The organism is Methylobacterium sp. CM6244 (assembly GCF_054817885.1).
In genome coordinates this window covers 2,979,077-3,035,325 of the sequence record NZ_CM139247.1, presented here as the reverse complement: position 1 = coordinate 3,035,325, position 56,249 = coordinate 2,979,077, and the positions used below count along the sequence as shown (strand labels likewise).

The following is a 56,249-nucleotide window of genomic DNA, read 5'->3' as shown; positions in this document are numbered from 1 at the left end:
TCCGCGCGCAGACGGCTGTATGCGAGCCGTTCGCGCATGGGCATATCCATCGCCTGGAGCTTGCGAAGGAAGGTCGCCCAGACGAGGTCGTCGCTTCCGTAATCCCGCCGACCGCCGGAATCGCGTCCGCTGCGAGGGAGCAATCCGATCCGCTCATAGTATCGAAGCGTGTCGACGCTGAGCCCGCTCCTCGCTGCGAAGGCACTGATTCTCATCGCGAAACCCCTTCGGTAAAGGCTGTCTACGAGCTGGAGTGCGCTCCAGGTCAAGCGGCTTTTCGACGGTACGGCGAGACCGCTCCGTTCGGCCCGTAAGGTTGCACCCCGGCCGCTCTCTTGGCTGCGCGCGGCAACCTTCGATGGCCTTGCATCCGGCGACATCGGGATGACGAACCCGTTTGCGCCGGAGCGCCCTGTCGTCCTATCTGGCGGGGATCCGAAGTCGTACTTCCTCAGACCCCGCCGGGACGATGCCTCAGTCCGAGATGACGGCCTATCTCATCCTCGACGTGGCCGGCACCGCCTTCGCGATGCGACGCTCGTCCGTGAGCGAGGTCCTGCCCCTCCCCCTCCTCCATCCGCCCACCCTGATGGGTACTTGGCTCGCCGGGTTCCTCGATCTCGGCGGGACGACGGTGCCGGTGATCGATCTCGGCCGGCTCCTGATGCTGCCGCCCATGCCCGCACGGGAGGGCGATCCCTACCGCCACCTGCTGCTGTCGGCCGATCGCGGCACGGCGATCCTGGTGGACCGCGCCCGCGATCTGGTTCTCGTCGCCCCGGACGCCGTCCGTGCGCGGGCGGCGGAGACCAGTCTCAACGGCTGCGTCGTCGGCGAGATCGTACAGGGCGAGCAGCTCACCCAGATCCTCGGCATGGAACGGCTCCTCGACGCCGAGGAGCGCCGCCGCGTGCAGGCGCTGACGGAGGCCGCCGCCGCACGCCTGTCCGATCTCGCCCGTCTCGAAGACGCGTGAGCCGCATGCCGCGTCCGAACGAGGCACGCCTGACAGTGGTTCTGTCTGGGAAGTCCGCCGCATGAAGCGCCCGGTGCGTGCCGTCGCGGAGATCGATCCGGGGTTTCCCGCCCTCAAGGACAAGGTGATCGCCCGGACGGGGCATCACTACTACGCAGACAAGGACGATCTACTCTTCGACCGGTTGCGCAAGCGCTTCAAGGCCTGCCGCCTTGCCGATTCCCGGGCCTATCTCGCACATCTCGACGGCGAGGCCACCGGACCGGCGGAATGGGCCGCCCTGGAGGCCGAGATCACCATCGGCGAGACCTTCTTCTTCCGCTACGCCGAGCAGTTCGCGGCGTTGCGCGGGACCATCCTGCCCGGCCTGATCGCCGCGCGGGCGGAGGCGAAGTCCCTGCGGATCTGGAGCGCCGGCTGTTCCACCGGGGCGGAGCCCTATTCCATCGCGATCCTGATCCACGAACTCCTCGGCGATGCGCTGCACGAGTGGCGGATCGACATCACCGGCACGGATATCAGCACCGAAGCGCTGGCGACGGCGCGGGCGGCGCTGTTCGGGCGTTGGGCCCTGCGCACATTGCCGCCGGAAGAGCATGCCCGCTACTTCGTCTGCGGCCCTTCGTTGCCGGGGATCGCGCGCGAGGGCAGCTTCACCCTGCGGCCCGAGTTTCGAAGGATGGTGCGCTTCGAGCACCACAACCTGATGAGTCTGCTCGACGGTACGGCGCCGTCGCATTTCGCCGATTTCGACCTCATCCTCTGCCGCAACGTGCTGATCTACTTTCAGGCCGATGCTGTCCTCGGAATCGTGCGCGCCCTGGGACGCCGGCTTGTGCCGGATGGCTGGTTGCTCATCGGCCATGCCGAGCCGAACCCGGCCTTCGCCGGCACGCTGCAGCCCATGAACCTGCCCGGTACGGTGGCCTACCGACCGCTCGGCGGCGATGCCGTCGCCGTCACGCCTCCCGCGCCGCCCATCGTCCTGCCCCCGGTGACGGTCGCGGAGCCGTTTCCCCCCGTCGTCGAACTGCCGCGATTCGTCCCGCTTCCACCCCCCGTCGTCGAGACCATCCCGCCGCTCGCGGAGCCCGTCGAAGCCGAAGATCCGGACACGGTTCTCGATGCGATCCGGGCTTTGGGGGATTCCGGTCGGATCGCCGAGGGCTGGCGCATGGTCCGCGATGCCCTCCTCGCCACGCCCACGGACGCGCGACTCCACTACTATGACGGGCTTCTCGCCTATGGGCTCGGGCGCGAGGCCGAGGCCGAGCGGGCATTGCGCGGGGCACTCTATCTCGACCGGAGCTTCGCGATGGCGCATTACCAGCTCGGCCTTCTGCTCGCCGCCATCGGCCGGCACGCGGAGGCGGATCGCGCCTTCGACAACGCCATCCGCTTCGGCCGGGCCCAGCCGTCCGACGCCTCCGTGGCGGAAGGAGACGGCCTGACCGCCGGGCAACTGGTCGCCAATGCCGATGCCGCCCGCATGCGCATGAGGAAACCCGTATCGTGATCGAACCGCCCGCCGGGACTGCCGAGGTCGATCCCTACGTGGCCACCCTCCTCGCCGAGCGCACCGTGGCCCTGGCCCGCCGTGGACGGGAGAGCACGGCTCGGGTCGCGATGACGCCCTTCCTCGTCTGCCAGTCGGGCGACGATCGCTACGGCCTGCCCCTGGAGGCGGTGGCGCAGGTGGTGCCGGCCCGTTCCTATACGCCGGTGCCGGGGGCGCCGGCGGAGCTGCTGGGTCTTATCGCCCTGTCCGGTCGCGTCGTCAGCGTCCTCAGCCTGTCCGGTGCGCTGCGGCGACCGGTCTCGGCCAGGCCTGGCGACATGCCGGCCTCGGCCGGACATATCCTCGTGCTTCGCGGAGGGATCATGCCGCTCGCCCTCGCCGTCGACCGGGTTCTCGCGGTCAGCGATGTGGACGGCGCCTTCGCGAGTGCCCCGCTTCATCTCGGCGGCTTGGGTGCGGACGCGGTTTCGGGCTATGCACCGGCACCCGGCCAGGACGCCGCCCGCCAGGGCGGCGAGGCCGGCTTCGTCGTCATCGATCTGCCGCGCCTCCTGCGGCGATACCTGCCTCAAAGCTGACGGTAAGGCTCATCCGGGCCTTTCCCCGTCGAGCGGTTTCGGAGCATCGCCAAGCGTGTCGATCTCGATTGGAAAACGGATCCTCTTCGGCTTCGTCGTCGTCACCCTGGTGATGGTCGGACTGGGCGCCTATGCGCTGAGCCAGATCGGGGCCGTCCGCGACAACACGACGACGATCGTCTCGCGGGACCTCACCATCGCGCGCAAGCTCGACGATCTCGGCAACAAGTCTCGTGACCTCGGCAACCTTCGGCGCAACGGCGTGATCGCCGCGCTGATGCGCAACCGGCCCGATACCGAGATCGCCGCGATCATCGACACCTGGCGCCGCGTCGCCTCCGAATCCGAGGCTATCCTCGTCGATACCGTCCGCACCGCCGACGGCTATTCCGCGACGGCGCCGTCGCCGGAGCGTGCCGCGATCTGGAAGAGGCTCGGTGAATCCGCGACTATTGCCGCCACGGATTTCCGGAAGCTGCGGACCGCCAGCGAAGTTCAGCTTTCCGCCATCGCGGCCAAGGATGTCGATGGGGTGGAGGCTCGCAACTCCGATCTGAACCGCCTGCAGGACGAGTTCCTGCGCGATCTCGACCGCACCCGCGACCTGCTCGATCAGGGGATCGATGCCGGTCAGCGCCGGGCTACCGACATCTACGAGCGCAGCCTCGTTTCCATCGTGCTCATCCTCGCCTTGTGCGTTCTTCTGAGCATCGTGGTCACCGGCCTCATCCGCCGGGGCGTGGTGAAGCCCCTCGAAGAGGTCATGGCCTTCGCCGAGCAGGTCGGATCGGGCGACCTGACCCGCACCCTCGACCGTACGGGGGGCGACGAGATCGGCCGTCTCGCATCGACCTTGAACAGAATGGTCTCGGGTCTTGCCGACCTCGCCCGGACCAATCGGGCGGCCACGTCCGACCTCAATGCCGCCGCCGCCGAGATCCGCGCTTCCGCCCAGGAACAGGCGGCCAGCGTCGAGGAGCAGTTCGCGGCCGTGCAGGAGACCGCCGCCACGGTGGATGAGATCACCCATTCCGGAGCCCAGATCGGCAAGCGCGCGAGCGAGGTGATCGCTACGGCCCAATCCACCGCGCAGATCTCGCGGGCAGGCCTCAGGGCTGTCGCCGATACGGCCAAGGCCATGGATGCCATCCGCGAGCAGGCGGAGGCCGTCGCCGGCAACATCGTATCCCTCAGCGAGAAGACCCAGGCGATCGGCGAGATCATCACCACCGTCAACGACATCTCGGAGCGCACCCACCTGCTGGCGCTCAACGCGGCGATCGAAGCGGCGGCGGCGGGTGAGAGCGGCCGGAGCTTCGCCGTGGTCGCCTCGGAGATGAAGCTTTTGGCCGATCAGGCCAAGGCGGCGACCGCGCAGGTGCGCACCATCCTGTCGGAGATCCAGAGGGGCATCAACACCTCGGTCATGCTCACCGAAGAGGCGGTCAAGCGCACGAGCACGGGCAAGGCCCGCTCGGACACGACCCAGCGGACCATCGAGGAGATCACCGCCAAGGTCGAGGAGAGCGTCCAGACCTTCCAGCAGATCGTCGCCTCCACCAACCAGCAGCAACTCGGAATCGAGCAGGTGATGGGGGCCCTCCAGAACATCCGGCAGGCGAGCCAGCAGACCGCCGCCGGGACCCGTGAGGTGGAAGCGGCCTCCGCCAATCTCACCGAACTCGCCCAGGCGCTCCTGACGCTCGCCGACCGATACCGGCACTGAGGGGAGAGGCCGGGCGACCGCCACCCATGGATATCCGCCAGCAGCTCCTCGCGGCCTTCGAGGTCGAGCATCGCGAACATATCGACGCGATCCGCGCCGCCCTGGCCGGTGCGGCCGGGGACGTGCCGCCCGACTGGAACGACGTGTTCCGCCGGGCGCACAGCCTGAAGGGCGCCTCGCGGGCCGTGGACCTGCCGAAGGTCGAAGCCGTGGCGCATCGGCTCGAGACCCTGTTCGAGCGGATCGTCGCCGGTGACGGCACCCTCGACCGGGAGGCGACGGGCGCCGTCCATCTCGCCCTGGACCGGATCGAAGCCTATGTCGCCGCGCTCAAGGGCGAAGCGGACCCGGCCATGCCGGCGGATGCGCTCGCGTCCCTCGACCGCTGCCTCGCCGGGCCCTCCCCGTCCCAGCCCGACCCTCCCGGCGAGCTCCCCCCTCGGCATCCCGATCCACCGGCGGAGAGCGTTCCGGCGCAAGCGGGACTGCAGAAACCTGCATCGACTCCCACCGAGCCCGGCAGCGATCCGGGAGTGCTCCTGCGCGTGCCGGCGGATGCGGTAGAGGCGCTCACGCGGGCCTCACACGAGCTCGCCAGCGCCCTCGGGGCGGAATCCGCGGTGGGCGAAGGTCTGGCTCGGCTCCAGCGGGATGCCGCCGCCCTCGGGCGCCGGGCCGAGAGCCTTCGCGGGAGCAAGGCGCAATCCGGTACGACCCGGCCTCGCCCCTCCGATGCCGAGACGGCGGAATCCACCCTCGACGCCATGAGAGCGGAGCTGCGCGGCTTCGAGACGGCGCTCCTCGCGCTCGCCCGCGATGCGGCGCAGCTCGCCCAGATCCGCACCGGAATCATCGCCTCGGCGGAAGCGGCCTCCACCCGGATCGGGCGGGAGGCCGAGCGCCTGACCCTCGTACCGGCCGAGACCGTCTTCGGTGCGTTTCCGCGTGCGCTCCGCGACATGGCGCGAGAATCCGGTCGCGAGATTGACGTCGTCGCGCGCGGTCTCGATCTGCCCGTCGACCGCGCCATGCTGCAATCGCTGAAGGACCCGGTCCTCCACGCCCTGCGCAACGCCCTGAGCCACGGCGCGGAGACGCCCGAGCAGCGTGAACGCCAGGGCAAGCCGCCCGCACTTTCGATCACCCTCGACATCGCCGTGCGCGGCGGCCGGCTCGTCCTCGGCATCCATGACGACGGGCGCGGGCCGGACCTGCGCGCCATCGAGGCGACGGCGCGAGCGCGGGGCCTGATCGGGGCCGGCGACGGCGACCCCGATACCCTTCTGGCGCTGGTGTTCGAGCCCGGCTTCTCCACCGCCTCCGCCGTCGATACCCTGTCCGGCCGGGGCATTGGCCTCTCCGTCGTCGCCGACGCGGTCCGACGTCTCGGGGGCAGCGTCCGGCTCGAGCCGCGTGTTCCGGCCGGGACGTCGCTGACCATGCATCTGCCGCTTTCGGCGGCGCGGCGGACCTTGCTGCTGGTCGATGTCGGTGCCTCGCTCTTCGCCCTGCCGAGCGCCAGCGTGGAACGTCTCCTGCGCCTCGACCGGTCGTGCCTCTACACCGCCATGGGCCGGATCATGGTGCGTCTGCCGAGGGAGCGCGGCGAGGATCTGTCCCTTCCCCTCGTGGATCTGGCGAGCCTCGTCGGGGTGACGAGCGAGGAGAACCGCCCGGGCGAGGGACACACGGTGACGGCGGTGCTGATGCGCTCGGGCGGCCGGTCATGGGTGCTGCGGATCGATGCCTTGCGGGACGTCCGAAACCTCCTCGTTCTGCCGGCGCCGCCCATCGGCGCGGATCCGCGCCTGATCTCGGGCACGGTCGTCCTGGGCGGCGATACGCCGGTTCTCGTCCTCGATCCCGACGGCCTCGCGGCACGTGCGACCGAAACAAATCACGCTGCGCCAGAGCCTGTTGAAGACCGCACCGGAACAGCCGCGCTCCCGCGACGTTCGACGATCCTGGTCGTTGACGATTCCATCACCACGCGAACCTTGGAGAAGGGTATTCTGGAATCGGCGGGCTACCGCGTCGTCGTCTGCGTCGACGGGCAGGATGCGCTCGACCGCCTCCGCGCCGGGATCGAGCATGTGGATCTCGTCGTGGCCGATGTGGAGATGCCGCGCCTCGACGGGTTCGGCCTGCTCAAAGCTCTGCGGGCGGACGAGTCTTTCGCCCGCCTTCCCCTCATCCTGATGACCTCGCGGGGGGATGCCGACGATGTCGCACGGGGGCTCGGTCTCGGCGCGGATGCTTATCTGACGAAACAGACGTTCGACCAGCGCCAGCTTCTCGATACGATCGGGCAATTGTTGTGAGTGACACCGAACAGAGATCCGTCGAGGCGTCTCAGATCACGAGACAGGGCGCCCGCCTGCGCGTGATGCTGGTGGAGGATTCCCTCGTGGTGCGGGAGCTGTTGCGCCACATCGTCGGCCGCGATCCGCGCCTGGAAGTGGTGGCGGCGGTCGCCTCCGGCGAAGAGGCGCTCGCAGCACTCTCCACTGCCCGCCCCGACGTCATCTCGATGGATATACGCCTCCCCGGCATCGACGGGCTGGAAACCACGCGCCGGATCATGGCCGAGCGGCCGACGCCGATCGTGGTCATCGCGGATTCGGTGGAGGATTCCTCCCTGCGCATCTCTATGAACGCGCTACGCGCCGGTGCGCTCTCTGTGGTGGAAAAGCCGGTGGCGACGACGAATGCCGGCTACGACGCCGTTTCCACCGAGATCTGCACGCAGCTGCGCATCATGGCCGAGGTGCCGGTGATCCGTCGCCGGCCGATCGGCTCGGAATGGGCCGGACGCCGGTCGGCCGCCCTGTCGCCGTCGGACTTCGCCGCGCCCTCGGCCGCCTCGGACGCCGCGAGCGTTCTGGCCATCGCCGCCTCCACCGGCGGCCCGCCTGCCCTCGCCCGTGTCATCGGTGGATTGCCGGATGGGTTTCCGCTCCCAATCCTCGTGGTCCAGCATATGGGGGCGGCCTTCATGGAGGGCTTCGCCTCCTGGCTGAACGGCGTCGTCTCCCTGCCGGTGAGGCTCGCCGCCGATGGCGAGCGGGCCGAGCCGGGCCATGTCTACGTGGCACCGGGCGACAGGCACCTCGAATGGGCGCCCGGCGGAAACCTCCGCCTCCTGGATGCTGCGCCCGTGGGTGGCCAACGTCCGGCTGCCACCGTCATGTTCGCTTCGGTGGCCCGCCATGCCGGCGCGCGCGGCATCGGCGTGCTTCTCACCGGGATGGGCGAGGATGGCGCCACGGGCCTTCTGGCCATGCGCCAGGCCGGCGCCCAGACCGTCGCCGAACACGAGAGCACCGCCGTGGTGTTCGGCATGCCGGCGGCGGCGATCCGCCTTTCGGGAGCCTCCGCGATCCTCCCGCTCGACCGGGTCGCGCCCCATCTCGTCCGGCTCGCTCTCCCGGGCCTCGCCGCGGCGGACCCCTTCGCATGATCGGGACCGGCATACCCGACGAGACTGCGCCCCGGCCTCGCATCCTGCTGGTGGAGGATTCCGAGACGCAGGCGCTGGAACTGCGGCTGCTCCTGGAGAGCCACGGCTTTTCGGTGGAGCGCTGTCCCACGGCCGAAATGGCCCTCGACCATCTCAACACCCGCCTGCCCGACCTCGTCGTGGCCGACCACCACTTGCCGGGAATGAACGGCGACGAGTTCACCCGCCAGCTGCGCCTGTCGCTCCGTACCCGCGCTCTCCCCCTGCTGATGCTCACGGGCGCCCGCGATGGCGAACGCCAGGGGCTGGAGAGTGGTGCCGACGCCTATGTGGCGAAATCCGCCGACCGGGACATCCTGATCCTGCGCATCCGTGCCCTCCTGCGCGAGCGTCATGGCGGTAGCGCCCCCGGCGACGGGCCGGGCGTGTCGGCGTTTCGGCGCGGACGCGTTCTGGTGGTCGATGGCAGTGCGACCTATCGCACCTTCCTCGCCGGCCTTCTGGCGCATGAGGGCCACGAGGTCCGTACCGCCGCCACCCACGATTCCGCCCTCGCCGCCCTCGACGAGGCCGATGCCGCCTTCGATTGCGTGACCATCGACCTCCTCGGCCCCGCCTATGACGGCCTCGCCCTATGCAGGGCCATCGACCGTCGCCGTGCGGCCGGGATCGAGGCGCGGGAGGCGGGAGCGCCGACGTTCCACCTTGTCGGCATCGCCGGCAGCGCGCCGGCCAAGGATTTCCTGGTGGAAGCCTACGCTGCGGGGGCCGACGACGTGGTCTCGAAGGCCGATGGCGAAGTCCTCGTCATCCGCGTCAGGGGCCTGGTCCGGCGCAAGCTTCTGGAGGAAGACGACCGTCGCATCGCCGGCGAGTTCGGCGCTCGCGAGCGCGCCCTCGAACGCGCGCGTGCCGAGGCCGAAGCGGCCGAGGCGCGTGCCGCCCTGGCGGGTGCCCTCGAACAGGCCAACCAGGATCTCGCCACTGCCAACCGCAAGCTCACGGATGCCCAGGCCAAGCTGGTCCAGGCCGCCAAGATGGCGTCCCTCGGCGAGCTTCGTGGCCGGCATCGCCCATGAGATCAACAATCCCCTCGCCTTCATCCTCGCGCATCAGGGCACGGTCGAGCGCCTGCTCGGCGAGATCGCGGATTCCGAGGCGGAACTCGCGTCGCACCGGTCGCTCGCCAAGTGCCGCGACCGTGTCGGCTCCATGCGCCTGGGCCTCACGCGCATCCAGGATCTCGTCCTGAACCTGCGCAAGTTCTCGCGGCTCGACGAAGGTGAGCGCACCCTCGTCAACGTACCCGAATCGATCGAGACGGTGCTGGCACTGATCCAGCACAAGCTCGGGACACGAATTACCGTCGAACGCGACTTCTCGGGCCGGCCCGAGATCCATTGCACCCCCGCCCTCCTCAATCAGGTCGTCATGAACATCCTCGGCAATGCCGCCGATGCCATGCCGGAATCCGGCACCATCTCCATCGTCACCCAGGAATTGCCCGAGACGGACGTGATCCGCATCAGCGATACCGGGCCCGGTATTCCCGAAACCCTGCGGGAAAAGATATTCGAGCCCTTCTTCACGACGAAACCCGTCGGTTCGGGCACGGGACTAGGTCTTGCGATTGCGTATAGCGTGGTTCAAGCGCATAGCGGCTCGCTTAGCGTGGAGACGGCCGAAGGGGGGGGAGCCTGTTTCGTGATCGGCATTCCGCGACAGGCAGCGTAGACATGGCCAAAGGCACGATTCTCGCCGTCGATGACGAGCCGGACATCCTGATTGCCCTCGAAGACCTGTTCGAGGACGACTACACCGTCATCACCACGACGAAGCCGTCGGAAGCGCTCGACATCCTCCGGGCGAGCCCGGACATCGCCGTGATCCTGTCCGACCAGCGGATGCCGGGCATTACCGGCGACGCCATGCTGGCCGAGGCACGGGGCTTCCACGACGCACAGGCGATCCTCCTCACCGGCTATGCCGATATGAGCGCCGTCATCGCCGCGCTCAATCGGGGAGGCATCACTGGCTATGTCACGAAGCCGTGGGACCCCGTCCTGCTGCGTTCCACCGTCCGCCAGGCCTTCGAACGGCACAGCCTCGCCCGCGACCTCGCCACCGAGCGCGCCCTCCTGCTCGGGCTCCTCGACAATGCGGAAGACGCCATCGCCTTCAAGGACGTGGAGGGACGGTTCATTCGTCTCAACGCGCGGAAGGCCAGTCGTCTCGGCCACACCGTCGCCGAATGCCTCGGACGCACCAGGGACGAGATCGAAGGCACGCCCAACGGCGAAAGCGCCACGCGTGACGCCGACCGCGCCGCCATCGCGAGTGGGAGCATATCAGAGACGGTGTCCGCCGAAGGCCCGGTCGGGGCGGAGCGGTGGAGCCATGTCACCCGCGTGCCGATTCGCGGTGCCGCCGGCGCCATCACCCATCTGGCGACGATCGAACGGGACGTCACCGAACAGAAGAATCTCGAGGCACGGCTGCGCCAGTCGGACAAGATGCAGGCGCTCGGCACCCTCGCCGGCGGGATCGCGCATGACTTCAACAATCTCCTCACGGCGATCCTCGGCAGCCTCGAACTCGTGGGCCCCAAGATCGTCGACCAGCCAAGGGTCCAGCGCCTCGTCACCAACGCGGCACAGGCTGCGCAACGCGGCGCGTCCCTGACGAAGCGGCTTCTCAGCTTCAGCCGCGCGCGCGACCTGCGCCCTCGCTCGGTCGACGTGAATGCCCTCGTCGCCGGAATGGACGTATTGCTCAAGGGCAGCCTAGGCGGTCTCGTCACGGTGACGACCGATCTCGACGCCGTGCATCCGGCGGCCATCGTCGATCCCGATCAGCTGGAACTCGCCATTCTCAACCTCTGCATCAACGCGCGTGACGCCATGCCGGAGGGTGGAACGATCTCCATCGCCACGGGCGCGGCACGGGTGACCGACGACCCCGATTTGGCGGCGGGCGACTACGTGACCGTGGCGATCAGCGATACGGGGATGGGTATCCCACCCGAGATCCTGGCGCGGGTCTGCGAACCGTTCTTCACCACTAAGTCGATCGGACAGGGCACCGGGCTCGGCCTCGCGATGGTGTTCGGGCTGACCCAGCAGTCGCAGGGCAAGCTTCGGATCACGAGCGACGTGGGCAAGGGCACGCGGGTCGATCTGTTCCTCCCCCGTGCGGAGGCGGCCGAGGAAAAGACCCAGCGCGCCGCCGTGACGGCCATGGGGGCCGCGAGCCCGGCGCGCATTCTCGTGGTGGATGACGATGCCGAGGTCCGCCACGTCACCGCGTCCTTCCTCAGCACGTTCGGTTACACCGAGACCGAGGCGGCCGACGGGGCGGCGGCGGTCGCCCTGCTGGAGCGCGCCTCGTTCGATCTCATCGTGGCGGATCTCGCCATGCCGGGGATGACGGGTGTCGAACTCGCGGAAATCGTAAGGCGGCGCTGGTCCGACGTTCCCATCCTCATTGTCACCGGACATGCGGAGGCGATCCCGATCCCCGACGATCTGCCTGTTCTGCGTAAGCCCTTCGATTCGGCCGACTTGGCGGCACTGGTCTCCGGGATGCTCGTCGCAGACGCGTAAGATCAACACGTCCCCTCCCCCGAGACCCGCCATGGGGCATCGGGGGCCAGGCACCGACATTCCCATCCCGTAGAGATCATGAAAAAAGGCGGCCTTTCGGCCGCCTTTTCGTCGTCTGATGGGTGAAGCTGAGGCTTACGCCGCGTCGGAGACCTGCGACGGACCCGAATCCAGGCCACGGGCATCGACATCGCGATCCACGAACTCGATCACGGCGAGCGGAGCGTTGTCGCCGTAACGGAAGCCGGCCTTCATGATGCGGCAGTAGCCGCCCGGACGGGCATTGTAGCGCGGGCCGAGGACGGCGAAGAGCTTGCGGACCATGGCCTCGTCGCGGATCTGCGACATGGCGAGGCGGCGCGTATGCAGGCTGTCGATCTTGCCCAGCGTGATCAGCTTTTCGATGACCGGACGAAGATCCTTGGCCTTCGGAAGCGTGGTGATGATCTGCTCGTGCTTGATCAGCGCGGCGGACATGTTGGCGAACATCGCCTTGCGGTGTTCGGTGGTGCGGTTGAAGCGACGACCGCGAAATCCATGACGCATTTGGCTGTTCCTTGTTTGACTGGCCGCCGTGCCACGGTACGGCCGAGCGCCCCATGATCGGGGCTGTTCATTCCGCATGACCCCGCGGCGGGATTCTGTTTGCTGGGAAGCTTGCCGAACCCGGCCCGCCTCATTCGCCGCGTCATTCCGGGCTCTGCTGCGCAGCCCCGGAATGACGTCGTATGTCGGCTAGTAGTGCTCTTCGAAGCGCTTGGCGAGGTCTTCGATGTTCTCCGGCGGCCAGCCGGGGATGTCCATACCGAGATGGAGACCCATCGCGGCCAGAACTTCCTTGATCTCGTTCAGCGACTTGCGGCCGAAATTCGGGGTGCGCAGCATCTCGCCCTCCGACTTCTGGATGAGGTCGCCGATATAGACGATGTTGTCGTTCTTCAGGCAGTTCGCCGAACGCACCGACAGTTCGAGCTCGTCGACCTTCTTGAGCAGGGCCGGGTTGAAGGGGAGCTGCGGCGCGAGCGGCTGCGCCTCTTCCTTGCGGGGCTCCTCGAAGTTCACGAACACCTGGAGCTGGTCCTGGATGATGCGAGCGGCATAAGCCAGCGCATCTTCCGGCGACACGGCGCCATTGGTCTCGATCGTCATCGTCAGCTTGTCCTTGTCGAGATCCTGGCCCTCGCGGGTGGTCTCGATGCGGTAGGACACCTTGGTGACGGGAGAGAACAGCGCATCGACCGGGATGAGGCCGATGGGGGCATCCTCGGGACGGTTGCGCTCGGCCGGGACGTAGCCCTTGCCGGTGGCGACGGTGAATTCCATCCGGATCTCGGCGCCGTCATCGAGGGTGCAGATGACGAGGTCGGGATTGAGGATCTGGATGTCGCCAACGGCGGCGATATCGCCCGCGGTCACGGTGCCGGGGCCGGTCTTGCGCAGCGTCAGGCGCTTGGGGGCTTCCGTCTGAGACCGGATCGCGATGGTCTTGATGTTGAGGACGATGTCGGTCACGTCCTCACGCACGCCGGGGATCGACGAGAATTCGTGGAGAACGCCGTCGATCTGGACCGAGGTCACGGCCGCGCCCTGGAGCGACGACAGCAGGACCCGGCGAAGGGAGTTGCCGAGGGTGGTGCCGAAGCCGCGCTCGAGGGGCTCGGCGACGACGGTGGCGACCCGCTTGGGGTCGTGCCCGGTCGAAACCTGGAGCTTGTTCGGCTTGATGAGCTCTTGCCAGTTCTTCTGTATGACCACGGTCCTACCTCTCGCAATTCCGACACGAGCCACTGACGTGGTCGGTCCCTGAGCCCTTCCCGCGCATCGCCTTGCACGGCTCGGTCTCGAAAAACATGTGCCCGCGAAGCGGCGGGCGGTTAGTGGGCCGCGACCCAAAGTTCCGGGACGAAGCTGTAAGCCCCTCCATCCCGCGCCACGTAGCCCAGCGCCGGAAACTCCAGATGTCCGCCGGTGACGAAGGTTCTCTCGCTCGAGGCTTCGTCCAGCATCCGCTCGCGCACCGCCCTCGCCTCGTCCGGATCGACGTCGAAGACCATCGTGGCCTCCGGACGCTTGAACTGGATCGCCGGCAGATGGATGATGTCGGCCCACATCAGAAGCGATGCCGAGCCCGACACGATACGAAAACCCGTATGGCCAGGCGTATGCCCCGGCAGGGCGACCGCCGTGATGCCCGGAAGGACCTCACCGCCAGTCATCGTCCGCACGCGACCGGAATACGGCGCCACCGCCTTCTGGGCGTTCTCGAAATACGGGCGGGCCCCCTCGGGAGCCCGCGAGATCGCATCGTCCGCAAGCCAATGAGCGGCTTCGGCCTGATGAAGGACGAGTTCCGCATTGGCATAGGTGGCCGACCCATCCTCATGGATCAAGCCACCGGCATGGTCGGGGTGAAGATGCGTGAGCAGCACCGTCTCGATATCGTCCGGGCGGACACCCGTTGCGGCAAGCGCCGCGGGCACCCGACCGAGCGTATCGCCACCGAAATGGCCCATCCCCGAATCGATGAGGATCGGCTTCCGACCGGGCGCTTCGATCAGATAGGCGTTCAGCGTGATCCGAGGGGCCTGCGCGCGAAAGCCGGCCGCCTGAAGCGAGCCGGCCTCGTCCGCCCCGATCCCGGTGACGAGATCGAGGGAGCCTTGAAGGTAACCGTCATTCAGAACGGTGACGGTCAGATCGCCAAGGCTCCAGCGCAACACGCCGGGGAGCGCCTTCACGGCATCGGACACACGCTTCTCCGCTTTCAAACCCAAGGGCAGATCGACGAATCGACTTAGACGCGACGACGCTTGCGCGGACGGCAGCCGTTATGCGGGATCGACGTCACGTCGCGGATCGAGGTGACGGTGAAGCCGGCGGCCTGCAGAGCGCGAAGAGCGGATTCACGGCCCGAACCGGGACCGGACACCTCGACCTCGAGCGTACGCATGCCGTGCTCGGAAGCCTTGCGGGCGGCGTCTTCGGCAGCGACCTGGGCGGCGTAAGGGGTCGACTTACGCGAACCCTTGAAGCCCATGGCGCCAGCGGACGACCAGGAGATGGTGTTGCCCTGCGCGTCGGTGATGGTGATCATCGTGTTGTTGAACGAGGCGTTCACATGGGCCACGCCCGACACGATGTTCTTGCGTTCGCGGCGGCGAATGCGGGTTGCTTCCTTAGCCATTGTCTCTCGTCTCGTCCTTCAGGCGCGCCCGTCATTCCAGGCGCTCGGGATTTTTGCGGTGCTGGCAGCGCGGCTCTGGATGACCGTGCCGCCATACGGGCTGCCGATAGCGGGCCACCCGACGCGACAGAAGGGAGGCAGAGCGAAGCGCTGCCTCCCAATCTCGAAAAATTACTTCTTCTTGCCGGCGATCGGCTTCGACTTGCCCTTGCGGGTGCGCGCATTGGTATGCGTACGCTGACCGCGGACGGGCAGATTGCGGCGGTGACGGAGGCCGCGGTAGCAGCCAAGATCCATCAGGCGCTTGATGTTCATCGACACTTCGCGGCGCAGATCGCCCTCCACGATGTAATCGCGGTCGATCGTCTCGCGGATCGACAGCACTTCGGCGTCGGTCAGCTGGTTCACGCGGCGCTCGGCGGGAATGCCGACCTTGCCGGTGATCTCTTCGGCCTTCTTCGCGCCGATGCCGTGAATATACTGGAGCGCGATGACGACGCGCTTGTTGGTCGGGATGTTGACGCCTGCGATACGGGCCAAGGTCTACTCCATCGGGCGCTCGGACGCTGCGGTCCGGCCCTGCTGTGTCACGCGCGTCCGGTGGAGGCCGGCCCCTGCGCGCCGCCCATAACGACAAATCGGCCCGCAGCGTCTCTTGAACCGAGACACTCCAGACCCATTGCGTATGGACGAATAACGGCCTGCTAGCGCGGGCCGCAGATCTTGTCAACGTCCATCGGACGGTAAATTCAGGAGGCGGTCGCGCTGGCCAACGGTTCGAGCACGGCCATCACTTCGCTGGTGACCTCATCGACCGGATTCATCCCGTCGATGGTCCGGAGCATGCCGAGGCTCGAATAATAAGCCGACAGCGGCGCGGTCTGTGCCCGGAAGGCGGCGAGGCGCGTCTTGAACACGTCGGGGGTGTCGTCCTTGCGCACCGGCTCTCCACGAGCAGCGGTCTCGGCGGCCCGCTTGGCAATGCGGCCCACCAGGATTTCCTCGTTCACCGCGAATTCGATCACGGCATCGAGGGACAGGTTCTTGTCGGCCAGCATCCTGTCGAGGGCAGCTGCCTGCTCAACAGTGCGGGGGAAACCGTCGAGAATGAAGCCCGGACGCGCATCGGCCTCTTCGATCCGGTCGGCGACGATCCCCACCACCACGGAATCCGGGACCAGGCCACCGCTCTCCATGATCGACTTCGCTTCGAGACCGACAGGAGTGCCGGCAGCTACCGCCGCGCGCAGCATGTCGCCCGTGGAAAGCTGCGGAATGCCGAAACGCTCGACGATTCGGGCCGACTGGGTTCCCTTACCGGCTCCAGGTGGTCCGAGCAGAATGATCCGCATAGCGTCGTTGTCCTCGTCCGGTGGCCGCATCGGGCGTTATGGTTCGGGCATCATGGGCGTAGAGAGGCGATGCCTGGACCAGCATCGCCCCGATCGATCGAGCTCGTCGAGCCGGCTTCAGCGACGGCGCGTGGCGCCGCGCAGCTTCGCCTTCTTCACGAGGCCCTCATACTGGTGGGCCATCAGATGGCCGTGGACCTGCGCCACCGTATCCATCGTCACGGAAACGACGATGAGGAGCGAGGTACCGCCGAACCCGAGGCTCGCCGATGCGTAGGAGGCCAGGATCTCCGGCACAAGGCAGACAAAGGTCAAATACAGAGCGCCGATCAACGTGATGCGCGTCAGAACCTTGTCGATGAACGTCGCCGTGCGCTCACCCGGACGAATGCCGGGAATGAAGCCGCCCTGCTTCTTCAGATTGTCCGCCGTCTCCTGCGGGTTGAAGACCACCGCCGTGTAGAAGAACGCGAAGAAGATGATCAGCGCCGCGTAGAGAACCATGTAGAGCGGCCGACCATGGCCGAGATAGGTGGTGATCGTGGCCAGCACGCCGGTGCCGCCGTTATTGGCCGAGAAGCTCGCCACCGTGGCGGGAAGCAGCAGCAGCGACGAGGCGAAGATCGGCGGGATCACGCCGGCCGTGTTCAGCTTCAGCGGCAGGAACGAGGTCTGACCCTCGTACATGCGGTTACCAACCTGGCGCTTGGGGTAGTTGATCAGGAGCCGGCGCTGAGCCCGCTCCATGAACACGATGAAGTAGACGAGGGCGATGGCGGCAAAGCCGACGCCGAGGATGACGGCCGCCGACAGCGCGCCTGTCCGGCTCAGCTCGAGGGCTCCCACGATGGCGGTGGGCAGATGCGCGACGATGCCGGCGAAGATGATGAGCGACGACCCGTTACCGATGCCGCGTGATGTGATCTGCTCGCCGATCCACATCAGGAACAGCGTTCCGCCCGTGAGCGTGATCACCGTGGACAGGATGAAGAACGGTCCCGGATCGATCGCGGCGCTCGAACTCTGCAAGCCAAAGGCGATGCCCCAGCTCTGAACCAGTGCCAGCACGACCGTGAGGTAGCGGGTGTATTGGTTGATGACCTTCCGGCCGGACTCACCCTCTTTCTTCAGCGATTCGAGGCTCGGGATCACCGAGGTGAGAAGCTGAATGATGATGGAGGCCGAGATGTACGGCATGATGTTGAGCGCGAAGATCGCCATGCGCTCGACGGCACCGCCGGAGAACATGTTGAACAAGCCGAGCACGCCACCGGCCTGCTGCTGGAAGTTCCGCGCGAATTGCTCGGGGTCGATGCCGGGAATCGGGATGTAGGTGCCGAGCCGGAACACGACGAGCGCACCCAGCGTGAACCAGATCCGCTTCTTGAGCTCGTCGGCCTTGGCGATGGCCCCGAAATTGAGGTTCGCGGCAAGCTGCTCGGCGGCTGAGGCCATGGCACCGGTTCCTGAGATCGATCCAGATGGGGGATTGAAGGACCCCCGAACAAACTGAAACGGCGGCCACGCGCAGGTCGCACGGGCCGCCGCTCAGAGCTTCGACTTAAAGTCTGCCCCGACGCTACGCAACAGCGGCGTCGGAAGACTTACTCCGCGGACGGCTTGCCGCGGGTGGAGATGCCGGCACCGTAAGCGACGTTCACCGAACCGCCGATCTTCTCGACAGCCTCGACGGCCGACTTCGAAGCGCGGGTGACCTCGAGGGAGAGCTTCGCGGTCAGTTCGCCGACGCCGAGCAGCTTCACGCCGTCACGGGGACGGGCGATGATGCCGGCGGCGATGAGGGTCTCCACCGTGACCACGGCGGAAGCATCGAGACGGCCGGCATCGACAGCCTGCTGGACGCGTCCGAGGTTCACCTCGTTTAGGTCCGTGGAGTACAGGTTGTTGAAGCCGCGCTTGGGCAGGCGACGGTGAAGCGGCATCTGACCGCCCTCGAAGCCCTTGATCGAGACGCCGGTACGGGCCTTCTGACCCTTGACGCCGCGACCAGCGGTCTTGCCCTTGCCGGAGCCGATGCCCCGGCCGACGCGCATCCGGTTCTTGGTTGCGCCGTCGTTATCGTGGATTTCGTTCAGTTTCATGATGCCCTCCCTCAGGCCGCGTCGTCGAGGACGCGCACGAGGTGATGCACCTTGCGGATCATGCCGCGCACGGAGGGGGTATCCTCCAGCGTAGCGACCCGGTGCAGCTTGTTGAGCTTAAGGCCGATCAGCGTCGCACGCTGGTCGCCCTCGCGGCGGATGGGCGAGCCGATCTGCTCGACGCGGAGAGTCTTAGTTGCCATTGCACCCTCCCCTTAAGCGACTGCGGCTTCGGACAGGTCAGAAGGATCGGCATCGCGACGGCGAGCCTGAAGCGTCGACACCTTGAGACCCCGACGGGCCGCGACGGCGCGCGGGCTGTCCTCGTTCTTCAGCGCCTCGAAGGTGGCACGGACGAGGTTGTAGGGGTTCGACGAACCGAGCGACTTCGCCACGACGTCCTGCATGCCCAGCGTCTCGAAGACGGCGCGCATCGGACCGCCGGCGATGATGCCGGTACCCTGCGGCGCAGCGCGGAGAATGACCTTACCCGCGCCGTGACGTCCGTAGACGTCGTGGTGAAGGGTACGACCTTCGCGCAGAGCGACGCGGACGAGACCGCGCTTGGCCGCTTCCGTTGCCTTGCGGATCGCCTCAGGCACTTCGCGCGCCTTACCGTGGCCGAAGCCGACGCGACCCTTCTGGTCGCCGACGACGACGAGAGCAGCGAAGCCGAAGCGACGACCACCCTTCACCACCTTGGCGACGCGGTTGATGTGGACGAGCTTGTCCACGAATTCGCTGTCGCGCTCCTCGCGCTCATCGCGGCGGCCGCGGCCCCCGCCTTCCCGTTCACGTGCCATGTTTGAATCCTGTCTCACTGACGCGGGCGGCGGAGCCCGCTCGCTTGATAGCTTGTCCGAGGGACGGCCTGCGCCGCCCCTCCCCGCCTGATTTTAGAACTCGAGGCCACCCTCACGGGCGGCGTCGGCGAGCGCCTTGACGCGCCCGTGATAGATGTAGCCCGAACGGTCGAAGATCACCTTGGTGACTCCGGCAGCCTTGGCGCGCTCGGCGACGAGCTTGCCGACGGCCGCTGCCGCTGCCGTATCGGCACCGGTCTTCAGGCCCGAGCGGAGATCTTTGTCGAGGGTCGAAGCGGCGGCGAGGGTCTTGCCCTCGGCGTCGTCGATGACCTGGACGTAGATCTGCTTGGAGGAACGGAACACCGAAAGCCGGGGCCGTCCATTCGCCGCCGCCCGCAGCGCGCGGCGCACACGCGCCTTGCGGCGGTCGAGTGCATCGATTTTGCGTGACATGATGGCCGGCCCTTACTTCTTCTTGCCTTCCTTGCGGAAGATGAACTCACCCGCGTACCGCACGCCCTTGCCCTTGTAGGGCTCGGGACCACGATAGTCGCGAATCTCGGCTGCCACCTGTCCCACCACCTGCCGGTCGATGCCGGAGATGACGATCTCGGTGGGCTTGGGCACCGCGATCGTGATCCCAACGGGGATCTCGTACTCGATGTCGTGGCTGTAGCCGAGGGAGAGCTTGAGGGCCTTGCCGGCCATGGCGGCACGATAGCCAACGCCGGTGATCTCGAGCTTCTTCTCGAAACCCTTGGAGACGCCCTCGACGAGGTTCGCCACCTGGGCCCGGGAGGTGCCCCACAGCGAGCGGGCCTCCTTGGTCTGGTTCTTGGGCAGCACCGAGACGGCACCGTCCTCGAACTTCACGTCCACCACGTTGGGGACGATATACTGGAGCTCGCCCTTGGAGCCCTTCATCTTCACCGTTTGACCGGTCACCGTGGCCGTCACACCGGACGGGACGGGAACGGGCTTCTTGCCTACGCGAGACATAGCCTTTCCTCCAAGTCCGAGATCAGAACACCTTGCAGAGCACTTCGCCGCCAACGTTGCGCTCACGCGCCTCGTGGTCGGCCATGACGCCCTGCGGGGTGGACACGATGGTGACGCCGAGGCCGTCGGCGACGCGGGGAAGTTCGCTCACGGCCGAATAGACGCGGCGGCCGGGCTTCGAAACGCGCTGGATCGAGCGGATGACGGGCTGGCCGTCATAGTACTTGAGCTCGATCGAGAACTCGGTACGGCCGTTGCCGAAATCGGTCGTTGCGTAATCGCGGATGTAGCCCTCAGCCTTGAGGACGTCGAGAACGCTTGCACGGAGACGCGAGCCGGGCGTCTGAACGACGTTGCGGCGGCGCATCTGGCCGTTGCGGATGCGGGTGAGCATATCACCCACGGGATCGTTGACCATGGTGCCTGCTCCTTACCAGCTCGACTTGACCAGACCGGGAATGAGACCCCGGTTGCCAAGTTCCCGAAGCGCCACACGCGAGATGCCCATCTTGCGGTAGAAGGCGCGGGGACGTCCCGTCATGCCGCAACGATTGCGGATACGGGTCGCCGACGAGTTGCGGGGCAGTTCCGCGAGCTTGAGGCGAGCTTCGAAGCGCTCCTCCATCTCGATGCTTTCGTTGTTGGCGGTCGCAAGGAGGGCCTTACGCTTGGCGGCGAACCGCTTCACCAGTTCCTTGCGGTGATTATTCTTCTCGACTGAGCTTTTCTTTGCCATGTCTCTCTCCAGTGTCCGCGTCTAAGCGCTTTTCAGCACTTACTGCCGGAACGGGAATCGGAATTGCGAGAGGAGCGCACGTGCCTCGGCATCGGTACGGGCCGATGTCTGGATCACGATGTCCATGCCCCAGGTGGCATCGGCCTTGTCGTAGGAGATCTCCGGGAACACCAGGTGCTCCTTGAGGCCCAACGCGTAATTGCCGTTGCCGTCGAACGAACGGGGGTTCAGGCCGCGGAAGTCACGAACGCGCGGAAGCGCGATGGTGATCAGGCGGTCCATGAACTCGTACATCCGGTGCTTGCGCAGGGTGACCTTGCAGCCAATCGGCATGCCTTCGCGGACCTTGAAGGTCGCGATGGCCTTGCGGGCCTTGGTGATGACCGGCTTCTGGCCGGCGATCAGCGCAAGGTCGCCGGCTGCGATGGAGGCCTTCTTGGAATCGGCGGTGGACTCGCCGACGCCCATGTTGATCACGATCTTCTCGATGACCGGAACCTGCATGGGGTTCTTGTAGCCGAACTCTTCGATCAGCTTCTGGCGGACGACCTCATCGTAGTGCTTGCGCAGACGAGGGGTGTACGCGTCGTTGTTCTTCTCAGCCATCGATCAGATCCCCCGAGCGCTTGGCGAACCGGACCTTGCGGCCGTCGTCGAGAATGCGGAAACCAACGCGCGTCGGCTGACCGTCTTTCGGGTCGGCGATCGCGATGTTGGACAGATGAATCGCGGCTTCCTTGGAGATGATGCCGCCTTCCTGGTTCTGCGTCTGCTTCTGGTGCTTCTTGACCAGATTGACCCCGCGCACGAGCGCACGGTCTTCCTTCGGCATCACCTGGATGACCTCGCCGGAGCGACCTTTGTCGCGACCGGTGAGAATGACGACCTTGTCGCCCTTCTTGACCTTGGCAGCCATCACAGCACCTCCGGAGCGAGCGAGATGATCTTCATGTGGTTCCGGGCGCGCAACTCGCGCGGCACGGGTCCGAAGATACGGGTGCCGATCGGCTCTTTCTGATTGTTGATCAGGACAGCGGCGTTCTTGTCGAACCGGATCACGGATCCGTCGGCGCGCTTCACTTCCTTGGCGGTGCGAACGACGACGGCCTTCATGACGTCGCCCTTCTTCACGCGGCCGCGGGGAATGGCCTCCTTCACCGAGACGACGATGATATCGCCGACACCGGCATACTTGCGCTTCGACCCGCCGAGAACCTTGATGCACATCACGCGACGCGCACCAGAATTGTCGGCGACGTCCAGATTCGTCTGCATCTGGATCACGAGAGTGACCTTTCCTTGTTTCAGACGGGTTTCCGCACACGGACGGTATTGTCCGGCGGACGACGTCTGATGGGGATCTGATGTCCCCGGCTCATATAGAAGGACCGCGCATTCGGCGTTTCTCAACGCCGGCGCGGTCACCGCGGTCCAGGGTGTGAACACCCTTTTGCATGTCGCGAAGGACGGCCTATTACTAGAGAGGGAGGCGCTGCGCAAGAGCAAAGACGCGCAGCTGCGCTGCAGACAGCAATCCAGGCCGGGTCTTCATGAAAGTGCCCGAACGGCCGTCTCCGACGCCGACAGCCATCCTGACGGGCGCCGTCGGTGGTACGCGTTGAATGGTGGAACCGAACGCTCGGCGGAACTGAACAGGTGTTCGCGGTCGAAGTCGAATGTTTCGAGCACGCTTCATCGGCCGTGCGGTGCGACCGACAGAGGCCCATGCGCCTCGATGAATCGCTGGTTCTTCGCGAGTCGAAATAAGACGCAAAAAAGCGGGCGCAGAAACTGCGCCCGCTTTAACGACACTGCATCGGTCTCACGCTTCGGCGGAAGGTGATTCCACAGTGGCAGCGCCACCTTCGATGAGCTTCCAGGTCTTGGTCTTCGAGAACGGACGGCACTCTTCGATCGACACGGTCTGGCCGACCTTGGCGACGTTCGTCTCGTCGTGGGCGTGGTAATTCTTCGAACGACGGACGGTCTTCTTCATCACCGGATGGGTGAAGCGACGCTCCACCTTCACGACGATGGTCTTCTCGCCCTTGTCGCTGACGACGACGCCCTGCAATACGCGCTTCGGCATGGTGTACTCCTCAGGCCTGCGCGGACTTCAGCGTCTTCTGACGCTGGAGAGTGCGAACGCGGGCGATATCGCGGCGGACCTCACGGACGCGGGCGACGTTCTCGAGCTGGCCGGTGGCGCCCTGGAAGCGTAAGTTGAACTGCTCCTTCTTCAGGTTCAGCAGCTCATCGTTCAGCTGATCGGGCGACAGGGCGGCCAGATCCGACTGTCTCTGTGACGACTTCATGATCCCCTCCCCTTAGTCAGCGATGCGCTGAACGACGCGCGTGCGGATCGGGAGCTTCGCCGCACCGAGGCGGAGAGCCTCTTTGGCGATGTCCTCGGCGACGCCGTCGACTTCGAACATGATACGTCCGGGATGCACGCGGGCAGCCCAGAACTCGGGTGCACCCTTACCGGAGCCCATGCGGACTTCGGTGGGCTTTGCCGTGACCGGGACGTCCGGGAAGATCCGGATCCAGACACGGCCCTGACGCTTCATCTCACGGGTGATCGCGCGGCGGGCCGCCTCGATCTGACGTGCGGTGACGCGCTCGGGCTCCACGGCCTTGAGGCCGAAGGTCCCGAAATTGAGGTCGAAGCCGCCCTTGGCCGCACCGTGGATGCGACCCTTGAACTGCTTACGAAACCTGGTCTTCTTGGGTTGCAACATGGCAGCCTCTCAACACCTTCTATGGCTAACGGGCGTACGCGATCACGCTTTAAGCGTGTTCGCGCCGGCCGCGCTCGCGGCCACCCTCGCCATCGCGCTCGCGACGTCCGCCCGAACGGCCGCCTTCTTCCTGAGCGCGCTTGTCCTGCGCCATCGGGTCGTGCTCAAGGATTTCGCCCTTGAACACCCACACCTTGATTCCGCACGTCCCGTAGGTCGTGAAGGCGGTCGCCACGCCGTAATCGACATCCGCGCGCAGGGTATGCAGCGGGACACGACCTTCGCGGTACCATTCCTGACGAGCGATCTCAGCGCCGCCGAGACGACCCGAGCAATTGATCCGGATGCCTTCGGCACCGAGACGCATGGCCGACTGCACGGCGCGCTTCATGGCACGACGGAAGGCGACACGGCGCTCGAGCTGCTGGGCAATCGAATCGGCCACCAGGGTGGCGTCGATCTCGGGCTTGCGCACCTCGACGATGTTGATCGTCACGTCGGCCTTGGTCAGGGTGCCGACGAGCTTGCGCAGCTTCTCGATATCCGCGCCCTTCTTGCCGATCACCACGCCGGGACGACCCGAGTGAATGGTGACGCGGCACTTCCGGTGCGGACGCTCGATGACGATCTTGGAAACGGCAGCCTGCTTAAGCTGCTTCATGAGGGCGGCGCGGATAGCGACGTCCTCGTGCATGAGCTTCGCGTATTCACCCTTCTGGGCGAACCAGCGGGAGTCCCAGGTCCGGTTGATACCGAGCCGAAGACCGATCGGATTGACTTTCTGGCCCATCAGGTCCTCCTCACGCCGCTTCGGCGGTCGGGACTTCGCGCACCACGATGGTGAGGTTCGCGAAGGGCTTCAGGATGCGGGCGCCGCGGCCACGTGCACGAGCATGGAAACGCTTGAGCACGAGTGCCTTGCCGACGAAGGCCTCGGAGACGACGAGATCGTCGACATCGAGGTCATGATTGTTCTCGGCATTAGCGATGGCGCTCTCGAGGCACTTCTTGACCTCGCGGGCGATCCGCTTGCGGGAGAATTCCAGGTCGGCCAAAGCCGACTCGACCTTCTTACCGCGGATGAGTTGCGCAACGAGATTGAGCTTCTGAGGGCTCACGCGCAGCATGCGCGCGACGGCCTTCGCTTCGTTCTCGGGGAGCGCGCGGGGGGTGGCTTGCTTGCCCATCTCAGCGCCTCTTCGCCTTCTTGTCGGCTGCGTGGCCGTGGAAGGTACGGGTCGGCGAGAACTCGCCGAACTTATGACCGACCATCTCCTCGGACACATAGACCGGGATATGCTTCTGTCCGTTGTGCACACCGAAGGTGAGCCCGACGAACTGCGGCAGGATCGTGGAGCGACGGCTCCAGATCTTGATGACTTCGTTGCGGCTGGATCCGCGAGCGGTCTCAGCCTTCTTGAGGAGGTAGCCGTCGATGAACGGCCCCTTCCAGAGCGAGCGTGCCATGAGGGTTACTTCTTGCGGTTGTGACGGCTGGCGAGAATGAAGACATCGGTCCGCTTGTTGGAGCGGGTCTTCTTTCCCTTGGTGGGCACGCCCCAGGGCGTGACCGGATTACGGCCGCCCGAGGTGCGACCCTCACCACCGCCGTGCGGGTGATCGACCGGGTTCATGGCAACGCCGCGAACGTGCGGGCGCTTGCCGAGCCAGCGGTTGCGACCGGCTTTGCCGAGCGAGATGTTCATGTGGTCCGGGTTCGACACCGCACCGATGCTGGCGAAGCACTGACCGTGCACCAGGCGCTGTTCACCCGAATTCAGGCGCAGCGTGACATAACCCTGGTCGCGCCCGACGATCTGAGCGTAGTTGCCGGCGGAACGGGCAATCGCGCCGCCCTTGCCGATCTTCAGCTCGATATTGTGGACGATCGTCCCCACCGGCATGTTGCCGACCGGTCCGGCATTGCCCGGCTTCACGTCGACCTGTTCGGCCGCGATCACCGTGTCGCCCGGCGACAGACGCTGGGGAGCCAGGATGTAGCTCTGCACGCCGTCCGGATAGGTGATGAGCGCGATGAACGCCGTACGGTTGGGATCGTACTCGATCCGCTCCACCGTCGCGGCGACGCCGAGCTGCTCGCGCCGCTTGAAATCGACGTTGCGCAGGGTGCGCTTGTGACCACCGCCGCGGAAGCGGACGGTGATGCGACCGAGGTTGTTGCGGCCGCCCGAGGACGACTTGCCCTCGGTGAGCTTCTTGACCGGCTTGCCCTTGTAGAGCTCACGGCGGTCGACGAGCACGAGCTGGCGAAGGCTCGGCGTGACCGGTTTGAATGTCTTCAAGGCCATCGGCTTGATCCTAACGCTTTTCGTGTCAGAGCCCGGTCGTGACGTCGATCGTCTCACCCTCGGCGAGGGTCACGATCGCTTTCTTCACGTCCGAACGCTGTCCGCGAAGCCCGCGGAAAATCTTCTTCTTGCCCTTGGTGACGAGCGTGTTCACGCCCGTGACCTTGACGTCGAACAGCTTCTCGACCGCCTCTTTGATCTGCGGCTTGGTAGCCTTCGGGGAGACCCGGAAGACGACCTTGTTCTGTTCGGTGAGGTTCGTCGCCTTCTCGGTGATGACCGGGGAGACGATGATGTCGTAGTGGCGCGGATCGGCACTCATTTGAATCGCGCCTCCAGCGCATCGATCGCTGCGCGCGTCAGCACGAGCTTGTCGCGACGCAGGATGTCGTAGACGTTGATGCCCTGGACCGGCAGGACGTCGATCTGCGGGATGTTGCGGGCGGCGCGACCGAAGTTCACGTCGACCTCAGCACCGCTGATGATCAGCGCGCTGGACAGGCCCATCTTCTCGAAGCGCTCGACCAGGTTCCGGGTCTTGCCTTCGGCGAGCGTCACGTCGTCCACGATGATCAAGGTCTCGGCCTTCACCTTCGCCGAGAGGGCGTGGCGAAGAGCGAGGGCACGCACCTTCTTCGGGAGGTCATGGGCATGACTGCGCACGACCGGGCCGAAGGCACGTCCACCGCCGCGGAACTGCGGAGCGGAGGCAGCGCCGTGACGAGCGTTACCGGTGCCCTTCTGCTTGTACAGCTTCTTGCGCGTCCGGTTGACGTCCGAGCGGTTCTTGACCGCATGGGTGCCGGCCTGACGCTTGGCGAGCTGCCAGCGCACCATACGCTGGAGAAGGTCGGCGCGGGGCTCGAGACCGAAGATGGTCTCGTCCAGGTCAATGGACCCGGCGCCGTCGCCGTCGAGAGTGGTGATATCGAGCTTCATCACGCGTTCTCCTCGGAAGCGGGAGCCTCGGGAGCCGGAGCTTCGGTGGCGGGAGCAGCGGAAGAACCGTTCTCACGGAACTTGCCGGGCTGCGGCACGTCGGCGGGGAGCTTGCGCTTCACCGCGTCGCGGATCTGGATCCAGCCGCCGGCGACACCGGGGACGGCGCCTTCGACGAGGATGAGGCCACGCTCAGGATCCGTGCGCACGACGCGCAGGTTCTGGGTCGTGACCCGGTCGACGCCCATGTGACCGGGCATCTTCTTGTTCTTGAAGGTCTTGCCCGGGTCCTGGCGGCCACCGGTCGAACCGATCGAACGGTGCGAGATGGACACGCCGTGGGTGGCACGAAGACCGCCGAAGTTCCAGCGCTTCATACCGCCGGCAAAGCCCTTACCCGTGGTCGTGCCCGTCACGTCGACGAACTGGCCGGGGATGAAGTGATCGGCGGTGATCTCGGCGCCGACCGGGATCAGCGCGTCCTCGGACACGCGGAACTCGGCGAGCTTCTGCTTGGGCTCGACCTTGGCGACCGCGAACCGGCCGCGCTCGGCAGCCGACACGTTCTTCACCTTGGCCTTGCCGACGCCGACCTGAAGGGCGACGTAGCCATTCTTCTCGACGGTACGGTGGGCAACCACCTGACATTGATCGATTTTAAGCACTGTCACGGGGACATGTTCGCCAGCATCCGTAAAGATGCGGGTCATGCCGACCTTCTGTGCAATGACGCCTGAGCGCATAGGTGTCTCCCTCGCGCGATTCTACGGTAAGCTCTAAATCCCCGCGGGACTTAGAGCTTGATCTCCACGTCCACGCCGGCGGCGAGGTCGAGCTTCATCAGCGCGTCCACGGTCTGCGGCGTCGGATCGACGATATCGAGGACGCGCTTGTGGGTGCGCATCTCGAACTGCTCGCGCGACTTCTTGTCGATGTGCGGCGAGCGGTTGACGGTGAACTTCTCGATATGCGTCGGCAGCGGGATCGGACCACGAATGGTCGCGCCGGTGCGCTTGGCCGTCGACACGATCTCGCGGGTTGAGGCATCGAGGATGCGATGATCGAACGCCTTGAGGCGAATGCGGATATTCTGACCGTTCATGACCTGAAACCTTGGCGGGACTTAATAAGGGGCGGGCGCGAGGACCCGCCCCTCTGTCGATCCCAGCAGACTGAGCGTACCGAACTTAATCGTTGATGGCTGCGACGACGCCTGCGCCGACGGTGCGTCCGCCTTCACGGATGGCGAAGCGGAGCTTCTCTTCCATGGCGACGGGGACGATGAGGGTGACGTCCATGGTGACGCTGTCACCGGGCATCACCATCTCGGTGCCCTCGGGCAGTTCGCAGACACCGGTCACGTCGGTGGTGCGGAAGTAGAACTGGGGCCGGTAGTTGGTGAAGAACGGGGTGTGGCGACCGCCCTCCTCCTTGGTGAGGATGTAGGCCTCGGCCTTGAACTTGGTGTGGGGCTTGACCGAGCCCGGCTTGCACACGACCTGGCCGCGCTCGACGTCCTCGCGCTTGGTGCCGCGCAGGAGCACGCCGACATTGTCGCCGGCCTGGCCCTGGTCGAGCAGCTTGCGGAACATCTCGACGCCCGTGACCGTGGTGGTCTGGGTGTCGCGGATGCCGACGATCTCCACGGTCTCGCCGACCTTGACGATGCCGCGCTCGACGCGACCCGTCACCACGGTGCCGCGGCCCGAGATCGAGAACACGTCCTCGATCGGCATCAGGAACGGCTTGTCGATCGGACGCTCCGGCTGCGGGATGTAGGCATCCACGCTCGCCATCAGGGCCAGCACGGCGTCATGGCCGACGGCCTTGTCGCCGTTGTCGAGCGCGACCTTGGCCGAGCCCTTGGTGATCGGGATGTCGTCGCCGGGGAAGTCGTACTTGGAGAGGAGCTCGCGCACCTCCATCTCGACGAGCTCGAGGAGCTCCTCGTCGTCGACGAGGTCGACCTTGTTGAGGAACACCACCAGCGCCGGCACGCCGACCTGACGGGCGAGCAGGATGTGCTCGCGGGTCTGGGGCATCGGGCCGTCGGCGGCCGACACGACCAGGATCGCGCCGTCCATCTGCGCCGCACCCGTGATCATGTTCTTCACGTAATCGGCGTGGCCGGGGCAATCGACGTGGGCGTAGTGACGGTTGGCCGTCTCGTACTCGACGTGAGCCGTCGAGATCGTGATGCCGCGCGCCTTCTCCTCGGGGGCCTTGTCGATCTGGTCGTAGGCCGTGAACGTCGCGCCACCCGACTCCGCCAGGACCTTCGTGATCGCAGCCGTCAGCGACGTCTTGCCGTGGTCGACGTGACCAATCGTGCCAATGTTGCAGTGCGGCTTGGTGCGGGCAAATTTCTCTTTGGCCATCGTAGCCTCCGTAATCTCAGTGTTTCAGGTGATGCTGCTGCGGTCCGGAAAAGGCGGGAAGCCTTAAGCGTACTTCGCGACGACCTTCTCGGCCTCGCCGCGCGGCACCTCTTCGTAATGGTCAAACTGCATCGTGAAGTTCGCGCGGCCCTGGGAGAAGGAGCGCAGCTGGTTCACGTAGCCGAACATGTTGGCGAGCGGCACCATCGCGTTGATGACGTTCGCATTGCCGCGCATGTCCTGGCCCTGGATCTGGCCACGGCGGGAATTCAGATCGCCGATCACCGAACCGGTATACTCTTCCGGCGAGACGACCTCGACCTTCATCACCGGCTCGAGCAGGACCGATCCGCCCTTCTGGAGAGCCTCACGGAGCGCCGCACGAGAGGCGATTTCGAAGGCCAGAGCCGACGAGTCGACATCGTGATAGGCGCCGTCGATCAGCTCGACCTTGATGTCCACGACCGGGAAGCCGGCGAGGATGCCGGCGCCGAGCACCGAGTTGAGACCCTTTTCGACGCCCGGGATGTATTCCTTGGGCACCGTGCCGCCGATGATCTTAGAGGAGAACTCGAAGCCCTTACCCGGCTCGTTCGGCTCGACCACGAACTTCACCCGAGCGAACTGACCGGTACCACCGGTCTGCTTCTTGTGGGTGTAGTCGATCTCGGTGCGCTTCGTGAGCTTCTCACGATACGCCACCTGCGGCTGGCCGATATTCGCGTCGACCATGTAGGTACGGCGGAGGATGTCGACCTTGATGTCGAGGTGGAGCTCGCCCATCCCGCGAAGGATGGTCTGGCCCGATTCCTGGTCCGTGGAAACGCGGAAGGACGGATCCTCAGCAGCGAGCTTGGCAAGAGCGATGCCCAGCTTCTCCTGATCGGCCTTGGACTTCGGCTCCACCGCGATCTCGATGACGGGCTCGGGGAACTCCATCTTCTCGAGGATGACGGCGTCCTTCGGGTCGCATAGCGTATCGCCGGTACGAGTTTCCTTGAGACCAGCTAGAGCCACGATGTCGCCGGTGAAGGCTTCCTTCACGTCTTCGCGGTTGTTGGCGTGCATGAGAAGCATGCGGCCGACACGCTCTTTCTTGTCGCGCGACGAGTTGATGACGTTGGCACCAGACTCGACTTTGCCCGAATACACACGGCAGAACGTGATCGTGCCGACATGCGGGTCGTCCATGATCTTGAACGCCAGCATCGAGAAGGGATCGGCGTCGGACGGATGACGAACGGTCTCTTCCTCGGTCTTAAAGTCGAGGCCCTTGATCTCGCCGCGATCGGCGGGAGACGGCAGGTAGTCGACGACGGCGTCGAGCAGGGGCTGAACGCCCTTGTTCTTGAAGGCCGAACCGCAGAGCACGGGGTGGAAAGCGCGACGCTGGACAGCGGTGCGCACGAGGCGATGCATCGTCTCGGCATCCGGCTCGACACCGTCGAGATAGGCCGACATGGCATCGTCATCCATCTCGACGCAGGCTTCGACGAGCTTGATCCGGTATTCGGCGGCCTGATCGGCGAGGTCGGCCGGGATCTCGGTCTCAGAGAAATCGGCGCCGAGCTTCTCGGACGTCCAGACGATGGCCTTCATCTTGATCAGGTCGATGACGCCCTTGAAGGTCGTCTCGGCGCCGATTGGAAGCTGCAGGCAAACGGGCTTGCCGGCGACGCGGTCGATGATGTCGGCGACGCATTTGAAGAAGTCGGCGCCGATCTTGTCCATCTTGTTGACGAACACGACGCGCGGAACGTCGTACTTGTCAGCCTGACGCCAGACGGTCTCGGTCTGGGGCTCGACGCCCTGGTTACCGTCGAGCACGCAAACCGCTCCGTCGAGGACGCGCAGCGAGCGCTCCACTTCGATGGTGAAGTCCACGTGGCCGGGGGTGTCGATGATGTTCAGGCGCTTGTCGCGCCAGAAGCAGGTGGTCGCAGCGGAGGTGATCGTGATGCCACGCTCCTGCTCCTGCGTCATCCAATCCATCGTCGCGGCGCCGTCATGGACTTCGCCGATCTTATGGGACTTGCCGGTGTAGTAGAGGATCCGCTCAGTGGTCGTGGTTTTTCCAGCATCAATGTGAGCCATGATGCCGAAATTACGGTAGTCCTCGATCGCATGCGTGCGGGGCATCGGATTGCTCCTGAAAGGGTCCGGGGCCGCTTACCAGCGGTAGTGCGAGAAGGCGCGGTTGGCTTCAGCCATCCGGTGCGTGTCTTCCCGCTTCTTGACCGCGTTACCACGGTTATTCGCGGCATCGAGGAGTTCGGCCGAGAGGCGCTCGACCATGGTGCGGTCGTTGCGGCCACGGGCGGCCTGGATGAGCCAACGGATCGCCAGAGCCTGACGCCGCTCGGTACGGACTTCGACGGGGACCTGGTAGGTCGCTCCGCCGACGCGACGGGACCGCACTTCGATCGCCGGAGCGACGTTCTCGAGAGCGGCGCGGAACACCTCGATCGGGTTCGCACGGGCGCGGTTCTCGACGATGTCGAACGCGCCGTACACGATACCTTCGGCGATCGACTTCTTGCCCTCGTACATGATGGAATTCATGAACTTGGTGAGCACGATGTCGCCGTACTTGGCGTCCGGGATGATCTCACGCTTTTCAGCAGAATGGCGGCGGGACATCGCTCGCTCCGTCTATAAATCAAGGTCTTGAAACCACCCCGCGCAGGCCGCCTGAACCTCGTCGAGGTCGGCGACATCCTTACGGGATGAGCGAAATTCTTACTTCGGACGCTTGGCGCCGTACTTGGAGCGGCGCTGCTTACGACCCTTGACGCCCTGCGTGTCGAGCACGCCGCGCAGGATGTGGTAGCGAACGCCGGGAAGATCCTTCACGCGGCCGCCGCGGATCATGACCACGGAGTGCTCTTGAAGGTTGTGACCTTCGCCGGGGATGTACCCGATGACTTCGAAACCGTTGGTCAGACGGACCTTGGCGACCTTACGGAGAGCCGAGTTCGGCTTCTTCGGCGTCGTCGTGTAGACGCGGGTGCAAACGCCACGCTTCTGCGGGCAAGCGTCGAGCGCCGGCACCTTGTTGCGGCTCTTCTGCGCTTTACGCGGCTGAGCGATCAGCTGGTTGATCGTCGGCATACTCTGCCCTCTTCATTCGGACCGCTTAGGCGCGATCCCATGTTCGGCTTCACGATGCAGCCCGTTTCCGAGCTGTCGCGGATCTCGATAAGAAGATCCGCAAAACGAATATGCGCCATGGATCGGTGAGGACCCGTGGCGCGTGTTCGGCAGAGGATCACGCCTTACGACGCGCTCGTACCTACTGATCTGACAAGGACGTCAGTCGATGTGAGTGCCGGAACCGGATTAGCGATTGTCTTTCGGCCCGAGGGCCGCGACTCGCTATGTCCTGCTGTTGTGCCGGAGTGGCGTGCTTCTATGCTTGGGACGGCGGAACGTCAATCCCGAAGCGCGATAAAGTTTGGTCTGACCGGCGGTTAACGCCCGATTATTATATGGTTTTGGAGTTCTGCGCCTGGACGAGGCGATCCAGGGCGGTGTCACGGTCTCGGATCAACCTGCCGATCAGCTTGGCGGAGTCCTGGATGGCGGTTCACGTGCGGTGGATGGGTCCTGGTGGGCTGTCGGATGAGGCCGCACAGATGCTGCGATTCGTTGAGGTGCGGCCGGTACCGGGGAGCTCTCTCCGGTCCGAAGGCGGTGTTGCGAAATAAGAAGGGGCGGCCATCGCTGGCCGCCCCTTGTCTCGTTTGAAGGCTACGCGGAGATCACTCAGCGGCCGGCGGCAGCTCGCTGAGGGGCTGGGCGCCACTCTCGGCGGCCTTCTGCTGAAGGATCATGGCATCGCGACGCCGCGCCACGGCGCGGATGTCGGCTGCCATGGAGCCCGTACCGGCCGGAATGAGCGATCCGACGATGACGTTCTCCTTGAGACCCTCGAGATGGTCGATCTTGCCGTTGACGGCCGCCTCGGTGAGCACGCGGGTGGTTTCCTGGAACGAGGCCGCCGAGATGAACGACTTCGTCTGCAGGGACGCCTTGGTGATGCCGAGCAACACCGGCACACCCACGACGGGCTTCTTGTTCTCGGCGAGCAACTTCTCGTTGATGTCCGCGAGTTCCGTCCGGTCGATCTGGTCGCCCGTCAGGATCTCCGAATCGCCGCCGTCGGTGATCTCCACCTTCTGCAGCATCTGACGGACGATCACCTCGATGTGCTTGTCGTTGATGGACACGCCCTGGAGCCGGTAGACCTCCTGGATCTCGTTGACGAGGTAGGCAGCGAGCTCCTCCACGCCCTTGATCGCCAGGATGTCGTGCGGCGCCGGGTTGCCGTCGACGATGTAGTCGCCGAGCTCCACGACGTCGCCGTCTTGGAGGTGGATGTGCTTGCCCTTCGGGATCAGGTACTCGACCGCATCCGAACCGTCATGCGGAGTCAGCGTCAGGCGACGCTTGTTCTTGTAGTCGCGCCCGAACTGAATCGTGCCCGACTTCTCCGCGATGATCGCCGCGTCCTTCGGACGACGGGCCTCGAACAGCTCCGCCACCCGCGGCAGACCGCCGGTGATGTCGCGGGTCTTGGCCGAGTCGGTGGAGACACGAGCGAGGATGTCGCCGGCCTTCACCGTGCCACCCGGGTCGTAGCCGATGATGGCGTCGACCGGGAGGAAGTAGCGGGCATCCGAGCCGCGCGGCAGCTTCATCGGCCTGCCGTCCTGGTCGAGGACCAGCATGGCCGGCTTGAGGTCTGCCGTACGGGCCGTACCACGCCAGTCGATGACGACGCGCTTGGCGATGCCGGTCGATTCGTCGGTGGTCTCGGTGATCGACTGGCCGTCGATCAGATCCTCGTAGGCCACGATACCGTCGGTCTCGGTGATGATCGGACGGGTATAGGGGTCCCACTCGGCGATGCGCTGGCCACGCTTGACCTTGTCGCCCTCGTCGACCCGCAGTCGTGCGCCGTATTGCAGGCGGTGGACCGCGCGTTCCGCTCCATCGGTTCCGACGATGACCACCGCCACGTTACGACCGGTGGCGATGAGATCGCCATCGGTGTTGCGGGCGAGGGCACGGTTGCGGATCTTGATCGTGCCCTCGAAGCTCGACTCGATGAAGGACGAATCCGCGATCTGCGCCGCACCGCCGATGTGGAAGGTACGCATGGTGAGCTGGGTGCCCGGCTCGCCGATGGACTGCGCCGCGATGACGCCGACGGCCTCGCCCATGTTGACGGGCGTTCCACGGGCGAGATCGCGTCCGTAGCAGGTGGCGCAGACGCCGCTCTTGGTGGCGCAGACCAGCACCGAGCGGATCTTCACCTCCTGGATACCGGCCGCCTGGATGGCGGGCAGGTGTTTCTCCTCGATCGTCTCGTTGGTCTGGACGATGACCGTACCGTCCTGCGCCACGAGATCTTCGGCCGTGGCGCGGCCGAGGATGCGGATCGAGAGCGGAGCCACGACTTGGCCGGCATCGACGATGGCGCGCATCTTGATGCCGTTGGTGGTGCCGCAATCGACCTCACGAATGACGGCGTCCTGGGCCACGTCGACGAGGCGGCGGGTCAAGTAACCGGAATTCGCGGTCTTCAAGGCGGTGTCGGCGAGGCCCTTACGGGCTCCGTGCGTCGAGTTGAAGTACTCGAGAACGTCCAGGCCTTCCTTGAAGTTCGAGATGATCGGGGTCTCGATGATCTCGCCCGAGGGCTTGGCCATGAGTCCACGCATCGCGGCGAGCTGCTTCATCTGCGCCGGCGAACCACGGGCACCGGAATGGCTCATCATGTAGATCGAGTTGATCTGCTTGTCGGCGCCGTTCTCGTCCTTCTGCACGGTGGAGATGCGCAGCATCATCTCGGCGGCGAGCTTGTCCGAGCACTTGGCCCAGGCATCCACCACCTTGTTGTACTTCTCGCCCTGAGTGATCAGGCCGTCATTGTACTGCTGCTCGTAGTCCTTCACCAGCGCGCGGGTGTCGTCCACGATCGGCCACTTGTTGTCCGGCACGACCATGTCGTCCTTGCCGAACGAGATGCCGGCCTTGAACGCGTGGTTGAAGCCGAGCGCCATGATGCGATCACAGAAGATCACCGACTCCTTCTGACCGCAGTGGCGGTAGACGGTGTCGATCATCGCGGAGATCTCCTTCTTCGTCATCAGCTTGTTGACGACGTCGTAGGGGACCTTCTTGTGCAGCGGCAGGGCCGTGGACAGGATCACGCGACCGGGTGTCGTGTCGTAGGTCTGGGTCAGCGGCTCGCCATCGGGGCCGATGCCGTTCCACCGCCAGCGGATCTTCGAGTGCAGCTTCACGGTGTTGGCCGCGAGGGCGTGCTCGAGCTCGCCGATCGTGCCGAAGACACCCTGCATCGGGTTCTTCTTGTTGGTCGGGTCGAAGGCGCCGATGGCGCCCTCGGCCACGATCGACAGGTAGTACAGGCCGAGCACGATATCCTGCGACGGCACGATGATCGGCTGACCGTTGGCCGGGTGCAGGATGTTGTTGGTCGACATCATCAGCACGCGCGCTTCGAGCTGGGCTTCCAGCGAGAGCGGGACGTGGACGGCCATCTGGTCGCCGTCGAAATCGGCGTTGAAGGCGGCGCAGACGAGCGGGTGAAGCTGGATCGCCTTACCCTCGATCAGCTTGGGCTCGAACGCCTGGATGCCGAGGCGGTGGAGCGTCGGTGCGCGGTTGAGCATCACCGGGTGCTCGCGGATCACCTCGTCGAGGATATCCCAGACTTCGGGCTTCTCCTTCTCGACGAGCTTCTTGGCCTGCTTGACGGTGGCCGAGAAACCCTTGGCGTCGAGGCGCGCGTAGATGAACGGCTTGAACAGCTCCAAGGCCATCTTCTTCGGCAGGCCACACTGATGCAGCTTGAGCTCAGGGCCCACCACGATGACCGAACGACCGGAATAGTCGACGCGCTTGCCGAGCAGGTTCTGGCGGAAGCGGCCCTGCTTGCCCTTCAGCATGTCGGCGAGCGACTTCAGCGGACGCTTGTTGGCGCCCGTGATGACGCGGCCGCGGCGGCCGTTGTCGAACAGCGCGTCCACCGCCTCCTGAAGCATGCGCTTCTCGTTGCGGATGATGATGTCGGGCGCGCGCAGCTCGATCAGCCGCTTCAGACGGTTGTTGCGGTTGATGACGCGGCGGTAGAGGTCGTTCAGATCCGACGTGGCAAAGCGGCCGCCGTCCAGGGGGACGAGCGGGCGCAGGTCCGGCGGGATCACCGGAACGACGGTGAGGATCATCCATTCGGGTTTGTTGCCCGACATCTGGAAGGCCTCGATGATCTTCAGGCGCTTGAGAAGCTTCTTGGGCTTCAGCTCGGAGGTCGTGGTGGCGATTTCCTCGCGGAGCGAGTTCGCGATTCCGTCGAGGTCGAGCTCTTGGAGAATGCGCCGGATGGCCTCGGCCCCGATCATGGCGGTGAAGCTGTCCTCGCCGTACTCTTCCTGGGCGCGCAGGTACTCTTCCTCGGAGAGGAGCTGACGCTCCTTGAGGGGGGTGAGGCCCGGCTCGATGACGCAGTAGGATTCGAAGTAGAGGATGCGCTCGAGGTCCTTGAGCGCCATGTCGAGCAGCAGGCCGATGCGGCTCGGCAGCGACTTCAGGAACCAGATATGGGCGACGGGCGCGGCCAGCTCGATATGGCCCATGCGGTCACGCCGGACACGCGCAAGAGTGACCTCGACGCCGCACTTCTCACAGATGACGCCCTTGTACTTCATGCGCTTGTACTTGCCACACAAGCACTCGTAATCCTTGATCGGTCCAAAGATGCGCGCGCAGAACAAGCCGTCACGCTCGGGCTTGAACGTACGGTAGTTGATCGTCTCGGGCTTCTTGATCTCGCCGAAGGACCACGAAAGGATCTTTTCGGGTGAGGAGATCGAAATCTTGATCTGGTCGAAGCTCTGAGGCTGAGCCTGCTGGTTGAAAAGATTCATGACCTCTTGGTTCATGATCTGCTCCTGAGCTGACGGGCTGCACCCTCCGCCGAGGGGATGACCACGTGCTGAAATCGATGAGGCGCTGCGACCGGCCGGGTCGCCGCTGGCCTTCGTCCGTCGAGAGGCGCTTCCCCTCCCCGCTCGAACCGCGCCGGCTCACGGTGAGCCGGCGCGGGAGCGTATCGTGGGTCTTACTCAGCTGCCTCGGCGGGCGGGTCGAGCTGGTCGTTCGCGAGCTTCTTAGAGGAGGTGAGCTCCACGTTGAGGCCGAGCGAACGCATTTCCTTGACGAGCACGTTGAAGGACTCGGGGATGCCGGCCTCGAAGGTATCGTCGCCACGGACGATGGCCTCGTAGACCTTGGTACGGCCGGCGACATCGTCCGACTTCACCGTGAGCATCTCCTGCAGCGTGTAGGCCGCGCCGTAGGCCTCCAGAGCCCAGACCTCCATCTCGCCGAAGCGCTGGCCGCCGAACTGCGCCTTTCCGCCCAGCGGCTGCTGGGTGACGAGGGAGTAAGGACCGATCGACCGAGCGTGGATCTTGTCGTCCACGAGGTGGTGGAGCTTCAGCATGTAGATGTAGCCCATCGTCACCTTGCGGTCGAAAGGCTCACCCGTACGCCCGTCATAGAGCGTCGACTGCGCCGAGCGGTCGAGCCCGGCCATCTCCAGCATCGTCTCGATGTCGGCTTCCTTGGCGCCGTTGAACACCGGAGTGGCCATCGGCACGCCGCGGCGTACGTTGTTGGCCGCCTCCGCCATGTCCTCGTCCGACAGACCTTCGAGCTCGGACGGCGAGTAGATCGCCTCCATCTCCGCCTTGAGGGGGGCGATGTCGTTGCTGCGGAGGTAGGCGTCCACGGCGAGCCCGACCTTGCGGCCGAGACCGGCGGCAGCCCAGCCCAGATGGGTCTCCAGGATCTGACCGACGTTCATGCGCGACGGCACGCCGAGCGGGTTGAGCACGATGTCGGCATGCGTTCCGTCCTCGAGGAACGGCATGTCCTCGATCGGCACGATCCGCGACACGACACCCTTGTTGCCGTGACGGCCGGCCATCTTGTCGCCCGGCTGGATCTTACGCTTCACCGCGACGAAGACCTTGACCATCTTCATCACGCCGGGGGGCAACTCGTCGCCGCGCTGCAGTTTCTCGACCTTGTCGAGGAAGCGCTGCTCAAGGCGTTTCTTCGACTCGTCGTACTGCTTCTGCATCGCTTCCATCTCGGTCATGAGACGGTCGTCGACGACGGCGAACTGCCACCATTGCGAGCGCGGGTACTCATTCAGGAGCTCACGGCTGAGCGTGGTCTCCTTCTTGAAGCCCTTCGGACCCGCGATCGGCGACTGGCCGATCAGGACGCCGGCGAGACGGGCGTAGGTGTTGCGGTCGAGGATTGCCTGCTCGTCGTCACGATCCTTGGCGAGACGCTCGATCTCTTCGCGCTCGATGGCCTGGGCGCGCTCGTCCTTGTCGACGCCGTGGCGGTTGAACACCCGGACTTCGACGATCGTGCCGGTCACGCCCGGGGGAACCCGGAGCGAGGTGTCGCGCACGTCAGAGGCCTTCTCGCCGAAGATGGCGCGGAGGAGCTTCTCCTCCGGCGTCATCGGGCTCTCGCCCTTCGGGGTGATCTTGCCGCACAGGATGTCGCCCGCATGGACCTCGGCGCCGATATAGACGATGCCGGCTTCGTCGAGGTTCTTCAGCGCCTCCTCCGAGACGTTGGGGATGTCGCGGGTGATTTCCTCCGGACCGAGCTTGGTGTCTCGGGCCATCACCTCGAACTCCTCGATATGGATCGAGGTGAACACGTCATCCTTCACGATCCGCTCGGAGAGCAGGATCGAATCTTCGAAGTTGTAGCCGTTCCACGGCATGAACGCGACGAGCACGTTCCGGCCGAGTGCCAGCTCGCCGAACTCCGTCGACGGACCATCGGCGATGATCTCGCCCTTCTTGACCTGCTCGCCCACGCGGACCAGCGGCTTCTGTGTGATGCAGGTCGACTGGTTGGAGCGCTGGAACTTCTGCAGGCGGTAGATGTCGACGCCGGGCTTGTTGGCATCGGCCTCCTCGGTGGCGCGGATGACGATACGGGTCGCATCCACCTGATCGACGATGCCGGAGCGGCGCGCCGCGATGGCGGCACCCGAATCGCGGGCGACCACGGCTTCCATGCCGGTGCCAACGAACGGCGCGTCGGCGCGGACCAGCGGCACCGCCTGGCGCTGCATGTTCGAACCCATCAGAGCGCGGTTCGCGTCGTCGTTCTCGAGGAACGGGATGAGTGCGGCAGCTACCGAGACGAGCTGCTTCGGCGACACGTCCATGAGGTCGACGCGGTCCGGCGGCACGACGATGACGTCGCCGGCCCGACGGCAGACCACGAGGTCTTCCGTCAGCTTGAAGCTCTCGTCCATCTGTGCGTTGGCCTGGGCGACGTAGTACTTCGCCTCTTCCATCGCCGAGAGGTAGGAGACCTCCTTCGTCACCACGCCGTCCTTCACGCGACGGAACGGGGTCTCGATGAAGCCGTACTTGTTCACCCGCGCGAAGGTGGCGAGCGAGTTGATGAGACCGATATTCGGGCCTTCCGGCGTCTCGATCGGGCAGATGCGGCCGTAATGGGTCGGATGCACGTCGCGCACCTCGAAGCCGGCGCGCTCACGGGTGAGACCGCCCGGGCCAAGCGCCGAGAGGCGACGCTTATGCGTCACTTCCGAGAGCGGATTGGTCTGATCCATGAACTGCGACAGCTGCGACGAGCCAAAGAACTCACGCACCGCGGCCGCTGCCGGCTTCGCGTTGATGAGGTCCTGCGGCATCACCGTGTCGATATCGACGGAGGACATGCGCTCCTTGATGGCGCGCTCCATGCGGAGAAGACCCAGGCGGTACTGGTTCTCCATGAGCTCGCCCACCGAACGCACACGGCGGTTGCCGAGGTGATCGATGTCGTCGATCTCGCCCTTGCCGTCGCGCAGGTCCACCAGCGCCTTGACGACCGCGAGCATGTCCTCGCGGCGCAGGGTGCGCACGGTATCCTCGGCATCGAGGTCGAGACGCATGTTCATCTTCACGCGACCGACGGCCGAGAGGTCGTAGCGCTCGGAATCGAAGAACAGCGAGTGGAACATCGCCTCGGCGGTGTCGAGCGTCGGCGGCTCGCCGGGACGCATGACGCGGTAGATATCGAACAGCGCGCCTTCGCGGGACGAGTTCTTGTCCACGGCGAGGGTGTTGCGGATGTAGGGACCGACATTGACGTGGTCGATGTCGAGGACGGGAAGCTCGGAAACGCCGACCTCTTCCAGGCTCTTGAGGAGCTTGTCGGAGATTTCGTCGCCGGCCTCGGCCCAGATCTCGCCGGTCTTCGCATTGACCAGATCTTCTGCGATGTACTGGCCGATCAGGTCTTCGTCGGTGGCCTTCAGGAACTGGACACCGCGCTCGCTGATCTGGCGGGCGTTGCGGGCGTTGAGCTTCTTGCCGGCTTCGAGGACGACTTCGCCCGAATCAGCGTCGACGAGATCGACGGAGGCCTTGAAGCCCTTCAGACGGTCGGCATCGAACGGTACGCGCCATTCGGCGCCGTCGCGATCGTAGATGACGCGGTTGTAGAAGGTGGAGAGGATCTCCTCGCCGTCGAGGCCGAGGGCGAACAGCAGCGACGTCGCCGGAAGCTTGCGCTTACGGTCGATACGCACATGCACGATGTCCTTGGCGTCGAACTCCACATCGAGCCACGAGCCGCGATAGGGGATGATGCGCGCGGCGAAGAGCAGCTTGCCCGAGGAATGGGTCTTGCCCTTGTCGTGGTCGAAGAACACGCCTGGCGAGCGGTGCATCTGCGAGACGATGACGCGCTCGGTGCCGTTGACGATGAAGGTGCCGTTCTCCGTCATCAGGGGCATGTCGCCCATGTAGACGTCCTGCTCCTTGATGTCCTTGACGGACTTGGCACCGGTATCCGGGTCCACATCGAACACGATGAGGCGCAGCGTCACCTTGAGCGGAGCCGCGAAGGTGATGCCACGCTGGCGACACTCGTCGACATCGTATTTCGGCTGCTCGAACGTGTACTTCACGAATTCGAGGAGGGCCGTCGCCGAAAAGTCGGAGATCGGGAAGACCGACTTGAAAACGGTCTGCAGGCCTTCGTCGCCCCGTCCGCCTTCCGGCTCGTCCATCATCAGGAACTGGTCGTAGGACGCCTTCTGAACCTCGATGAGGTTCGGCATCTCGGCGACTTCCTTGATCTTGCCGAAAAACTTGCGAATGCGCTTGCGACCGACCAGCGTGTTGGCCATGGGTGACCTCGCTCCTACGTCCCGCGTACCGGGTGCCCGGGGAAGGCTTTATGCCTCCCGCGACCAGGCGATGAACCTGTCCCGCCGGACGAAGCCCACCCGAAATGAATGCCGCCGGTCCGTTCCAGGACCGCCCGGTCGCTTGAAGCGACCTTAGCCCACGGGTCGGAGACCCGCGGGCGTCGGTGCCGGCCGGCCCCGAAGGGACCGACCGGAAGTGACGGGCCTGATTTGGCCCATCGGCAACTTACTTGAGCTCGACCTTGGCGCCGGCCTTCTCGAGCTGGGCCTTGAGCTTCTCGGCCTCTTCCTTGTTGACGGACTCCTTGACAGCCTTCGGAGCGCCCTCGACGAGGTCCTTGGCTTCCTTGAGGCCGAGGCCGGTGATCGCGCGGACCTCCTTGATGACCTCGATCTTTTTGTCGCCAGCGGCGGTCAGGAGAACCGTGAACTCGGTCTGCTCCTCGACGACGGCGGCCGGGCCGGCGGCCGGGCCGGCAACGGCGACGGCAGCGGCGGCGGAGACGCCCCACTTCTCTTCGAGGAGCTTGGCGAGGTCGGCGGCTTCGAGAACGGTCAGCGAGGACAGGTCGTCGACGAGCTTGGCAAGATCAGCCATGGTGATGTTCCTTTAGATGTCGGTTTGAACGGGTGATGAGGGAAGGGCGATGCGGCCTCAGGCCGCTTCGTCCTGAGCCGCGTCCTTGGTGGCATAGGCTCCGAACACGCGAGCCAGCTTGGCAGCCGGTGCGCTGACGACCTGGGCGATCTTGGTCGCGGGAGCCTGGATGAGGCCCACGATCTTGCCGCGCAGTTCGTCGAGGGACGGGAGCGACGCAAGCGCCTTCACACCGTCCGGGTTCAGAGCTGTCGTTCCCATGGCGCCGCCGAGGATTACGAGCTTGTCGTTACCCTTGGCGAAGTCCACCGCAACCTTCGCAGCCGCGACCGGATCGCTCGAATAAGCGAGCAGGGTCGGGCCCTTCAGGAGGGGCTTGATGGAGGCGACGTCCGTGCCATCGAGAGCGATGTTGGCGATGCGGTTCTTGGTGACCTTCACGGTGGCACCGGACTGCTTCATCTGCGCGCGCAGCTTCTGCATCTCGGCGACCGTGAGGCCCTTGTAGTGGGCCACGACGACGACGGACGTGTTCGCAAACACGCCGTTGAGCGTCGAGACGAGATCAGCTTTGGCTGTCCTGTCCACTGGGGCTCTCTCCGGTTGGCGGGTCCCCCTCGAGGAGGGTCCGCCGGTTGCACATGCCGCCCGGAACGGAACTCGGCTCAGCGAGAAGCCGGAACGTCCTGGACGACGCTTCACGGCCCTGTCCCCTGACATCCTCCGGAACGGTGGACGGCACGGGCGAGATGGTTCAAACCGATACCTGCCTGCGCCGCGAATCGCGGTGCCGATAGGGTGTTGAATTCGGTCTTCCCCGTCTGTGCAGGCTGGGGAATTAAGCCGGTTGCCCGGCGCCTGCAGTCTCGGACAGGACATGGCCGGACGAGGCTTGAAGGAGCTGCTCGCCCCTTAAAGCCTTCCGGCCATTATCGCCTGGTTGCCCAGGCGAATTCGCATGTCGGATATCGACCGATTGGTCGAATCCTTTCAAAGTGTGAAATACGTGGAGCGGGGTCTATAGGCCCTAGCAAGCGCCCTGCCAAGTGCCCAAGGTGAAGAAATCCGCTTCGCATGTACGATTTTGGTTGACGGGATTTTCTCCCGCCTGTTCGGCGGGAGCATCTTCGGGCGCGTACGGAAGTCCCTATGTCGGCAGGAACTTACGCGCGGCCTGCCACCAGGGCGTCCGGGCATTCTCCAGCTTCTGCTCGGCCTTGGCCGCGTAGAAGGAGGCGTTGTGTTCGCCGCGCAGGGCTTCGCGGGTGAAGCGGATCAGGTGGTGGGCGACGAAGCCCATGTTGAAGACCGCCTCGATCTGCCCGCGCTTCAAGGCATGGCCGGCCGCGCGCCAGAACACGCCCCGGTAATCCGACAGGATGCCCACGCGCAGGGCGATGTTGAAACCGAGCACGAGACCGCGACGGAGATTGGTCCGCGTGAGCTTGCCCCTGGTCGGCGTCTTGATCCGGTGCGGATAGGTCCGCTCCACCTGATATCGGAAGCGCGCGAACAGGTTCTCCGGCTCGTAGGCATGGGCGATGGCCCGGCGCCAGCTCGCCACCACATCGTCGTGCGGACGCTTGAACAGGACGTTGGATTCCAGCGCCGCGTCATGGGTGAGACGTCCCTCGCGGGTCAGCCGGTCCCAGAGCGGCGTCTTCGGCAGGGCCTGCAGCAGATTCATCGTCAGCACCGGCACCGCCGACTTGTCTACGAAGTCGATGAGCTTCTGTTCCGAGCCGTCCGTTTCGGTGTCGAGGCCGAGGATGATGCCCGATGTCACTTCGAGGCCGAAGCTGTTCAGCGTCTCGATGGCCTCGTACATCGGCACGGCGGCGTTGTGCTTCTTGTCGATGCCCGCCAGCGCGTCCTCTTCCGGCGTCTCGATGCCGACGAAGACGGTCATGAAGTTCGCCTGACGCATCAGCTCGAGGATGTCGGGCTGCTTGGCCATGTTCAGGGTCGCCTCGCAGGCGAACTGAAGCGGGTAATGGTTCTTTTTCTGCCACTCCACGAGGTGGGGCAGCATGTCCTTCGTCGCCTTGCGGTTGCCGATGAAATTGTCATCGACGAAGTACACGACGGCCGGATGGCCCGGCTGGGAGATGATCGCATCGAGCTCGCCGAGCATCTGCTCCGGCGTCTTCAGGCGGGGCTGCCGGCCGTAGAGCTGCGGGATATCGCAGAACTCGCAGCGATAGGGGCAGCCGGACGAGAATTGCAGGGAACCGATGAGGTAGCGCTTGAGGGGAGCGGCCTCGTAGGCAGGCGCCGGGAAATCGGAGAGCGGCAGACGCTCCTTGGTTTCGAGGCGAACCTGGCTCGCCGGAATGGACACGTCGCGGTCGAGGATCGACACGAGTTCGTCGGTAGCGTCGCCGATCTCGCCGATATGGAGATAGTCGAATTCCGGATATTGCTCGGGCGATCCGGAGACCGAAGGGCCGCCAAGCGCCGTCACCTTACCGGCCGCATGCGCCCGAGCGTAGATGTCCCGGATCTGGGGTGCCTGGATGTGCATGCCCGATACGAACACCGCATCGGCCCAGGCAAAATCGTCCGGCCCGGCCCGTTTGATGTTCTCGTCGATGAACCGGTACTCCCATTCCTCCGGCATGTAAGCCGCGATGAGGAGCAGGCCCTGAGGCGGCATGAACGCCTTTACCCCGCCCATTAACGGGTAGGCGTGGGCGAAAGTCCCGAAGGACGGCGTGTATGCGGGAAAGACGCACAGGATGCGTCGTTTCGAGGTGACGGAGAGGGTGCATCGCATGGCGGCATACCTAGCACAGACAGGTGCGAAGGCGTCACCCTCGCATGTTGATTTCTTTGCCCTTTCCAGGGCGGGTTTTGATCGTGCCCAAGCCGGAGCCGTGACGTTCGCGCGCGTTTGACGCAGCCTCGAACGGGTCGCGCCGATTCAAGCGTGCGGTGCGACTGCCCGGCATCGGCCGGTAGGCTTCGAATGGCTCCGAGAGCCTACTCCACCACGGCCTCGTCACCATCAAGGACGAGGCGCCGCAATGTCCGTAGAGCGCTGTCCAGACGCGCGAAAGGTGGCGAGCCGAGGGCGAGGCGCACCCCATTCTCCGGCGTCGAGGTCCCGACGGCGAAGGCGCTGGCGGGGGATACCGCGACACCGTTGCGCGCCGCGGCAGCCGCATAGCGTTCGGCGCTCCAATGGGAGGGCAACGAGAGCCAGAGGTGGAAGGCTCTCGGGTCACCCCGCACGTCGAGGCCCGCCAATGCTTCCCTGGCGGCATGCTGGCGCGCGGTCGCGTCCGCCCGCTTGGCGGTCTCGATCCGCCTCGCGGTTCCGTCGTCGATGAGGTGGAGTGCCATCGCCAGGGGAAGGCCGCTCGCCGTCCAGGCTCCGGTGCGGATCGCGGCGCCGAGCCGCTGCACCAAACCGGAGGGCGCCGCGACGAAGCCCAGGCTCAGGCCGGGAGCCAGCCGTTTCGACAGGCTGTCGATGAGGATCACGCGGTCCGGTGCCAGGGCCGCCAAGGGTTCCTCGTCACACAGGAAGCCGTAGACGGAATCCTCGATACAGACGAGGTCGTGCCGGTGGAGGGCCGACGCCACGGCGCGCCGCCGTTCCGCGCTCATGGTCTGGCCGAGGGGGCTTTGCAGGACGGGCTGCAGATAGAGGGCCCGCAGGGGCTTCTCCCCATGCGCTCGCTCGATGGCATCCGGGGTCACCCCCTCCGCATCCATCGGTAGGGCGACGAGCTCGATGCCGAGGCGGTGCGCGAGGCCTTTGACGACGGGATAGGTCATGGCCTCCACCCCGATCCGGTCGCCGGGTTGAGCCAGCGCCGCCATGGCCGCAGCGATGCCCTGACGTCCCGTCCCGGTGAAGAGGACGGTTTCGGGATCGGCCGACCACCCTCCCCGCGCGAAGAAACCGGCCGCCTTGGCCCGCGCCGGCCCGGCCGCGCCCGGCCTAACGGGTGGGAACGTGGCCTGAATCCGAGCCGGATCGAGAAGAGGCTTGAGACTGGCGGCGAGATCCGCCGCTTGATGGGGCAGGATGGAGAAGACGTGTTCGAGATTGACGAGGCCGCCTTCCGCCTCTCGTTCGCCTGCCGCGTCCGGCTCCGAGTTGCGGATGAACGTACCGCGGCCGACTTCTCCGGTGACGAGCCCGCGCCGCGTGAGCTCGGCATAGACTCGACTGGCGGTAGAGACGGCGATCCCACGCTCGTATGCGAATTGCCGTTGCGTCGGCATCCGGCTTCCCGGGGCCATGCGTCCCTGCGCGATATCCGCAGCGATCCCGTCCGAAATCATCCGGTAGTCGGCCAAGCTCATATTGCTCCGAGTGCAATGTATTGATTGATTCGATTCAAATTCGGATCAATGACGGGTTGCGAGCGAATGGAGCCCCATCGAAATGCCGAACCGCGATACTCTAGGGCCGATCCTGAGGCCCGATCGGAAGGTCGCTTTCCTTCCTAGCCTAAGGACCTCTTCTGACCAAGCACAGAGGAAACTTTCACCTGGGCCCCTCGGGATCCTATCAATCTGGCTCAGGCGCTTCACCGGGAGGCGTACAATTCGAGAATTGACCTCGGAGCAAATTAGAGAGCTCGATCTCGATCCCGTGGCTTTGCGCCTGGAAGCCGCGAAACCGTTCTGGCGTGCATGAACCTGAAGACAGCGTCGGAATCCGAGAGCGGGCTCGTGCCGACGGGCCGCAAAGCCCTTGGGCTACCGAGCGAGGAATCTTCCACGCTCAGGTCTCCGGCGCTGCGGGGTATCTCGGACTCGGTTCCGGGTAGCCGCGACGTCATCGGATTCATCGCCTTTCACGGACGGTTCAATGGCGAGGATATTTCCTGTCTTTTTAGGCTCGCATTGGAACCTATATTCCAACATCACTCAAATATTTGAAAAACCATTGTATTGATTCCGCTGTCGATCGGAAACACCATCATATTGTCAAGTTTCGGGGCATGGCTCGTGGTCGACGATACGACCCGGGCGGCACGGTCGACGGCCGAGCACAGCCCACCGCGACGCGACGACCTTATCCTCGCCGGAGCGCGCCCGTGTCCTTCAGAACCCTTCTTGCCGCTCGTATCGCGCTGGCCGCCTTGGCGTTGCCGACGATCGGGCATGTGGCGGCGCATGCCGCCGAACAGAAACAGGCCCAAACCAGCCCCCTCGTATCCACCGAGTGGCTCGAGGCCAACCTAAGCTCGCCGAAGCTGCGGATCGTCGAGGTCAGCGTGGAGCCGGGCGTGTACGAGCGCGGCCACATACCCAATGCGCAGAACGTTCTCTGGCACACGGATCTCGTGGAGACGGTGAGCCGCGACATCGCGGGACCGGACAAGTTCGCCGCTCTGATCCGCCGTCTCGGCATCGACCGCGACACCACGGTGATCCTTTACGGCGACAACAACAATTGGTTCGCCGCCTGGGGGGCTTGGGTGTTCGCGCAGTACGGTCTCGTCGACAACGTGAAGCTGCTCGATGGTGGCCGTAAGAAATGGGAGGCCGAGAAACGGCAGCTCAATACCCGCAGCCCCGACGTGGCCGCCTCGGCCTTCCCCGTCACGCCGGTCTCGACGGGCCAGCGCGCCCGTCTCGCGGACGTGCTCGCCGTGGCGCGCAAGGAGCGGGACGAGACGATCCTCGATATCCGCTCGCCGGATGAGTTCTCGGGTAAGCTCATCGCGCCGGCGGGCGTACAGGAACTCGCGATCCGGGCAGGGCACATCCCCGGTTCGGTGAACGTGCCCTGGGCCAAGGCCGTGAACCCGGACGGCACCCTGAAATCCGTGCCGGAGCTGAAGAAGCTCTACGCCGATGTGGGGATCGATGGGTCCAAGCCGGTCATCACCTCCTGCCGCATCGGCGAGCGCTCGAGCCATTCCTGGTTCGTGCTCAGCCGCGTCCTCGGCTACCCCGTGCGGAATTACGACGGGTCTTGGACGGAATACGGAAACGCCGTCGGCGTGCCGGTGGTGAACCTTGCCGGGACGGTGTGGTCGGGCAAGTGACGGCGTCGCCGAAATCCGAACCTCCAGCGCCCGGTCCTTCGACCGGGCGTTCCCCCGTGCCGTTGCGGGTCGCGTCGGCGGCCCTGATCGGCGTGAGTATCCTGGCCGCCGCCTTGAATCTCTCCGGCGATCCCGGCAGCAGCCGGCTCGCGCTCTCGCTGACATTCGGAGCCCTGTTCGGCTTCGTGCTCCAGCGCTCGCGCTTCTGCTTCTTCTGCCTGTGGCGCGATCTGATCGACCGGCGAGACCCGCGCGGGGCCCTCGGCATCCTCGCGGCGCTCGCCGCCGGCACGGTCGGCTATGCTGTCGTGCTGGGGGCATGGCTGCCCGATCCGAGTGGGGTGCGGTTGCCGCCCGACGCCCATATCGGTCCCGTCGGGCCGATCCTCGCCCTTGCCGGTGCCGCTTTCGGAGCGGGCATGGCGATCTCGGGCTCCTGCATCGGCGCTCATCTCTACCGCCTCGGCGAGGGATCACCCACGGCACCGTTCGCCCTGGTCGGAACAGCCCTGGGCTTCGTCCTCGGCTTCCTCACCTGGAACACGCTCTATCTCGCAAGTGTCTCGGAAGCGCCCGTCATCTGGCTGCCCCGGCATCTCGGCTATGCCGGCAGCCTCGTCCTCACTCTCTCGGTCCTGGCGGCTCTGGCGATGCCCCTTCTGCGGTGGCTGCCGCCTGCCGATGCGCTGCCATCGAGGCGCGTCGCGCCGCTGCGTGCCGTCTTCGTCGAGCGTTGGGCGACCTGGCTCGGCGGACTCGCTGTCGGCGCTCTCGGAACCTTGGCGTATCTCAGGGTCGGCCCCCTCGGCGTCACCGCCGAGATTGGCGGACGGGCGAGGCAGGCCGCTGCCGGGCTCGATCTCCTGCCCGCGCGCCTCGAAGGGCTCGACGGGTTTCGTGGCTGCGCCACCGCCATCCGCGATGCAATCCTGACGCCGAACGGGGTATTCATCGCGGGGCTCGTCGCGGCGTCCCTGGCCGCCGCTCTGGCGGCGGGGGAGTTCCGCCCCGCCCTGCCGACGCGGGGCCAGGCCGTGCGCGGTCTCGTCGGCGGCCTTCTCCTCGGCTGGGGCGCCATGACCGGTCTCGGCTGCAGCGTCGGAACGTTGCTATCGGGAATCATGGCCGGAGCCGCATCCGGATGGGTCTTCGGCGCGGCGATGTTCGCCGGCCGCACCGCGACGCTCCTCGCTGGCCGGCGCTTGAAGCTTCTCGCTTAGACAAAAGAAAACGCCCGGCCATGACAGCCGGGCGTTTCCTGTTTTCGTGAGGTGACTACCGATCAGGCGGTCAGCACGGTCGACGGCTCGACCTTCACACCGGGGCCCATCGACGACGTGACGGCGATGCGCTGGATGTAGGTGCCCTTGGCGCCGGCCGGCTTGGCCTTGGCCACCGCGTCGGCGAACGCCTTGATGTTCTCGACGAGCTTGGTCTCGTCGAAGGAGACCTTGCCGATGCCGGCATGGACGATGCCAGCCTTCTCGACGCGGAACTCCACCGAGCCACCCTTGGCGCCGGCGACCGCGGACTTCACGTCCATGGTGACGGTGCCGACCTTCGGGTTCGGCATCAGGCCGCGCGGGCCGAGCACCTTGCCGAGACGACCGACGAGCGGCATCAGGTCCGGGGTCGCGATGCAGCGGTCGAACTCGATCTTGCCGCTCTGGACGATCTCGAGCAGATCCTCTGCGCCGACGATGTCGGCACCGGCGGCCTTGGCCTCGTCGGCCTTGGCGCCGCGGGCGAACACCGCCACCCGCACGGTACGGCCGGAGCCGTTCGGCAGGTTGCAGACGCCGCGGACCATCTGGTCGGCGTGGCGCGGGTCGACGCCGAGGTTCATCGAGATCTCAACGGTCTCGTCGAACTTGGCGCTGGCCTTCTGCTTCACCAGGGCGATCGCCTCGGCGATCGGGTAGAGCTTGAGCGCGTCGATGCCCTCTCGGGCTGCGCGGATGCGCTTGCCTTCATGTGCCATTGTGCCCTCCCCCTTAAGCGACGACGTCGAGGCCCATGGCCCGCGCGGAGCCACGGATCATGGCGACGGCGGCGTCAACCGAGTCGCAGTTCAGGTCGGGCATCTTCTTCTCGGCGATCTCGCGAAGCTGAGCTTCGGTGACCTTGCCCACCGTCGGGCCCTTGCCCGGAGTCTTGGAGCCGGAAGCCGGCTTCTTGCCGATCTTCAGACCGGCGGCCTTCTTCAGGAAGAAGGTGACCGGCGGCTGCTTCATCTCGAAGGTGAAGGAGCGGTCCTGATACGCCGTGATGACGACCGGGATCGGCGTGCCCTTCTCGATCTGAGAGGTCTTCGCGTTGAAGGCCTTGCAGAATTCCATGATGTTGAGGCCGCGCTGACCGAGCGCGGGACCGATGGGCGGCGACGGGTTCGCGGCGCCGGCCGGAACCTGAAGCTTCACGTAGCCCGTGATCTTCTTTGCCATAGGGACTGCTCCCAAATGTAGCCCGTCGCCCGGCTGCCTCGAGCACGGACGATACGAGCGGTTGCAGGTCGCGGTGCGATCCGTGGATCCCGGCGGCAAACCGGGCGGACCTCCCGCGGGTTATGACGAACGCGAATCGCGGACGACGAGGAGGCTTTGCCTACCTTCGCCATCCGCCTTTCGCGATTCGCCTGACGATCAGACCTTCTCGACCTGAGCGTATTCGAGTTCCACCGGAGTGGCGCGACCGAAGATCGACACGGCGACCTTGAGGCGCGAACGGCTCTCGTCTATTTCCTCGACGGTGCCGTTGAAGGACGCGAAGGGACCATCGGAGACGCGGACGGTCTCGCCGATCTCAAAGGAGATCGAGGGCTTGGGACGATCGACGCCCTCGGCGACCTGCCCCTTAATCCGCTCCGCCTCGGAATCGGGAATCGGGACCGGCTTCGACTTGTCGGCGCCGAGGAAGCCCGTGACCTTCGGGGTGTTCTTGATGAGGTGGTAGACTTCGTCGGTGAGGTCGCATTTCACCAGGACGTAGCCCGGGAAAAACTTGCGCTCGGCATCGACCTTGCGGCCGCGGCGAACCTCGACGACCTTCTCGGTCGGAACCATGACCTCGTCGAACAGCTCCATCAGCCCGCGCTGCGCCGCCTGATCCTTGATGGACTGCGCGACCTTGTTCTCGAAATTCGAGTAGGCGTGGACGATGTACCAGCGTTTCGACACGGTTCTCACCAAATCCTGACGTCGGCCTGCCCGGTCGCGACGACGCGCCCAGGAAGACTCAGTTGTTCTAGGCGCCGACCCCGAGGATCAGGGTCACGATGTAGCGCAGTGCCTGGTCCACGACCGTGAAGAAGATGCTCGCCGCCACCACCATGATGAACACCATGATCGTCGTCACGGTGGTCTCCTTGCGGCTCGGCCACGTGACCTTGCGGCCCTCGTCGCGCACCTGGGACAGGAACTCGGCCGGGCCGACGCGCTTGGGCGCGGGCCGCACGGGCGGAGTGCCCCGAGGCGGCGTCGGCGTGGCGGCGCCGCGCTGCGGAGTGCGCGCCAGATCCGCCTTCTTCGTTGCTTCGTTCGATGCCATTGATGCCAACAACAGGGAAAATCGGCCCTGACCGGAAAGCGGACCGGTGCGGAGGCTCTGGTCGAAGCCCGCACCGAACACATTTACCGATCTCGGAATGCGAACGCTCTAGCGCAAGTCCCGGGTCTTGTCGACCGTCGCGGACATGTCGACAGAAAGCTGGAGGCACGCTCCGGTTCGACATTCCCGACGGGAGGCCGATCCGGCATTGCGCTTAGGGAAAACACTGGCAGGAGTGGAGGGACTCGAACCCGCAACCTCCGGTTTTGGAGACCGGCGCTCTGACCAGTTGAGCTACACTCCTACGCGGGACGCTCAATGCCCGATCATCTTCCTGGATGCAAGGGATTCCGGAGAGAGGAATGTGAAATTCAAAGGTTCTATCGGCCGTGTTCGGCAAGCTCGCGTCCGTTCAGATGACGGATCCCATCCTTCGAGTAGGAGAAGAGTTCGTTGCTTCGGGCGTATGGACCTTTGCGCATATACATCGTCACGATTGCCGCGAGCCGGTCTTTCCCCTCGCTGTTGGATGACCATGCGATGAGGACGTCCCGCGTGGGAACTGCAGCCACGATGGCCTGCGTTCCGAGCCCTTCCTGAATCTGGTCCATCACCATGGGGAGGAGCAGCCTGGCCGCCGCGTAGCCGCTGCTCTCGGCCAAAGTCGCGAAATGACCGGATTGTCCAGTCGCCGAAATGTGGACCTGTACACCGCCCGAGGCGAGTTCGAGATTTCGCTTGGCGATCCGCTCGACCGTTTGCTGATCGACATCCCATCCTTCGAAGATCGAATGGGTCACCAACTGATAGCGCTCGTTCTCATCGAGGGCGTAGGCAATGAGGAGCCGCTCCGAGAAGCGGCGGCAGGTCAGGGTCGGCACCTGCTCGCGATACTCGATGGAAACGAGCTGGATGCGCAGGCGGGCTGAAGCCTTGGCGAAGGTCTCCGCGGGAGCGGGTGTCGCGGGAAGAGGCTTCGCGGTGGCAAGCGGATGGAGGTAGTCGACGATGACGGCTCGGCGTTCTGCGCCCGTCCGGTCGGCGATCTTTTGGCGAATGTTGCCGAGGAAGAGGGTGAAGCGGCCGAAGACGACCTGTTCTGGATCATTGTCGTCCACGGTGACGGCCACAGCGGGATAGTCACGCCGTAAGACAGCGAGGACTTCCTCCCGGAACGCCAGAAACGTCGCGCGATTCTGCGACGGGATCGTTTTGGCGGGAACGCTCTGGGCGCGCGCGGGCGCGGTCAGGATCGACAAGGCTTCGGCGATGACGGCGCGTCGCGATGTCATGGCGTCGAAAAGTGCGGCAGGTGTCGAACTCATGAGACGGCCTCGCGGCATGCAACCCATGGTTCGGAAACGACGATGCCGGCGACCCGTCAAGACAGGCCGCCAGCATCGGTATGTACAATCAGCGGTAGAGGCCGGGCGTACCGAACTTAATCGTTGATGGCTGCGACGACGCCTGCGCCGACGGTGCGTCCGCCTTCACGGATGGCGAAGCGGAGCTTCTCTTCCATGGCGACGGGGACGATGAGGGTGACGTCCATGGTGACGCTGTCACCGGGCATCACCATCTCGGTGCCCTCGGGCAGTTCGCAGACACCGGTCACGTCGGTGGTGCGGAAGTAGAACTGGGGCCGGTAGTTGGTGAAGAACGGGGTGTGGCGACCGCCCTCCTCCTTGGTGAGGATGTAGGCCTCGGCCTTGAACTTGGTGTGGGGCTTGACCGAGCCCGGCTTGCACACGACCTGGCCGCGCTCGACGTCCTCGCGCTTGGTGCCGCGCAGGAGCACGCCGACATTGTCGCCGGCCTGGCCCTGGTCGAGCAGCTTGCGGAACATCTCGACGCCCGTGACCGTGGTGGTCTGGGTGTCGCGGATGCCGACGATCTCCACGGTCTCGCCGACCTTGACGATGCCGCGCTCGACGCGACCCGTCACCACGGTGCCGCGGCCCGAGATCGAGAACACGTCCTCGATCGGCATCAGGAACGGCTTGTCGATCGGACGCTCCGGCTGCGGGATGTAGGCATCCACGCTCGCCATCAGGGCCAGCACGGCGTCATGGCCGACGGCCTTGTCGCCGTTGTCGAGCGCGACCTTGGCCGAGCCCTTGGTGATCGGGATGTCGTCGCCGGGGAAGTCGTACTTGGAGAGGAGCTCGCGCACCTCCATCTCGACGAGCTCGAGGAGCTCCTCGTCGTCGACGAGGTCGACCTTGTTGAGGAACACCACCAGCGCCGGCACGCCGACCTGACGGGCGAGCAGGATGTGCTCGCGGGTCTGGGGCATCGGGCCGTCGGCGGCCGACACGACCAGGATCGCGCCGTCCATCTGCGCCGCACCCGTGATCATGTTCTTCACGTAATCGGCGTGGCCGGGGCAATCGACGTGGGCGTAGTGACGGTTGGCCGTCTCGTACTCGACGTGAGCCGTCGAGATCGTGATGCCGCGCGCCTTCTCCTCGGGGGCCTTGTCGATCTGGTCGTAGGCCGTGAACGTCGCGCCACCCGACTCCGCCAGGACCTTCGTGATCGCAGCCGTCAGCGACGTCTTGCCGTGGTCGACGTGACCAATCGTGCCAATGTTGCAGTGCGGCTTGGTGCGGGCAAATTTCTCTTTGGCCATCGTCACATTCCTAAGACAAAGTCACATGAGCGGTCGCCCAGGGCGGCGCTCGAGGTGTCGAGCCGGGCGAAAGACGCCGCCCGGATAGAGGCTTGGCGTCAGATGATCAAGGGATGATGACTGTGGAGGCCGAATCGAGCCTGCGGCTTGGTCGTCCATTCGCTGTCCGGCCTCCACCTCGGATGCGGAGTCATACCGTTCCGCAAGCGGGGAACTGCGCGCCGAGCGGCCGCCGACCGATCCGCGCTCCGACATTCCGGACCCATCCTCGCCGGAACGTTCGGCGACGGGAACGTGAAGGGAGACGCAGACGGCCCGCGTCGGGTCGGGTGTCCCATCCTCGAACGATGGCACCGGCCGCACGGCCTCCTCGTTTAAGATGGGAACGGCGAGACCGTCGGTCGGCGTGAAGATATGCGCCGAGGGAGATGGCACGGTCATGCGTGTCGTCGGCGGACGGAAGGGCCGGACGAAGGACGTTAGCGCGGCATGATCTAGGCCATCTCACCGGCCGCCGCGGGGCCCCGCTCTCTCGGACGCGCCGCCCCTGCCCGCCTACGGATCGGCCTGCGACGCCGTGGCGGCCGGGCGTCGGCGGGGCGCGCCTTCGAGGATGCGCCCGCCGAGGAGTCCGTTGAGGCCGACCACGATGAAAACGGCCACGAGGTGAACCGCCAGATCCGTCGCGGTGGCGTCGTGGGGATGGAACGGAACCAGAAGCGCCGCTGCCGCCGCCGCGACGGCCAAGCCTCCGAGAGCCGCCGTGAGGCTCGGGTTCAAGGGGCAGGCCCGGCGCAACATCGTGACGAGCAGGATTGAGAGCGGCAGAGAGACGCCCATCAGGAAGACGAAGCAGCCGCGCATCTCTCCAGTTTCGGCGAGGTTCGAAGTCGGAGCGAGCCAGGCCCGCAGGCAACCGAGCCCGCTGACGCCGAGCCACACAACCAGAGGCGGAATCGGTAGAAGAGCCCAGGCCCGGCTGCGGCCCGGCACGCTGCTCTGGAAGGCCGCAAAGGCTGCGGCCATGCTGGTCAACATTGCCCCGAGCGCGGCATAGCGAAGATCCGGAACGCCGAGGCGCAATTGCAGGCTGGCGGCGTCGGACAGGGGCAGCAGGAGGATGGCCAGGGCGAGCACGGCGGAGAACCAGGCGACGGCCCGCCATCCCGGCCCCGGCAGCGGGCGGACCGGCGCGAGCGACCGGGCCAGCTCCTCGACGAGACGTTCGTGGCTGGCGGGATCAGACATCCGAGCCCTCCTTGCTGGATGAGAGAGCGGCACGCAGGGCTTTTAGAGCCCGATGGAAATTGACTTTCAGCGCCGTCTTGGTCCGCCCGGTGAGAACGGACGCTTCCTCGAGGGATAACTCGCGCAGGGCGATGTGTTCGATCGCCTCGCGCTGCCCCGGGGGAAGATGGGCGACGGCCTCGGTCACGGCCCGATGCCGAGCTCGGATTTCAAGATCGTGCCCGGGCGGGGGCCCATCATCGGCGCGTGTCTCGTAGGCGATAGGATCGTGAACCTCTCGTGGCCGACGGCTGTCATGGCGCATGGCGTCGATGGCGCGCCGATGAGCGATCGCGCGGAGCCACGGGAGAAAGGGCCTGGACGGGTCGTAGCTTGCCCGCGCCCGGTGGATCGTCAGCAGAGTGTCCTGGACCACATCGTCGAGGCTCGGCCCCTGCACGCCCTTGGCCCTCGCCATTGCGGAGATGACGGGCACGCAGTCTCGCAGGAATTGGCGATAGGCGACGGCA

The 56,249-nt window shown here is 65.4% G+C and carries 56 protein-coding genes, 1 tRNA gene and 1 pseudogene (2 of these 58 running past the window's edge); 10 read left to right on the top strand and 48 right to left on the bottom strand.

Features of this window, described 5'->3' with window-relative positions:
• Positions 1-215: the beginning of a MerR family transcriptional regulator gene (locus ACYQML_RS14090; protein WP_311276724.1), read on the bottom strand. 244 nt of this gene lie to the left of the window's left edge; the window shows 215 of its 459 coding nt (coding positions 1-215); the start codon lies at positions 213-215; its stop codon lies off the left edge, out of view.
• Between the two features lie 254 nt (positions 216-469).
• On the opposite strand from ACYQML_RS14090, the gene ACYQML_RS14085 reads away from it, so the two are divergent.
• The 8 genes and pseudogenes from ACYQML_RS14085 (at position 470) to ACYQML_RS14050 (ending at position 11,861) form a co-directional block, all read left to right on the top strand.
• Positions 470-976 (top strand): chemotaxis protein CheW, encoded by a 507-nt coding sequence (locus ACYQML_RS14085; protein ID WP_461233134.1) that lies wholly within the window; start codon positions 470-472, stop codon positions 974-976.
• A gap of 61 nt (positions 977-1,037) precedes the next feature.
• The gene (locus tag ACYQML_RS14080) at positions 1,038-2,492 is read left to right on the top strand and encodes a CheR family methyltransferase (RefSeq protein WP_461233133.1); all 1,455 of its coding nucleotides are present in this window, start codon (positions 1,038-1,040) and stop codon (positions 2,490-2,492) included.
• Complete coding sequence (locus tag ACYQML_RS14075; protein WP_311276721.1) at positions 2,489-3,073, top strand: chemotaxis protein CheW; 585 nt, start codon at positions 2,489-2,491, stop codon at positions 3,071-3,073. Before ACYQML_RS14080 ends, ACYQML_RS14075 begins: the two co-directional genes overlap by 4 nt.
• A gap of 55 nt (positions 3,074-3,128) precedes the next feature.
• Entirely contained in the window at positions 3,129-4,799 is a 1,671-nt protein-coding gene (locus ACYQML_RS14070; protein ID WP_056427397.1) for a methyl-accepting chemotaxis protein, read from the top strand.
• Between the two features lie 26 nt (positions 4,800-4,825).
• Positions 4,826-7,120 (top strand): hybrid sensor histidine kinase/response regulator, encoded by a 2,295-nt coding sequence (locus ACYQML_RS14065; protein WP_461233132.1) that lies wholly within the window; start codon positions 4,826-4,828, stop codon positions 7,118-7,120.
• Between the two features lie 65 nt (positions 7,121-7,185).
• Positions 7,186-8,259: a chemotaxis-specific protein-glutamate methyltransferase CheB gene (gene cheB / locus ACYQML_RS14060; protein ID WP_461235730.1), complete on the top strand. Its 1,074-nt coding sequence runs from the start codon at positions 7,186-7,188 to the stop codon at positions 8,257-8,259.
• Positions 8,256-9,993 (top strand): annotated as a pseudogene (locus tag ACYQML_RS14055) (response regulator). Before cheB ends, ACYQML_RS14055 begins: the two are co-directional and overlap by 4 nt.
• Before the next feature lie 2 nt (positions 9,994-9,995).
• Positions 9,996-11,861 (top strand): response regulator, encoded by a 1,866-nt coding sequence (locus tag ACYQML_RS14050; RefSeq protein ID WP_311276718.1) that lies wholly within the window; start codon positions 9,996-9,998, stop codon positions 11,859-11,861.
• Positions 11,862-11,996: 135 nt separating this feature from the next.
• On the opposite strand, the gene rplQ is transcribed toward ACYQML_RS14050, so the two are convergent.
• The 38 genes from rplQ to ACYQML_RS13860 form a co-directional block, all read right to left on the bottom strand.
• Positions 11,997-12,407 carry a 50S ribosomal protein L17 gene (rplQ, locus tag ACYQML_RS14045; protein WP_018044203.1) on the bottom strand — a complete coding sequence of 137 codons (411 nt, stop codon included), beginning with the start codon at positions 12,405-12,407 and terminating at the stop codon, positions 11,997-11,999.
• Between the two features lie 189 nt (positions 12,408-12,596).
• The gene (locus ACYQML_RS14040; RefSeq protein WP_200919091.1) at positions 12,597-13,634 is read right to left on the bottom strand and encodes a DNA-directed RNA polymerase subunit alpha; all 1,038 of its coding nucleotides are present in this window, start codon (positions 13,632-13,634) and stop codon (positions 12,597-12,599) included.
• A 101-nt stretch (positions 13,635-13,735) separates the two neighbouring features.
• On the bottom strand, positions 13,736-14,611 hold the full coding sequence (locus ACYQML_RS14035; RefSeq protein ID WP_461233131.1) for an MBL fold metallo-hydrolase: 876 nt from the start codon (positions 14,609-14,611) through the stop codon (positions 13,736-13,738).
• Positions 14,612-14,655: 44 nt separating this feature from the next.
• The gene (rpsK, locus tag ACYQML_RS14030; protein ID WP_018044206.1) at positions 14,656-15,045 is read right to left on the bottom strand and encodes a 30S ribosomal protein S11; all 390 of its coding nucleotides are present in this window, start codon (positions 15,043-15,045) and stop codon (positions 14,656-14,658) included.
• A gap of 171 nt (positions 15,046-15,216) precedes the next feature.
• Positions 15,217-15,585, bottom strand: coding sequence for a 30S ribosomal protein S13 (gene rpsM / locus ACYQML_RS14025; RefSeq protein WP_018044207.1), 369 nt, complete (start codon positions 15,583-15,585; stop codon positions 15,217-15,219).
• 209 nt (positions 15,586-15,794) lie between these two features.
• Complete coding sequence (locus tag ACYQML_RS14020) at positions 15,795-16,397, bottom strand: adenylate kinase (RefSeq protein ID WP_056427687.1); 603 nt, start codon at positions 16,395-16,397, stop codon at positions 15,795-15,797.
• A 117-nt stretch (positions 16,398-16,514) separates the two neighbouring features.
• Positions 16,515-17,852 carry a preprotein translocase subunit SecY gene (gene secY / locus ACYQML_RS14015; protein WP_056427383.1) on the bottom strand — a complete coding sequence of 446 codons (1,338 nt, stop codon included), beginning with the start codon at positions 17,850-17,852 and terminating at the stop codon, positions 16,515-16,517.
• Between the two features lie 149 nt (positions 17,853-18,001).
• The gene (gene rplO, locus ACYQML_RS14010; RefSeq protein WP_461233130.1) at positions 18,002-18,499 is read right to left on the bottom strand and encodes a 50S ribosomal protein L15; all 498 of its coding nucleotides are present in this window, start codon (positions 18,497-18,499) and stop codon (positions 18,002-18,004) included.
• Between the two features lie 11 nt (positions 18,500-18,510).
• Positions 18,511-18,702 carry a 50S ribosomal protein L30 gene (gene rpmD / locus ACYQML_RS14005; RefSeq protein ID WP_018044211.1) on the bottom strand — a complete coding sequence of 64 codons (192 nt, stop codon included), beginning with the start codon at positions 18,700-18,702 and terminating at the stop codon, positions 18,511-18,513.
• A gap of 12 nt (positions 18,703-18,714) precedes the next feature.
• The gene (rpsE, locus tag ACYQML_RS14000) at positions 18,715-19,302 is read right to left on the bottom strand and encodes a 30S ribosomal protein S5 (protein WP_018044212.1); all 588 of its coding nucleotides are present in this window, start codon (positions 19,300-19,302) and stop codon (positions 18,715-18,717) included.
• A 93-nt stretch (positions 19,303-19,395) separates the two neighbouring features.
• Positions 19,396-19,758: a 50S ribosomal protein L18 gene (gene rplR / locus ACYQML_RS13995; protein ID WP_018044213.1), complete on the bottom strand. Its 363-nt coding sequence runs from the start codon at positions 19,756-19,758 to the stop codon at positions 19,396-19,398.
• Positions 19,759-19,770: 12 nt separating this feature from the next.
• Complete coding sequence (gene rplF / locus ACYQML_RS13990; protein ID WP_056427377.1) at positions 19,771-20,304, bottom strand: 50S ribosomal protein L6; 534 nt, start codon at positions 20,302-20,304, stop codon at positions 19,771-19,773.
• 22 nt (positions 20,305-20,326) lie between these two features.
• A complete protein-coding gene (gene rpsH / locus ACYQML_RS13985; RefSeq protein ID WP_056427374.1) occupies positions 20,327-20,722 on the bottom strand; it encodes a 30S ribosomal protein S8 in 396 nt (131 codons plus the stop codon).
• Between the two features lie 12 nt (positions 20,723-20,734).
• The gene (rpsN, locus tag ACYQML_RS13980; protein ID WP_461233129.1) at positions 20,735-21,040 is read right to left on the bottom strand and encodes a 30S ribosomal protein S14; all 306 of its coding nucleotides are present in this window, start codon (positions 21,038-21,040) and stop codon (positions 20,735-20,737) included.
• Between the two features lie 39 nt (positions 21,041-21,079).
• Complete coding sequence (gene rplE / locus ACYQML_RS13975; RefSeq protein WP_056427367.1) at positions 21,080-21,646, bottom strand: 50S ribosomal protein L5; 567 nt, start codon at positions 21,644-21,646, stop codon at positions 21,080-21,082.
• On the bottom strand, positions 21,639-21,956 hold the full coding sequence (rplX, locus tag ACYQML_RS13970) for a 50S ribosomal protein L24 (RefSeq protein WP_018044218.1): 318 nt from the start codon (positions 21,954-21,956) through the stop codon (positions 21,639-21,641). Before rplX ends, rplE begins: the two co-directional genes overlap by 8 nt.
• Positions 21,956-22,324, bottom strand: coding sequence for a 50S ribosomal protein L14 (rplN, locus tag ACYQML_RS13965; protein WP_018044219.1), 369 nt, complete (start codon positions 22,322-22,324; stop codon positions 21,956-21,958). The genes rplX and rplN overlap by 1 nt, the downstream gene beginning before the upstream one ends.
• A 538-nt stretch (positions 22,325-22,862) precedes the next feature.
• Positions 22,863-23,129, bottom strand: a complete 267-nt coding sequence (gene rpsQ, locus ACYQML_RS13960) for a 30S ribosomal protein S17 (RefSeq protein WP_056427364.1) — start codon at positions 23,127-23,129, stop codon at positions 22,863-22,865.
• A 10-nt stretch (positions 23,130-23,139) separates the two neighbouring features.
• Positions 23,140-23,355, bottom strand: coding sequence for a 50S ribosomal protein L29 (gene rpmC / locus ACYQML_RS13955; protein WP_018044221.1), 216 nt, complete (start codon positions 23,353-23,355; stop codon positions 23,140-23,142).
• A gap of 12 nt (positions 23,356-23,367) precedes the next feature.
• Positions 23,368-23,781 carry a 50S ribosomal protein L16 gene (rplP, locus tag ACYQML_RS13950; protein WP_056251136.1) on the bottom strand — a complete coding sequence of 138 codons (414 nt, stop codon included), beginning with the start codon at positions 23,779-23,781 and terminating at the stop codon, positions 23,368-23,370.
• A gap of 49 nt (positions 23,782-23,830) precedes the next feature.
• Entirely contained in the window at positions 23,831-24,571 is a 741-nt protein-coding gene (gene rpsC / locus ACYQML_RS13945; protein ID WP_018044223.1) for a 30S ribosomal protein S3, read from the bottom strand.
• Between the two features lie 10 nt (positions 24,572-24,581).
• Positions 24,582-24,968 carry a 50S ribosomal protein L22 gene (gene rplV / locus ACYQML_RS13940; protein ID WP_018044224.1) on the bottom strand — a complete coding sequence of 129 codons (387 nt, stop codon included), beginning with the start codon at positions 24,966-24,968 and terminating at the stop codon, positions 24,582-24,584.
• A 1-nt stretch (position 24,969) separates the two neighbouring features.
• Positions 24,970-25,248 carry a 30S ribosomal protein S19 gene (gene rpsS, locus ACYQML_RS13935; RefSeq protein ID WP_018044225.1) on the bottom strand — a complete coding sequence of 93 codons (279 nt, stop codon included), beginning with the start codon at positions 25,246-25,248 and terminating at the stop codon, positions 24,970-24,972.
• A gap of 5 nt (positions 25,249-25,253) precedes the next feature.
• On the bottom strand, positions 25,254-26,090 hold the full coding sequence (gene rplB / locus ACYQML_RS13930; protein ID WP_056427361.1) for a 50S ribosomal protein L2: 837 nt from the start codon (positions 26,088-26,090) through the stop codon (positions 25,254-25,256).
• A gap of 25 nt (positions 26,091-26,115) precedes the next feature.
• A complete protein-coding gene (locus ACYQML_RS13925; RefSeq protein ID WP_018044227.1) occupies positions 26,116-26,412 on the bottom strand; it encodes a 50S ribosomal protein L23 in 297 nt (98 codons plus the stop codon).
• Positions 26,409-27,029, bottom strand: coding sequence for a 50S ribosomal protein L4 (gene rplD / locus ACYQML_RS13920; protein ID WP_461233128.1), 621 nt, complete (start codon positions 27,027-27,029; stop codon positions 26,409-26,411). The genes ACYQML_RS13925 and rplD overlap by 4 nt, the downstream gene beginning before the upstream one ends.
• The gene (rplC, locus tag ACYQML_RS13915; protein ID WP_018044229.1) at positions 27,029-27,772 is read right to left on the bottom strand and encodes a 50S ribosomal protein L3; all 744 of its coding nucleotides are present in this window, start codon (positions 27,770-27,772) and stop codon (positions 27,029-27,031) included. Before rplC ends, rplD begins: the two co-directional genes overlap by 1 nt.
• Before the next feature lie 50 nt (positions 27,773-27,822).
• Complete coding sequence (rpsJ, locus tag ACYQML_RS13910; RefSeq protein WP_018044230.1) at positions 27,823-28,131, bottom strand: 30S ribosomal protein S10; 309 nt, start codon at positions 28,129-28,131, stop codon at positions 27,823-27,825.
• An 85-nt stretch (positions 28,132-28,216) separates the two neighbouring features.
• Complete coding sequence (gene tuf, locus ACYQML_RS13905; protein ID WP_207412100.1) at positions 28,217-29,407, bottom strand: elongation factor Tu; 1,191 nt, start codon at positions 29,405-29,407, stop codon at positions 28,217-28,219.
• 63 nt (positions 29,408-29,470) lie between these two features.
• A complete protein-coding gene (fusA, locus tag ACYQML_RS13900; protein ID WP_461233127.1) occupies positions 29,471-31,546 on the bottom strand; it encodes an elongation factor G in 2,076 nt (691 codons plus the stop codon).
• Positions 31,547-31,576: 30 nt separating this feature from the next.
• Positions 31,577-32,047, bottom strand: coding sequence for a 30S ribosomal protein S7 (rpsG, locus tag ACYQML_RS13895; RefSeq protein ID WP_018044233.1), 471 nt, complete (start codon positions 32,045-32,047; stop codon positions 31,577-31,579).
• Between the two features lie 99 nt (positions 32,048-32,146).
• Entirely contained in the window at positions 32,147-32,518 is a 372-nt protein-coding gene (gene rpsL / locus ACYQML_RS13890) for a 30S ribosomal protein S12 (RefSeq protein ID WP_018044234.1), read from the bottom strand.
• 650 nt (positions 32,519-33,168) lie between these two features.
• Positions 33,169-37,377, bottom strand: a complete 4,209-nt coding sequence (rpoC, locus tag ACYQML_RS13885) for a DNA-directed RNA polymerase subunit beta' (RefSeq protein ID WP_461233126.1) — start codon at positions 37,375-37,377, stop codon at positions 33,169-33,171.
• A gap of 179 nt (positions 37,378-37,556) precedes the next feature.
• Positions 37,557-41,681 carry a DNA-directed RNA polymerase subunit beta gene (gene rpoB, locus ACYQML_RS13880; RefSeq protein ID WP_056429690.1) on the bottom strand — a complete coding sequence of 1,375 codons (4,125 nt, stop codon included), beginning with the start codon at positions 41,679-41,681 and terminating at the stop codon, positions 37,557-37,559.
• A 247-nt stretch (positions 41,682-41,928) separates the two neighbouring features.
• Positions 41,929-42,300 carry a 50S ribosomal protein L7/L12 gene (gene rplL / locus ACYQML_RS13875; RefSeq protein WP_018044238.1) on the bottom strand — a complete coding sequence of 124 codons (372 nt, stop codon included), beginning with the start codon at positions 42,298-42,300 and terminating at the stop codon, positions 41,929-41,931.
• 57 nt (positions 42,301-42,357) lie between these two features.
• Positions 42,358-42,888, bottom strand: coding sequence for a 50S ribosomal protein L10 (rplJ, locus tag ACYQML_RS13870; RefSeq protein ID WP_461233125.1), 531 nt, complete (start codon positions 42,886-42,888; stop codon positions 42,358-42,360).
• Positions 42,889-43,447: 559 nt separating this feature from the next.
• Positions 43,448-45,076 carry a B12-binding domain-containing radical SAM protein gene (locus ACYQML_RS13865; protein WP_056429685.1) on the bottom strand — a complete coding sequence of 543 codons (1,629 nt, stop codon included), beginning with the start codon at positions 45,074-45,076 and terminating at the stop codon, positions 43,448-43,450.
• A gap of 206 nt (positions 45,077-45,282) precedes the next feature.
• Positions 45,283-46,617, bottom strand: a complete 1,335-nt coding sequence (locus ACYQML_RS13860) for an aminotransferase-like domain-containing protein (protein WP_461233124.1) — start codon at positions 46,615-46,617, stop codon at positions 45,283-45,285.
• A 740-nt stretch (positions 46,618-47,357) separates the two neighbouring features.
• Between ACYQML_RS13860 and ACYQML_RS13855 the strand changes: the two genes are divergently transcribed.
• Both ACYQML_RS13855 and ACYQML_RS13850 read left to right on the top strand, forming a co-directional pair.
• Entirely contained in the window at positions 47,358-48,314 is a 957-nt protein-coding gene (locus ACYQML_RS13855; protein WP_461233123.1) for a sulfurtransferase, read from the top strand.
• Positions 48,315-48,370: 56 nt separating this feature from the next.
• The gene (locus ACYQML_RS13850; RefSeq protein ID WP_461233122.1) at positions 48,371-49,534 is read left to right on the top strand and encodes a YeeE/YedE thiosulfate transporter family protein; all 1,164 of its coding nucleotides are present in this window, start codon (positions 48,371-48,373) and stop codon (positions 49,532-49,534) included.
• A 62-nt stretch (positions 49,535-49,596) separates the two neighbouring features.
• Here ACYQML_RS13850 and rplA read toward each other — a convergent pair whose 3' ends face one another.
• The 9 genes from rplA to ACYQML_RS13805 form a co-directional block, all read right to left on the bottom strand.
• On the bottom strand, positions 49,597-50,295 hold the full coding sequence (gene rplA, locus ACYQML_RS13845) for a 50S ribosomal protein L1 (protein WP_056429676.1): 699 nt from the start codon (positions 50,293-50,295) through the stop codon (positions 49,597-49,599).
• Between the two features lie 13 nt (positions 50,296-50,308).
• Positions 50,309-50,758, bottom strand: a complete 450-nt coding sequence (rplK, locus tag ACYQML_RS13840; protein WP_018044245.1) for a 50S ribosomal protein L11 — start codon at positions 50,756-50,758, stop codon at positions 50,309-50,311.
• A 198-nt stretch (positions 50,759-50,956) separates the two neighbouring features.
• Positions 50,957-51,490 carry a transcription termination/antitermination protein NusG gene (gene nusG, locus ACYQML_RS13835; protein WP_056429674.1) on the bottom strand — a complete coding sequence of 178 codons (534 nt, stop codon included), beginning with the start codon at positions 51,488-51,490 and terminating at the stop codon, positions 50,957-50,959.
• A 67-nt stretch (positions 51,491-51,557) separates the two neighbouring features.
• Positions 51,558-51,860, bottom strand: a complete 303-nt coding sequence (gene secE, locus ACYQML_RS13830) for a preprotein translocase subunit SecE (RefSeq protein ID WP_056429694.1) — start codon at positions 51,858-51,860, stop codon at positions 51,558-51,560.
• Positions 51,861-52,087: 227 nt separating this feature from the next.
• A tRNA-Trp gene (locus ACYQML_RS13825) sits at positions 52,088-52,164 on the bottom strand.
• Positions 52,165-52,240: 76 nt separating this feature from the next.
• Positions 52,241-53,185, bottom strand: a complete 945-nt coding sequence (locus ACYQML_RS13820) for a DUF1444 family protein (RefSeq protein ID WP_461233121.1) — start codon at positions 53,183-53,185, stop codon at positions 52,241-52,243.
• 116 nt (positions 53,186-53,301) lie between these two features.
• Entirely contained in the window at positions 53,302-54,492 is a 1,191-nt protein-coding gene (tuf, locus tag ACYQML_RS13815; protein WP_207412100.1) for an elongation factor Tu, read from the bottom strand.
• Positions 54,493-55,047: 555 nt separating this feature from the next.
• Positions 55,048-55,740, bottom strand: coding sequence for an NrsF family protein (locus ACYQML_RS13810; RefSeq protein ID WP_461233120.1), 693 nt, complete (start codon positions 55,738-55,740; stop codon positions 55,048-55,050).
• Positions 55,733-56,249 carry the 3' portion of an RNA polymerase sigma factor gene (locus tag ACYQML_RS13805; protein WP_461233119.1) on the bottom strand. The gene runs 74 nt beyond the window's last position, so 517 of the gene's 591 nt are visible here — the last part of the coding sequence; its start codon lies beyond the right edge, outside the window; the stop codon is at positions 55,733-55,735. Before ACYQML_RS13805 ends, ACYQML_RS13810 begins: the two co-directional genes overlap by 8 nt.

What these genes read in the sequence shown, in the direction of transcription:
- rplX (WP_018044218.1), bottom strand. Translation starts at nt 21,956, where the DNA reads ATGGCTGCCAAGGTCAAGAAGGGCGACAAGGTCGTCATTCTCACCGGT.
- rplB (WP_056427361.1), bottom strand. Translation starts at nt 26,090, where the DNA reads ATGGCCTTGAAGACATTCAAACCGGTCACGCCGAGCCTTCGCCAGCTC.
- rpsK (WP_018044206.1), bottom strand. Translation starts at nt 15,045, where the DNA reads ATGGCTAAGGAAGCAACCCGCATTCGCCGCCGCGAACGCAAGAACATC.
- rplF (WP_056427377.1), bottom strand. Translation starts at nt 20,304, where the DNA reads ATGTCTCGCGTAGGCAAGAAGCCCGTTCCCGTCCCGTCCGGTGTGACG.
- secE (WP_056429694.1), bottom strand. Translation starts at nt 51,860, where the DNA reads ATGGCATCGAACGAAGCAACGAAGAAGGCGGATCTGGCGCGCACTCCG.
- rpsQ (WP_056427364.1), bottom strand. Translation starts at nt 23,129, where the DNA reads ATGCCGAAGCGCGTATTGCAGGGCGTCGTCGTCAGCGACAAGGGCGAG.
- rpsS (WP_018044225.1), bottom strand. Translation starts at nt 25,248, where the DNA reads ATGGCACGCTCGCTCTGGAAGGGGCCGTTCATCGACGGCTACCTCCTC.
- rpmD (WP_018044211.1), bottom strand. Translation starts at nt 18,702, where the DNA reads ATGGCAACTAAGACTCTCCGCGTCGAGCAGATCGGCTCGCCCATCCGC.
- rpsH (WP_056427374.1), bottom strand. Translation starts at nt 20,722, where the DNA reads ATGGTCAACGATCCCGTGGGTGATATGCTCACCCGCATCCGCAACGGC.
- secY (WP_056427383.1), bottom strand. Translation starts at nt 17,852, where the DNA reads ATGGCCTCAGCCGCCGAGCAGCTTGCCGCGAACCTCAATTTCGGGGCC.
- ACYQML_RS13820 (WP_461233121.1), bottom strand. Translation starts at nt 53,185, where the DNA reads ATGAGTTCGACACCTGCCGCACTTTTCGACGCCATGACATCGCGACGC.
- rpsE (WP_018044212.1), bottom strand. Translation starts at nt 19,302, where the DNA reads ATGGCACGTGAACGGGAAGGCGGGGGCCGCGGCCGCCGCGATGAGCGC.
- rplV (WP_018044224.1), bottom strand. Translation starts at nt 24,968, where the DNA reads ATGGGCAAGCAAGCCACCCCCCGCGCGCTCCCCGAGAACGAAGCGAAG.
- ACYQML_RS14020 (WP_056427687.1), bottom strand. Translation starts at nt 16,397, where the DNA reads ATGCGGATCATTCTGCTCGGACCACCTGGAGCCGGTAAGGGAACCCAG.
- rplQ (WP_018044203.1), bottom strand. Translation starts at nt 12,407, where the DNA reads ATGCGTCATGGATTTCGCGGTCGTCGCTTCAACCGCACCACCGAACAC.
- rplO (WP_461233130.1), bottom strand. Translation starts at nt 18,499, where the DNA reads ATGAAACTGAACGAAATCCACGATAACGACGGCGCAACCAAGAACCGG.
- rplE (WP_056427367.1), bottom strand. Translation starts at nt 21,646, where the DNA reads ATGGCTGAGAAGAACAACGACGCGTACACCCCTCGTCTGCGCAAGCAC.
- rpoB (WP_056429690.1), bottom strand. Translation starts at nt 41,681, where the DNA reads ATGGCCAACACGCTGGTCGGTCGCAAGCGCATTCGCAAGTTTTTCGGC.
- fusA (WP_461233127.1), bottom strand. Translation starts at nt 31,546, where the DNA reads ATGCCCCGCACGCATGCGATCGAGGACTACCGTAATTTCGGCATCATG.
- ACYQML_RS13925 (WP_018044227.1), bottom strand. Translation starts at nt 26,412, where the DNA reads ATGAGTGCCGATCCGCGCCACTACGACATCATCGTCTCCCCGGTCATC.
- tuf (WP_207412100.1), bottom strand. Translation starts at nt 54,492, where the DNA reads ATGGCCAAAGAGAAATTTGCCCGCACCAAGCCGCACTGCAACATTGGC.
- rpsC (WP_018044223.1), bottom strand. Translation starts at nt 24,571, where the DNA reads ATGGGCCAGAAAGTCAATCCGATCGGTCTTCGGCTCGGTATCAACCGG.
- ACYQML_RS14080 (WP_461233133.1), top strand. Translation starts at nt 1,038, where the DNA reads ATGAAGCGCCCGGTGCGTGCCGTCGCGGAGATCGATCCGGGGTTTCCC.
- ACYQML_RS14050 (WP_311276718.1), top strand. Translation starts at nt 9,996, where the DNA reads ATGGCCAAAGGCACGATTCTCGCCGTCGATGACGAGCCGGACATCCTG.
- rplA (WP_056429676.1), bottom strand. Translation starts at nt 50,295, where the DNA reads ATGGCACATGAAGGCAAGCGCATCCGCGCAGCCCGAGAGGGCATCGAC.
- rpoC (WP_461233126.1), bottom strand. Translation starts at nt 37,377, where the DNA reads ATGAACCAAGAGGTCATGAATCTTTTCAACCAGCAGGCTCAGCCTCAG.
- rplL (WP_018044238.1), bottom strand. Translation starts at nt 42,300, where the DNA reads ATGGCTGATCTTGCCAAGCTCGTCGACGACCTGTCCTCGCTGACCGTT.
- rplR (WP_018044213.1), bottom strand. Translation starts at nt 19,758, where the DNA reads ATGTCACGCAAAATCGATGCACTCGACCGCCGCAAGGCGCGTGTGCGC.
- rplC (WP_018044229.1), bottom strand. Translation starts at nt 27,772, where the DNA reads ATGCGCTCAGGCGTCATTGCACAGAAGGTCGGCATGACCCGCATCTTT.
- rpsJ (WP_018044230.1), bottom strand. Translation starts at nt 28,131, where the DNA reads ATGAACGGTCAGAATATCCGCATTCGCCTCAAGGCGTTCGATCATCGC.
- rpsN (WP_461233129.1), bottom strand. Translation starts at nt 21,040, where the DNA reads ATGGCAAAGAAAAGCTCAGTCGAGAAGAATAATCACCGCAAGGAACTG.
- ACYQML_RS14085 (WP_461233134.1), top strand. Translation starts at nt 470, where the DNA reads ATGCCTCAGTCCGAGATGACGGCCTATCTCATCCTCGACGTGGCCGGC.
- rpsG (WP_018044233.1), bottom strand. Translation starts at nt 32,047, where the DNA reads ATGTCCCGCCGCCATTCTGCTGAAAAGCGTGAGATCATCCCGGACGCC.
- rpmC (WP_018044221.1), bottom strand. Translation starts at nt 23,355, where the DNA reads ATGAAGTCGTCACAGAGACAGTCGGATCTGGCCGCCCTGTCGCCCGAT.
- ACYQML_RS13810 (WP_461233120.1), bottom strand. Translation starts at nt 55,740, where the DNA reads ATGTCTGATCCCGCCAGCCACGAACGTCTCGTCGAGGAGCTGGCCCGG.
- rplD (WP_461233128.1), bottom strand. Translation starts at nt 27,029, where the DNA reads ATGAAGCTCGATATCACCACTCTCGACGGCGACGGCGCCGGGTCCATT.
- rplP (WP_056251136.1), bottom strand. Translation starts at nt 23,781, where the DNA reads ATGTTGCAACCCAAGAAGACCAGGTTTCGTAAGCAGTTCAAGGGTCGC.
- tuf (WP_207412100.1), bottom strand. Translation starts at nt 29,407, where the DNA reads ATGGCCAAAGAGAAATTTGCCCGCACCAAGCCGCACTGCAACATTGGC.
- cheB (WP_461235730.1), top strand. Translation starts at nt 7,186, where the DNA reads ATGCTGGTGGAGGATTCCCTCGTGGTGCGGGAGCTGTTGCGCCACATC.
- ACYQML_RS14065 (WP_461233132.1), top strand. Translation starts at nt 4,826, where the DNA reads ATGGATATCCGCCAGCAGCTCCTCGCGGCCTTCGAGGTCGAGCATCGC.
- ACYQML_RS13860 (WP_461233124.1), bottom strand. Translation starts at nt 46,617, where the DNA reads ATGAGCTTGGCCGACTACCGGATGATTTCGGACGGGATCGCTGCGGAT.
- rpsL (WP_018044234.1), bottom strand. Translation starts at nt 32,518, where the DNA reads ATGCCGACGATCAACCAGCTGATCGCTCAGCCGCGTAAAGCGCAGAAG.
- rplK (WP_018044245.1), bottom strand. Translation starts at nt 50,758, where the DNA reads ATGGCAAAGAAGATCACGGGCTACGTGAAGCTTCAGGTTCCGGCCGGC.
- ACYQML_RS13865 (WP_056429685.1), bottom strand. Translation starts at nt 45,076, where the DNA reads ATGCGATGCACCCTCTCCGTCACCTCGAAACGACGCATCCTGTGCGTC.